Origin of the sequence: Allokutzneria sp. NRRL B-24872 (genome assembly GCF_002155965.1) — a bacterium.
In the GTDB taxonomy this organism is placed as follows: Bacteria; Actinomycetota; Actinomycetes; order Mycobacteriales; family Pseudonocardiaceae; genus Allokutzneria.
The window spans coordinates 1-57,671 of sequence record NZ_MUMH01000136.1 but is presented as its reverse complement, the minus strand read 5'-3'; the positions used below and the strand labels follow the sequence as shown (position 1 = coordinate 57,671).

General features: G+C 70.9%; 40 protein-coding genes (1 of these 40 running past the window's edge). 24 read left to right on the top strand and 16 right to left on the bottom strand.

Features of this window, described 5'->3' with window-relative positions:
• Positions 1-259 carry the 3' portion of an HNH endonuclease signature motif containing protein gene (locus tag CCN37_RS30700; protein WP_168200934.1) on the top strand. Its footprint begins 923 nt before the window's first position, so 259 of the gene's 1,182 nt are visible here — the last part of the coding sequence; its start codon lies off the left edge, out of view; it ends in the stop codon at positions 257-259.
• A 50-nt stretch (positions 260-309) separates the two neighbouring features.
• Here the strand turns inward: CCN37_RS30700 and CCN37_RS30695 are convergent, their stop codons facing one another.
• The 7 genes from CCN37_RS30695 to CCN37_RS30665 all read right to left on the bottom strand — a co-directional run bounded on the left by CCN37_RS30695 (position 310) and on the right by CCN37_RS30665 (position 12,070).
• Positions 310-2,370: a S8 family serine peptidase gene (locus tag CCN37_RS30695; RefSeq protein WP_086827539.1), complete on the bottom strand. Its 2,061-nt coding sequence runs from the start codon at positions 2,368-2,370 to the stop codon at positions 310-312.
• Positions 2,371-2,683: 313 nt separating this feature from the next.
• Positions 2,684-3,694: a PD40 domain-containing protein gene (locus CCN37_RS30690; protein WP_086827537.1), complete on the bottom strand. Its 1,011-nt coding sequence runs from the start codon at positions 3,692-3,694 to the stop codon at positions 2,684-2,686.
• Positions 3,695-3,704: 10 nt separating this feature from the next.
• Entirely contained in the window at positions 3,705-4,931 is a 1,227-nt protein-coding gene (locus tag CCN37_RS30685; protein WP_086827535.1) for an MFS transporter, read from the bottom strand.
• Positions 4,932-4,966: 35 nt separating this feature from the next.
• Positions 4,967-6,556 (bottom strand): discoidin domain-containing protein, encoded by a 1,590-nt coding sequence (locus tag CCN37_RS30680; RefSeq protein ID WP_210408286.1) that lies wholly within the window; start codon positions 6,554-6,556, stop codon positions 4,967-4,969.
• Between the two features lie 357 nt (positions 6,557-6,913).
• Positions 6,914-7,447 (bottom strand): isopentenyl-diphosphate Delta-isomerase, encoded by a 534-nt coding sequence (gene idi / locus CCN37_RS30675; protein ID WP_086827533.1) that lies wholly within the window; start codon positions 7,445-7,447, stop codon positions 6,914-6,916.
• A gap of 229 nt (positions 7,448-7,676) precedes the next feature.
• Positions 7,677-9,050: an FAD-binding oxidoreductase gene (locus CCN37_RS30670; protein ID WP_086827531.1), complete on the bottom strand. Its 1,374-nt coding sequence runs from the start codon at positions 9,048-9,050 to the stop codon at positions 7,677-7,679.
• A 107-nt stretch (positions 9,051-9,157) separates the two neighbouring features.
• Positions 9,158-12,070: a LuxR family transcriptional regulator gene (locus CCN37_RS30665; RefSeq protein ID WP_086827529.1), complete on the bottom strand. Its 2,913-nt coding sequence runs from the start codon at positions 12,068-12,070 to the stop codon at positions 9,158-9,160.
• Between the two features lie 463 nt (positions 12,071-12,533).
• Between CCN37_RS30665 and lanL the strand changes: the two genes are divergently transcribed.
• The gene (gene lanL / locus CCN37_RS30660) at positions 12,534-15,218 is read left to right on the top strand and encodes a class IV lanthionine synthetase LanL (RefSeq protein WP_086827527.1); all 2,685 of its coding nucleotides are present in this window, start codon (positions 12,534-12,536) and stop codon (positions 15,216-15,218) included.
• Between the two features lie 35 nt (positions 15,219-15,253).
• Entirely contained in the window at positions 15,254-15,484 is a 231-nt protein-coding gene (locus CCN37_RS30655; RefSeq protein WP_086827525.1) for a hypothetical protein, read from the top strand.
• Positions 15,485-15,611: 127 nt separating this feature from the next.
• Here CCN37_RS30655 and CCN37_RS30650 read toward each other — a convergent pair whose 3' ends face one another.
• Entirely contained in the window at positions 15,612-17,027 is a 1,416-nt protein-coding gene (locus CCN37_RS30650) for an NAD(P)/FAD-dependent oxidoreductase (RefSeq protein ID WP_086827523.1), read from the bottom strand.
• A gap of 758 nt (positions 17,028-17,785) precedes the next feature.
• Here CCN37_RS30650 and CCN37_RS30645 point away from each other — a divergent pair.
• The 7 genes from CCN37_RS30645 (at position 17,786) to CCN37_RS30615 (ending at position 35,366) form a co-directional block, all read left to right on the top strand.
• Complete coding sequence (locus CCN37_RS30645; protein WP_086827521.1) at positions 17,786-24,907, top strand: type I polyketide synthase; 7,122 nt, start codon at positions 17,786-17,788, stop codon at positions 24,905-24,907.
• Positions 24,908-24,919: 12 nt separating this feature from the next.
• Positions 24,920-29,338, top strand: coding sequence for a type I polyketide synthase (locus tag CCN37_RS30640; RefSeq protein ID WP_086827519.1), 4,419 nt, complete (start codon positions 24,920-24,922; stop codon positions 29,336-29,338).
• 53 nt (positions 29,339-29,391) lie between these two features.
• Positions 29,392-29,646 carry an acyl carrier protein gene (locus CCN37_RS30635; RefSeq protein ID WP_086827554.1) on the top strand — a complete coding sequence of 85 codons (255 nt, stop codon included), beginning with the start codon at positions 29,392-29,394 and terminating at the stop codon, positions 29,644-29,646.
• Positions 29,643-30,467: an alpha/beta fold hydrolase gene (locus tag CCN37_RS30630; protein WP_246843402.1), complete on the top strand. Its 825-nt coding sequence runs from the start codon at positions 29,643-29,645 to the stop codon at positions 30,465-30,467. The genes CCN37_RS30635 and CCN37_RS30630 overlap by 4 nt, the downstream gene beginning before the upstream one ends.
• A gap of 42 nt (positions 30,468-30,509) precedes the next feature.
• On the top strand, positions 30,510-31,715 hold the full coding sequence (locus CCN37_RS30625; protein WP_086827517.1) for a glycosyltransferase: 1,206 nt from the start codon (positions 30,510-30,512) through the stop codon (positions 31,713-31,715).
• Positions 31,712-33,574, top strand: coding sequence for a class I SAM-dependent methyltransferase (locus CCN37_RS41715; RefSeq protein ID WP_246843401.1), 1,863 nt, complete (start codon positions 31,712-31,714; stop codon positions 33,572-33,574). Before CCN37_RS30625 ends, CCN37_RS41715 begins: the two co-directional genes overlap by 4 nt.
• Before the next feature lie 169 nt (positions 33,575-33,743).
• Positions 33,744-35,366 carry a hypothetical protein gene (locus tag CCN37_RS30615; protein WP_143261875.1) on the top strand — a complete coding sequence of 541 codons (1,623 nt, stop codon included), beginning with the start codon at positions 33,744-33,746 and terminating at the stop codon, positions 35,364-35,366.
• Here CCN37_RS30615 and CCN37_RS30610 read toward each other — a convergent pair.
• Positions 35,335-37,275, bottom strand: a complete 1,941-nt coding sequence (locus CCN37_RS30610; protein WP_086827513.1) for a tetratricopeptide repeat protein — start codon at positions 37,273-37,275, stop codon at positions 35,335-35,337. The genes CCN37_RS30615 and CCN37_RS30610 overlap by 32 nt on opposite strands.
• A gap of 198 nt (positions 37,276-37,473) precedes the next feature.
• Here CCN37_RS30610 and CCN37_RS41125 point away from each other — a divergent pair, with 198 nt between their 5' ends.
• The 6 genes from CCN37_RS41125 to CCN37_RS30580 are packed head-to-tail and all read left to right on the top strand — an operon-like array spanning position 37,474 to position 41,677.
• Entirely contained in the window at positions 37,474-39,312 is a 1,839-nt protein-coding gene (locus CCN37_RS41125) for a class I SAM-dependent methyltransferase (RefSeq protein WP_210408285.1), read from the top strand.
• Positions 39,313-39,333: 21 nt separating this feature from the next.
• On the top strand, positions 39,334-39,957 hold the full coding sequence (locus CCN37_RS30600) for a TetR/AcrR family transcriptional regulator (protein ID WP_086827511.1): 624 nt from the start codon (positions 39,334-39,336) through the stop codon (positions 39,955-39,957).
• Positions 39,954-40,532, top strand: coding sequence for a DUF1349 domain-containing protein (locus tag CCN37_RS30595; RefSeq protein ID WP_086827509.1), 579 nt, complete (start codon positions 39,954-39,956; stop codon positions 40,530-40,532). The genes CCN37_RS30600 and CCN37_RS30595 overlap by 4 nt, the downstream gene beginning before the upstream one ends.
• Before the next feature lie 52 nt (positions 40,533-40,584).
• Positions 40,585-40,935: a hypothetical protein gene (locus CCN37_RS30590; protein WP_086827507.1), complete on the top strand. Its 351-nt coding sequence runs from the start codon at positions 40,585-40,587 to the stop codon at positions 40,933-40,935.
• A 26-nt stretch (positions 40,936-40,961) separates the two neighbouring features.
• Entirely contained in the window at positions 40,962-41,363 is a 402-nt protein-coding gene (locus CCN37_RS30585) for a phage holin family protein (protein ID WP_086827505.1), read from the top strand.
• Positions 41,360-41,677 (top strand): DUF3618 domain-containing protein, encoded by a 318-nt coding sequence (locus CCN37_RS30580; protein WP_086827503.1) that lies wholly within the window; start codon positions 41,360-41,362, stop codon positions 41,675-41,677. The genes CCN37_RS30585 and CCN37_RS30580 overlap by 4 nt, the downstream gene beginning before the upstream one ends.
• 41 nt (positions 41,678-41,718) lie before the next feature.
• On the opposite strand, the gene CCN37_RS30575 is transcribed toward CCN37_RS30580, so the two are convergent.
• Both CCN37_RS30575 and CCN37_RS30570 read right to left on the bottom strand, forming a co-directional pair.
• Positions 41,719-42,198 (bottom strand): hypothetical protein, encoded by a 480-nt coding sequence (locus CCN37_RS30575; RefSeq protein WP_143261874.1) that lies wholly within the window; start codon positions 42,196-42,198, stop codon positions 41,719-41,721.
• Positions 42,199-42,253: 55 nt separating this feature from the next.
• Positions 42,254-43,912, bottom strand: coding sequence for a DUF885 family protein (locus CCN37_RS30570; RefSeq protein WP_086827498.1), 1,659 nt, complete (start codon positions 43,910-43,912; stop codon positions 42,254-42,256).
• Positions 43,913-44,159: 247 nt separating this feature from the next.
• Between CCN37_RS30570 and CCN37_RS30565 the strand changes: the two genes are divergently transcribed.
• The 3 genes from CCN37_RS30565 to CCN37_RS30555 all read left to right on the top strand — a co-directional run bounded on the left by CCN37_RS30565 (position 44,160) and on the right by CCN37_RS30555 (position 46,905).
• Positions 44,160-45,434, top strand: a complete 1,275-nt coding sequence (locus CCN37_RS30565; protein WP_086827496.1) for a glycosyltransferase 87 family protein — start codon at positions 44,160-44,162, stop codon at positions 45,432-45,434.
• Between the two features lie 180 nt (positions 45,435-45,614).
• Positions 45,615-46,199, top strand: coding sequence for a DNA-binding protein (locus CCN37_RS30560; RefSeq protein ID WP_086827494.1), 585 nt, complete (start codon positions 45,615-45,617; stop codon positions 46,197-46,199).
• 49 nt (positions 46,200-46,248) lie between these two features.
• Positions 46,249-46,905, top strand: coding sequence for an RES family NAD+ phosphorylase (locus CCN37_RS30555; RefSeq protein WP_030431495.1), 657 nt, complete (start codon positions 46,249-46,251; stop codon positions 46,903-46,905).
• On the opposite strand, the gene CCN37_RS30550 is transcribed toward CCN37_RS30555, so the two are convergent.
• The 3 genes from CCN37_RS30550 to CCN37_RS30540 form a co-directional block, all read right to left on the bottom strand.
• Positions 46,887-47,438, bottom strand: coding sequence for an N-acetyltransferase (locus CCN37_RS30550; RefSeq protein ID WP_086827492.1), 552 nt, complete (start codon positions 47,436-47,438; stop codon positions 46,887-46,889). The genes CCN37_RS30555 and CCN37_RS30550 overlap by 19 nt on opposite strands.
• Before the next feature lie 70 nt (positions 47,439-47,508).
• Positions 47,509-49,446 (bottom strand): S9 family peptidase, encoded by a 1,938-nt coding sequence (locus CCN37_RS30545; protein WP_086827490.1) that lies wholly within the window; start codon positions 49,444-49,446, stop codon positions 47,509-47,511.
• A 66-nt stretch (positions 49,447-49,512) separates the two neighbouring features.
• Complete coding sequence (locus CCN37_RS30540) at positions 49,513-50,286, bottom strand: IclR family transcriptional regulator (RefSeq protein WP_143261873.1); 774 nt, start codon at positions 50,284-50,286, stop codon at positions 49,513-49,515.
• Positions 50,287-50,461: 175 nt separating this feature from the next.
• On the opposite strand from CCN37_RS30540, the gene CCN37_RS30535 reads away from it, so the two are divergent.
• Entirely contained in the window at positions 50,462-51,493 is a 1,032-nt protein-coding gene (locus CCN37_RS30535; protein WP_168200933.1) for an alcohol dehydrogenase catalytic domain-containing protein, read from the top strand.
• A gap of 70 nt (positions 51,494-51,563) precedes the next feature.
• On the opposite strand, the gene CCN37_RS30530 is transcribed toward CCN37_RS30535, so the two are convergent.
• A complete protein-coding gene (locus CCN37_RS30530; RefSeq protein ID WP_086827545.1) occupies positions 51,564-52,550 on the bottom strand; it encodes a TerC family protein in 987 nt (328 codons plus the stop codon).
• A gap of 233 nt (positions 52,551-52,783) precedes the next feature.
• On the opposite strand from CCN37_RS30530, the gene CCN37_RS30525 reads away from it, so the two are divergent.
• The 4 genes from CCN37_RS30525 to CCN37_RS30510 all read left to right on the top strand — a co-directional run bounded on the left by CCN37_RS30525 (position 52,784) and on the right by CCN37_RS30510 (position 57,320).
• Entirely contained in the window at positions 52,784-53,077 is a 294-nt protein-coding gene (locus CCN37_RS30525) for a putative quinol monooxygenase (protein WP_086827486.1), read from the top strand.
• Positions 53,078-53,145: 68 nt separating this feature from the next.
• Positions 53,146-53,439: an antibiotic biosynthesis monooxygenase gene (locus CCN37_RS30520; protein WP_210408284.1), complete on the top strand. Its 294-nt coding sequence runs from the start codon at positions 53,146-53,148 to the stop codon at positions 53,437-53,439.
• Between the two features lie 138 nt (positions 53,440-53,577).
• Positions 53,578-56,445, top strand: a complete 2,868-nt coding sequence (locus tag CCN37_RS30515; RefSeq protein WP_086827483.1) for an alpha/beta fold hydrolase — start codon at positions 53,578-53,580, stop codon at positions 56,443-56,445.
• Positions 56,442-57,320 carry an ABC transporter permease gene (locus tag CCN37_RS30510; protein ID WP_086827481.1) on the top strand — a complete coding sequence of 293 codons (879 nt, stop codon included), beginning with the start codon at positions 56,442-56,444 and terminating at the stop codon, positions 57,318-57,320. The genes CCN37_RS30515 and CCN37_RS30510 overlap by 4 nt, the downstream gene beginning before the upstream one ends.
• 18 nt (positions 57,321-57,338) lie before the next feature.
• On the opposite strand, the gene CCN37_RS30505 is transcribed toward CCN37_RS30510, so the two are convergent.
• Positions 57,339-57,557, bottom strand: coding sequence for a hypothetical protein (locus CCN37_RS30505; RefSeq protein ID WP_143261872.1), 219 nt, complete (start codon positions 57,555-57,557; stop codon positions 57,339-57,341).
• Positions 57,558-57,671: the final 114 nt, after the last annotated feature.

The following is a 57,671-nucleotide window of genomic DNA, read 5'->3' as shown; positions in this document are numbered from 1 at the left end:
GGACAAAGGATGCGCCTTCCCGGGGTGTGATCGGCCTCCGGCGTGGACGGAAGCTCATCACGTCGTGCATTGGCTTCACGGCGGGGAGACGAAGATCGACAACCTCGTCCTGCTGTGCTCACATCATCATCACGTGATGCACGACGAAGGCTGGGAGATCATCTTCGACAACGGGCTCCCGACGTTCATCCCGCCGAGGTGGATCGACCCCGACCAGAAACCGACGCGCAACATCAGGGTCGACGAAAAGCTTGGCTGAACGCGAAAACGGGGCACCACCCGGAGGTGGCACCCCGTTCCGACAGGGAACTACTTGGTCACGACGAGCGCGAAGTCGGCGTCGGTGTCCGGGGTCTCCCGGTGGGCGTCGACGTTGATCGCGTCCGCGGAGACCTCGATCTTCCAGGTGCCCGCGGCGGGCTTCTCGATGATCACGTTCTCGACGTTGTCGATGGTGTCGGCGGAACCACCGGGAGTGGAGAAGTTGCCTGCGCGCAGGCCGTTGTTGCCCCAGTAGACGGTGCCGTCGGGCGCGGTGACCTTGAGCGTCAGGTCGTTGACGAGGGTCTTGGCCGCGGACGGAGCCGCCTCGGGGTCGCTGTAGGCGAGAGTGGCCTTCAGCGGCTTGCTGCCGTCAGTGGTGACCTCGTGGGTGCTGGTCTGGCCGACCTTGAGCACCTCGGACTCGTTCACCAGCACGGGCAGCTTCCACCCGTTCGCCTTGGCCAGCTCGTACATGTTGCCGACGCTGGCGGTGCCCCAACCCTGGTGCACGCGGGTCAGGTCGTGGGTCTCACCGGAGAACGCGTACTGGTTCGCGGTGTTGATCAGCAGCGCCTTCATGGTCGCGGCATGCGGGCGGCTGTCGAAGACATCGCGCTTCTTGCCGGGACCGCCGTCGAAGACACCGTCAGCCCACATCTGGAACGCCAGACCCGCGGTGCCGCAAGTGATCGGCGTCGCGCCGCTGGTGCCACCGAAGGACGTGGTGTACGTGGCGTCGCCGTTGGAGGAAGTGGTGTCGATGTTGTCGTAGTAGTGCGACACATCGGGCTTGATCCGGCCATCAGCGGCCGGGCCGATGCTGGCGCCGCGGTTCCACTGGTCGTCAGCGCGGTCGAGGGTGTTCTTGTGGTACTGCGCGCCAACGGAGAGCACGTTCTTCGCCCACGCCTCAGGACGCGACTGCTGCGAACCGGCGTTGCTCTGCGAGTTGCAGATGAACAGGTCGGTGTCGAAGATCGTCTTGTCGAAGGCCGACGAGATCGCGGTGTACGCGGTCGTCAGCGGGCTGCCCCAGCTGTTGGTCTGGAACACGGCGCGGTACTTGCCCGCCGGGTCCACCAGCTCCTGGGTGTGCTTGTAGCGGTCGGGCTGCTGGTAGGCGGCGAAGATGCCCTGGCCCTCCGACAGCAGACCGCGCTGCTTGGCCGAGACACCCGAAGCGAAGATCTCGCCGTAGGTCGAGGTGCCGTGGCTCGGGCTGCTGCCGTTGCCGCCGTGCATGACCGGCGCGTTCTTCTGGAACTCCTGGTGGGTGACGCGCAGCCCGGAGTCCATCACCTCGCCGCGCACGCCCTCGCCCTTGTAACCACCGGCGGTCTCGATGGTGGTCGCGCCGACGTCCTGGCGCGCGAGGTCCATGTCGGTGCCGACCTCGCCGGTGTTCTTCTCCGCGGCGAGCACCTCGGCGCGCTTGGCGACGGACAGCAGCTGGTCGTGCGTCAGGGTCGCCTCGACGTGCTGGCGGCTGGCGGAGGCGCTCTCCACCTTGCCGCCGAGCTTGCCGATCTCCGCGACGAGCGCGCTCTGGTCAGCGGCGTCGGCCTCGACCAGGGTCAGCAGGTAGCGGTGCTGCGGCAGGCGCTGCTTCGCGCGGACCGCCTCGGCCAACCCGGGCGAGAGCTTGTCGCCCGCCTGGTAGGCGCCGACCCAGCGGACGTGGTCCAGCTTCGCGACGCGCTCGCTGGTGGCCTTGTCCATCCGCACCACGTAGGCGTAGTCGGGGATGAACGCGCCGACCCGGGCGCCGAGCCCGCGCAGCTCCTTGCGCTGCGAGTCCAGCGGAGCGGCGGTGAACTGGACGAGGTAGACGCCGGTCTCCTCGGCACGCAGCTCCCCGGCGGGGGCGTTGCGCTGCGCGTCGGCCGACTTCGGGTCGAACGAGCGGTTGACCAGGTGGATCTTCTTGGCGGTCGGGAGCTGGCGGCTCCAGTTCTTGCCGCCGTCGAAGCTGACCGAGAAAGAGCCGTCACCGGTGAGCCGGACCTGTTCGCCCGTGGTCTGGCCACTGGCGTTGACCACGCCGACCGAGAGCAGCACCGAGGTCGCGGTCGCCGCGACCAGCAGTGCGCGACGGGAACGCCGCATGGAGGGACCTCCTGACGCAGGAATGCAGGGACCCCGCGAACCCCAAAGGATTTCGCAGGGGGCAATAGCGACAGTAATGAGACCGAATACCCGTTTCACCCGACTTAGGTCGGTGGCCAGCGCGACCTCCGAAGCGGGCCGAACGGAGCAGGAAAGTTACCCCGATCAGCCCACTGGGCAGTGGTTTACCTGCGGAAACGCGACCAGTGAGAAAACCGTCGATGGCCTAAAAAAGAGATTCGTCATCAACAACGCTGATACACAGACAACAAATGGCAAAAATCCGCCCAGAATTCAACCGTTCAGCGCTCACTCAGGTGGACGAGGGGGACGCGCCCGAGGGGACGAGCAGCCGGGGCGCCCCGGAACCGTCCGCGGGCACGGCCCACACGTCGCTGCCACCGCGCTCGTTCGGCAGTGAGTACGCCACCGTCCTCGCGTCCAACCACGCCGCCTGGTCGTCCACGCTGCGCGTCTCCGCGAGCGGGGTCTCCGTCATCGTCGCGAGGTCGAGAACGTGCTCCCGCCACGGCCGGGCGCCATCGGTGGAGACACGCTTCTTGAACGCCAGCCGTGTGCCGTCCGGTGACAGCGACGGGCACTCCGCGTTCTCGCGCAGCGTCCGCGCCTCCCAGGCGTCGTAGTCGCCCGCGACGAGGTGCGTGCGCCCGCCCGTGGCCACGGTGGCGTAGAAGTGCTTGTTGCCGCGGGCGAAGGTCACACCCCAGTAGTTGATGTCCTCGGCGTGGTGGCGCTCCCCCGCCAGCAGCAGCGGGATGCCCTCGATGTTGGAGTAGAGCTGGTCCTGCGCGCGGTCCATGATCCCGGTCCGCGTGGAGAACGTGCCCGGCGTCGTGTAGGTGTCACCGGTGACGAAGGTCGTCCACGACGCCATCAGTCCGTCCGGGGAGAGCTTGGCACGGTTGGGCATCCCCGCCAGCTCCACGCGGCGCACCTCGCGGAGTTCCTTGTCCACGAACACCGCCACGGCGCTCGGCAACGGACCGGGCGCACTCGCGAGGCAGAGACCCGCCCCGGCGCTGACGTAGAAGCGGTCGCAGCTCAGCGCGCTGATCCGGCGCGGGCCGGTCGGGTCGGCCAGCGAGACCGACGCGACCTTGCCGTGGTCCGGGCCGGGCGCGGTGTTGCGGAAGACCAGGCGCCCCGGCTCGTCCAGCCGCACCGCACCGGAGCGGTCGACGAGCACGGACGCGTCCGCCTGCTGGCGATCGGGCCGCTCCCCCATGGCGTGCACGGTGTAGGTGATCGCCGCGCCAGCCAGCACGAGGGTCGTGAGCAGCGCCAGCAGAATCCTCTTCGTCACGGTGACGTCCTCACTGGGAGATGCTTCCGAACAACCCGGCGGCGAGGGTGGCCGCCGCGAGCGCGACCAGGGCGAGGGTGACCGCGGTTCCCATGCCCCACAACGTCCACGCCGCGCCGAAGAGGACGGACGAGAACAGCTTCGCCAGCGCCTGACCGGTTTGCAGCAGCGCCATCCCGCTCGTCTTCAGCTCAGCGGGGAGCAGCGGACCGGCCGCCGCCATCAGCACACCGTCCGTGCAGGCGTAGAAGATCCCGTGCGCCGCAAGGCTCGTCACGAGCAGCAGCACGCCGTCCGCCGCCCCGACCAAGAGCACATAGGCGACGAGCAGTGACACGTGCCCGGCCAGGAACACCCGCCACCGCCCGAAGCGGTCCGCGAGGCGCCCCATCGGCACCGCGAGCAGCAGGTAGACCCCGGCGGTACCGAGCGGGAGGATCGCGAAGTACTCCGGCGCGATGTCCAACCGCTTCTGCAGCAACAGGTACACGAAGGCGTCGCCGACCGTGACGAGCCCGAGAACGACCGCCCACCAACAGATCCGCCGAAAATCCTTGTCCCGCAACAGCCCGAAGGCCGCGCGCAGGGAAGCCGAACGGGTGGACGGAATCGGATCGCGCCGGTCGGTCACGAACAGGCCGAGCAGCACCACGCCGAGCACCGCGAAGCAGAAGCTGACGAAGAACACGGTGTCGTAGCCGCCCGCCACGGTCCACAGCAGCAGGAAGGCCGCGAGCGGGCCGAGGAACGCTCCGACGGTGTCCATCGCCCGGTGCACGCCGAAGGCCCGGCCGAGCGTGTCGGGGTCGCTGCTCAACGAGATCAGCGCGTCCCGAGGAGCGGTCCGCAACCCCTTCCCGGTGCGATCGGCGGCCAGCACGAGCCCGAGCGCGGTGGCCGAACCAGCCGCCGCGATCAGCCCGAGCTTGGCCACCGCCGAGACGCCGTAGCCGACGCCGGCGACGAGCTTGCGCCGTTGCCAGCGGTCGGCGACCGTACCGCCGAAGACCCGCACGATCGCGGTCACCCCGGAGTACAGCCCGTCGAGCACGCCGAACTGCAACGGCGAGAAACCCAAGCCCAGCACCAGGTACAGCGGCAGGACCGCTGTCACCATCTCCGAGGAGATGTCGGTGACCAGGCTGACCGCGCCCAACGCGAGGACGTTCCCTGCGACCCGGCCGTGCCTTCGACCGTCCATGTCGGACAGACCGGAGCGCGCTGATGCGATGTACATCGGACTCCCTCCCGGATGAGCGCGGTCAGCACGGTCTAGCGGCAGGTGTAGGGGCCGGCCTTGTCCAGCAGGGTCCCGCCGACGCCGACGATCTCCCAGGAGTAGGTCTTGCCCGAGAGCACCAGCTTCATCACGCCGTGCTTGGCGAAGGCCGCCTCGACGCCCTCCCGCTTCTTGATCTGGGTGTAGAGGTTGTCCCCGCCGATGCCGACGACCGCCGAGCGCACGCCGTTGGCCTCATCGACCTTTCCCTGCGAGTTCAACGGCTTCAGCCGCTCGTAGTGGTGGTCGTGGCCGCTGAACACGAGGTCGGCGCGGGCCTTGACGAACTCGTCCCACACCGGCGCCATGAGCTTGTCGTCGCCGTACTTGCCCGAGTTGAAGCGCGGGTGGTGCCAGTAGCCGACCACGCAGGACTTGGTGTTCGCGGCGAGGTCCCGCTTCAGCCAGGCCAGCTGCTCGGCCTTGGAGCTGGCGCCGTCGACGATCGGGTCGGTGTCCAGTGCTACGAAGTGGAAGTCACCGATGTCATAGCTGTAGTAGGGCTTTCCCTGGGGTGTCGCGATCGATCCGAAGTACTGCTTGTAACCGTTGAGGTTGTCCCTCCACTCGTGGTTGCCCGGGGTCGGCTTGGTGATCGCCTTGAACTTGCCCCAGGACTTGTCGTAGTGCGCGCGGTACTCCGCGATCGTGCCGTCGTGGTACTGGTTGTCACCGACCGTCAACACGTGCTGGGGCTTGATGCCCTCCACCAGTTTCGCGGTGTTGCGGTGGTTGTCCGGCAGGTCGGGGCTCGCGATGTCGCCGGAGACGACGATCACCGTTCCGTTCGGCGAGCCGCCCGGCTTGGTGCCCGCCTGGACCGCCGTGCTCTGCGCGGAGACGTTGCCCGCCGCGTCGCGCGCGCGGACCGTGTAGGTGAACGCGGTCGCCGAGACCAGTCCCGTGTCGGTGAAGGACGTCGTCGCGGAGGTGCCGATCACGTTGCCGTTGCGCAGGATCTCGTAACCGGTCACGCCGACGTTGTCCCGCGCGGGGTCCCACGCGAGGTCGATGCTGTCCGAAGTGGACGACGGGGAGCGCACCCCGGCCGGGGCCGACGGCGGCTCCACGTCCCCGCCGCCCGTGCGCGTGCCGTGGACCTCCAGCTCGAACAGCGAGTAGCCGTAGACGGTGGCGCGCTTGGTGCCCAGGACCCGGACGTACCGGGCTGAGGCGGCCAGCCCGGTGATCTCGTCGGTGCCACCGTCTCCCCCGGTGACCTTCTTCGCGTCCTGCCAAGCCTTTCCGTCCGGGGACACCTGGATCTGGTAGTCACTGGCGTGGGCGGCCTCCCACACCAGCTTCACCCGGCTGACCGTGGCCGGCCCGCCGAGGTCGACGGCGATCCACTGCGGATCGAGGCCCTCGGCGCTGGCCCAGCGGGTGGCGATGTCACCGTCCACGGCGAGCGCGCCACCGGTGGTCTCGTCCTCCACCGAGGACACGGTGACGGGTTTGTTGTGCGACAACAGGTTCTCGGCCAGCAGGGCCTCGTTCCCGGAAGCCACGAGCGGTTGTGCGAGCAGGGCGACGGCGGCCAGCGGCGCGAGGACGCGCCTGCCCCATCGGGATCGTGCGTTCACAGTCTCTCCTCGGCGAGCCAATCGACGAAGACCGGGACGGGCGGCGGACGAACCGGCATCGGCGAGAAGGGGGATCTGCTAGTCAGGACAGCTCTAGTTAGGAAACCATTAGTTAGGAAACTTACCTAACCGTTAATCGAGACTGCCACGCCCGGACGCGCACCGTCAACACTTCGGAATCGAAGCAGAACGTTCGGTGACAATGCCGAGGACGACCACCGAGGTTCAGAAACGTGAACCGACACAAGGAAAAGACCGGACACCTCGATCAACTCGAAGCATCCGGTCCACAGTGGACACACGAATTCCGGCTCCGCGCCAAGGCTTCCCCGGCGACGACGTGCGGGTGGCGGTCGCTCAGGCGGTCGCGCGGGCCCGGTCGATCAGCTCGATCACGCCGGGGACCCACGGGGCGTAGCGCTCGGGCCGCGCGGCCACGTCGTCGACCAGTTCGACGTAGGGCACCCAGGCCAGCTCCTCGATCTCCTCGCGGTCGGGGAGCACCCGGACCGAGGCGTCCAGCTCGCCGACGAGCACGTGGTCGAACTCGTGCTCGGCCGCGCCCTGACCGTCCAGCGCCTGGTACACGAAGGTGCCGAGTTCGCGCAGCGCGCCGACGTGCAGGCCCATCTCCTCGTCCAGCCGCTCGCGCGCGGACTCGGCGACGTCCTCGCCCGCGGCGGGGTGGCTGCAGCAGGTGTTGGCCCACAGGCCGGGGAAGCGGGACTTCGACAGCGCCCTGCGCTGCAGCAGCACCCGGTCGGCGGCGTCGAAGAGCATGACCGAGAACGCTCGGTGCAGCCTGCCGGGTGGCAGGTGGGCCTCGTCGACCGGGCACTCGCCCAGCGTCGTCCCCCGCGCGTCGACCAGCTCGACGATCCTGCGGACCATGGTGCGGCTCCTCACATCAGGCCGGTTCGACTCCGTACGGTGATTGGCAAGAACTCAACGTAGCCAGGGTGTCCTCACCCGTCCAGAACGACGTGGGTCACATGCGTATGCCCGAGAGTGGCCTGGACCACGGGGCCGGGGCAAGGCCGCCGGACGCACAACGGCCCCGGCGGACTCGCTGCCCACCGGGGCCGTCCTCCCGCCGTCCCCCCTTGGGACCTCGCAGGTCCTAGGCGGCGGGCGGAATGTTGTGGTTGAACCGGAACACGTTGTGCGGGTCGTAGACACCCTTTATCCGTTGCAACCGCTGGTAGTGGTCGTCGCGGTAGGACCGCCGCACCCGGTCCGGCTCGGTGTTGGCCGGACCGAGGAAGTTCAGAGCCGTCCGCTCGCTGGCGAAGGGCGCCAGCCCCCTGGCGAGCCTGCTGTAGAAGCGCTGCGCCGCGGCGACCTCGTCGGCGACCGGGGTGCGCGTCGAGGAGTGCAGCACGAACTCCGCCCCCCACAGGCCGGGCCCCGCGTCCGCCTCCTCCGGCCGGTTCCCCCCGCCGACGTGCCGCAGCTCCAGGTGGTCGTAGGGCGCCCGGCGCCCCGGCCCGGCCACCATCAGCAGGGCCGCGCACGCCGCCTCGGTCAGCTCGGGCAGCAGCATGCCGAAGCTGACGTGCGGATTCGGATCGGTGCGTGGCATGGCGATCTCGGAGATCCGCTCGTAGGGCATCGGGGCGAACGTGTCCAGCAGGACCCCCTCCAGCGAGCGCAGCGGCTTGAGCAGCCGTTCCGCTTCGTGCTGGTCCCCGCTGTGACACGCCCGCAACCCGATGACCCACCGTCCGCGCAGCGGTTCCGGACCCCCCGGTTCGGAACCGCGGCGCGTCAGGCAGACCGACGAGCTGATCTCAGGAGGCAGCTCGCGCACCCACTCGCGGTAGACCTCCATCACCTGCCCGGCGGCCTCGATGGGGTAGTAGACGCCGCCGCCGAAGACCTCGGTCACCGGGTAGAGCCGCAACCGCAGCTCCGTCACGACACCGAAGTTCCCGCCGCCCCCGCGCAGCGCCCACACCAGCTCGGGATGCCGCGACTCACCGGTCTCCACGAGCTCCCCGTCGGCGAGGACCACGCGCGCTCCCACGACGCTCGCGGCACTCACCCCGTACCGCCGCGTCAGCCAGCCCATCCCCCCGCTGAGCGTGCTGCCGACGGCACCGTCGTGCGTGGCGAAGCCGGACAACGGCGCAAGGCCGTACCGCTGCGCCTCGTCGATCACGTCCTGCCACCGCGCCCCCGCCTGCACCCACGCGGTCTCCGTGACGGGATCGACCCGCACCCCCCTCATCCCCCCGGTGTTGACGAGCACCCCGTCATCGCACGGGCGCGGCAGACCGTGACCCGTGCACATCACCCCCACCGGAAGATCCCGCACGTAGGCGAAGCGCACGGCCGCCGCCACGTCCTGCTCGGTCAGCGCGGTCACCGCGAAGGCGGGCCGCTGGTGCATCGCGAGGTTCCAGGACCTGCACTCCGCCTCGTACCCGGGCTCACCGGGCGTCAGCACCGTCCCCGTCAAGCACATCCGCAGCAGGCCGAGTTCGATCCGCATCCTCGACCTCCCGCATCCAGGCACTGTCCGCACAGGAGCAAGACTGCCGCCGGGGGCGGTCGGCGAGCATCGGGGAAACCCCCACACTCGTTGTAGGGGGTGGGCTCTCAGCCCTTGTTCTCGCGGGCGGCGTAGACCAGCGCGGTCAGCCCGGAGCGGCTGCTCACGTTGAGCTTGTTGAAGATGCGCGACAGGTGCGCCTCGACCGTCTTCGGGCTGACGAACAGGTGCTCGGCGACCTGCTTGTTCGTCCTGCCCTGGCTGATCAGCTCGGCGACCTCGCGCTCCCGCGCCGTCAGCGCCAGCAACCCCTCGCCCCCGCCGCGCCGCCTCGGCATCTTCGCGCCGAGCTGCCGCTGCGCGCTGATCACGTCCTCGTGCAGCCGCTTCGCCCCGCGCGCCGCGAAGAGGTCCTTGGCCGCGCCGAACTCCACCCGCGCCTCGTCGTGCCTGCCCAGCTCGCCGAGCGCGATCCCGGCCACCAGCCGGCACCGCCCCTCGTAGAGCCGCATGCCGACGCTGTCGCACAGCAGCGCGCCCTCCCGCGCCAGCTCGGCGGCCTCGTCGAAGCGGTCCCGCGCGAGCAGTACCTGGGCGTGGGCGAGGTGCCGCATCCCCCACCGGCCGGGCAGGATCTCGCCGACCTGCGGGTCGATCCGCCGCGCCCACTCCTCGGCCGCGGCGACGTCGCCGAGCGCGAGCTCGATGCGCACCAGGATCTCCAGCACCGGCGGGCGCATCAGCACCGCCACCGAGGCCATGCCCTCGTCGCCGATCGCGGCCATCATCCGCCGCCGCGCCGCCGCCGGTTCGCCCTTGAGCAGCAGCGCGGCCGCGGTGTAGTAGCCGGCGGAGCGGCTGCGGCCGCTCGTGGCCGGGTCGTCGCCGCCGAGCGCCAGCCTGCCGAAGCGCAGCGCCTCCTCGACGTCGCCGCGCCACATCGCGATGGAGCAGAGGTGGCTCCACGCGATCAGCCGCTGCTCCTGGTTGTCGGTGAGCATGGCGGCCTCGAGCATGTCCTCGGCGGCGGCCTCGCACTCCTCCAGCGATCCCTGCCACATGTAGGCCTCGCCGGAGGCGATCATGATGGCCATGATCGAGTCGCGGTGGGTGCTCTGCCGCGCCAGGTTCGTCGCCCTGGTGAACTGCCGGACCGAGTCGTCGATCCGCTCCACCCACATCACCGTGGTGATCGCCGTGACGACCAGGCCGAAGTGCCGGGTGACCTCGTCGTCGGAGGCCGCGTCCACGGCCGGGATCGCGTCGAGCACCCGCTCGATGAGCCGGGGCGAGTCGTCGCTGCCCGGCGCCGTCGCCATGATCATCGCCGCCGCCACCGCCGCGGTGAGCCGGTCGACCAGGCGCGGGCCGTTGGAGAGCGCGAGCGCGTCCTCCGCCCACTGGCACGCCTCCGGCACGTCGCCCTCGGCCAGGTTGATGATCGCGATCTCCAGCAGCGCTCCCGCGCGCCCGGAACGGTTGGTGCTCTCCTCGGAGTTCTCCAGCTCCCGCAGCACCAGCGCCCGCGCCTCGCTCGCGCTGCCCAGCCCGCGCTCCACCTTGGACAGGCGGAGGACGATGTCCAGCCGCTGGTCGCTGTCCTTCGGCAGCAGGTCGAGCACCTCGTGCATGAGGTCTCGGCTGCGGCTGCTCTGCCCGATGGCGGAGTAGGCGGTGGCCAGGCTGCTGAGCAACTGGATGCGCTGCGCGATGTGGGACTCGCCGATCGGCAGCAGCCGCAGTGCCGTCTGCAACCAGCTGGCCGAGGTGTCCGGCGCGGTGGAGAGCACGCCAGCCGCCGCGGCGGCGAGCACCTCCGCCGCCTCGTGGTCGCCCGGCTGCGCGGAGCGCTCCAGGTGGTGCGCGTAGAGCAGCACGGGAGAGCGCCGGGCCCGCAGCGCGTCGGCCGCCCTGCGGTGCGCCGCGAACCGCCAGACCGACTCGGTGTCCTGGTAGGCGACGCTGCGCACGAGCGGGTGCCGGAACCCGAACTGGGCGCCGCCGCCGGCGACCCGCACGACGTCCTGGCGCACCAGTTCGTCCAGCGCCGCGACGGCCGTCGGCACGTCCAGCTCGGCCACCTCGGCGACCAGGTCGGGGGTGAACGGGTCGCCGAGGACCGAAGCGGCGCCCGCGGCCCTGCGGACGATGTCCGGCAGCCGGTAGAGCTCGGAGCGCAGCGCGGCGAGCACGGCGGGCGGCGCGCTGCCCTCGGTGAACACCCCGGGCAGGTAGCGCGCCTCGGTGGCGACCTCCGACAGCGCCTCGGCGTAGAACGGGTTGCCCCGGCTCGCCTCGAACAGCTCCGTCAGGCGCGGGTCGTCGGCGCCGATCTCCAGCAGCTCGGCGGTCTCGGTGAGGGTGAGCGGAGCGACGTCGACGACCTCGAAGTACCACTGCGTGTTGGCCAGCAGCAGCGCGTTCGACAGCTGCGGGGCGAGCTGGCGGGGCCGGTAGGCGGCAGCGACCAGCACGCGGCCCCTCGGCGGGTGCCGCAGCAGGTGGTCCATCAGCTCGATGGACGCGCGGTCGGCCCAGTGCAGGTCGTCGAGGGCGAGGACGACGCTGCCGTCCTTGGCCAGGATGTCGAAGAGCTCGCGCATCGCCCGGTAGATCCGGAACCTCACCGACGGCGATGAGGACTCCTGGCTCAGGTCGGTGGCGTGATCGGCGAGCGAGGGGAACACCGCGGCGAGCTGCGCCACGTGCGCCCGGCCCAGCGCCTCCAGCTCGCCCGGCTGGAGATCGGCGAGGTAATCGTCGAGGGCGTCCACGAAGACACCGAAGGGCAGGTCCCGCTCGAACTCGGCGGACCGGCCGCTGAACACGGTCAGGCCGCGCATCGACGCGCGCCAGGTGAGGTCGGTCAGCAGCCTGCTCTTGCCGATGCCGGGGTCACCGGAGAGGAACAGGCCCCCGCCCTGGCCTTCGGTGAGGCGGCTGATCGCGCGGGTGAGCGCGTCCTGCTCGGCCTCGCGTCCGACCAGCGGGCGCACCGCGCCGCCGACCCTCTTCTGCATTACGGCATCCACCCCTCGGGGTGCCCCGGGGCACGCTCGGCGAGCGCAGACCCGAAGCCCGCCTGCGTCTCAGCAATGATGCCGACCAGGGCCACTCCTCACCAACCCGGACAACCGGCCGTTCCGCCGGACGACCTTACTCGTGGCGCGGGAGCCGGAGCCGGATCGGAGTGGGTCGCGGCCGCCCCAAAGTACGCCCAGGCCACCCGCGTCGGGAAACGGGCTCGCGCATGCCGCCGCGCCGGGAACCGGGAGCGCGCGTGCCCACGTCACAGGGACGGCACCGACCACACGAACGGAGCATTGAACAGCGACTATCGCTTTAGGTGAATACCTGATCGCGGCACGTGATCGGCACCGGGGTAACGAATGGAGGGGTTTCCCCGATGCTCCGCCACCTGGGTGAGCGGCAGATTGCCTTCCGCAGCCGGACAGTCACTCGAAGGGGGCCGAACAGGTGACCATGATCATCGATTCCACCGATCAGCCCACCCGCGGCGCCGCGCGCCCCTCCTTCGTCACCCTGACCGAGCGGGTGCTCGCCGAGCTCGGCGAGCAGGACCGGGTCGTCCACCTGGGCGAGCAGTGGTGCACCATCACCCCTCCCGAGGCGAGCGTCCGCAGACAGGGCTGGAAGCTGCACCTCTCCGCGACGACGGCGCACGCCGAGCGCGTGCTGGAGCGGGCGGTGCGCGTGCTCGCGGAATTCCGGACCGCCTTCAAGTTCGCCGCGTCCCGCTCCGTGCTGCGCGAGCTCAACGGCCCCCGCTGCACGCGCGGCGGTGCGGGCAAGTTCATCACCGTCTACCCGGCCGACGACGCTCAGCTGCGCGTGCTCGCGCACCGGCTGCACCGCGCGACGGCGGGCCTGAACGGGCCGCGCATCCTCTCCGACCGGCCGTACCGCACGGGCAGCCTGGTGCACTGCCGCTACGGCTGCTTCCTGGCGAACCCGGTGCTCAGCCCGGACGGTGACTACCGGGACATGCTGCTGACCCCGGACGGCGGGACCGTCGAGGACCGGCGCGACCCCTGGTTCAGCGCTCCGGCGTGGGCGAGCTGGCCCTTCCCCGAGCCGAGGAAGAGCGCGCGCCGCACGGACTCCGGCGGCGTCCTGCTCGGTGGCCGCTTCCTCGCCGCCGAGGCGATCCGGCACGCGAACAAGGGCGGTGTCTACCGCGCGATCGACACCACGAACGGTGCGGCCGTCGTGGTCAAGCAGGCGCGGGCGCACGTGGGCGACGACGGCGCCGGCGGCGACGTCCGGGACATCCAGCGCCACGAGGCCGCGATGCTGCGCCGGTTCGAACCGCTCGGCCTGACCCCGCGCTTCGTCGCGGAGTTCTCCCAGGACGGCGACGACTTCCTGGCCCAGGAGCTCGTCGAGGGGCGGTCGCTGCGCCGCTGGCTCGCCGCGACGGGGACGCCGGGGCTCGGCTGGCCGAAGCTGCTCGCGGTGACCAGGGACCTGATGGCGCTGCTGGCCAGGGTGCACGCGGACGGGCTGGTGCTCGGGGACCTGACCCCCGGCAACGTCATGGTCCGCCCGGACGGCGGGCTGACCCTGATCGACGTGGAGCTGGCCGCCGAGGAGGGCGCGGCGCTGTCCGCGTCGGGCACGCCCGGCTACGCCCCCTACGAGCAGCTGGCCGGATCGCCGAGGACCGCGGCGGCCGACCGCTACGCGCTCGGGGCGGTGCTGGTGTTCCTGGCGACCGGGGCCGAGATTGTCCACAGTGGACAGATGGCGGAGCGGGTGCTCCAGCGCGAGCGGTGGCTGGACCTGGTCTGCGCGGAGGACTCCGTGCTCGGCAGGCTCCGGCCGCTGGTCGACGGGCTCCAGGACGCGGACCCGGACCGGCGCTGGACGCTGGAGCGGGCCGGGCAGTACCTGGACGCGGTGTCGGTGCGCGGGATCGTCACGCCGAGCGCCCCGCACGAGGACGGCGCCCCGAACACCGACACCTTGATCGCAGACGGCGTCGACCACCTCGTCGCCGCGATGCGGCCCACGGCGAAGACGCTCTGGCCGGTCGTCGACCCGCGCCAGGACGCGTGCTCCGCGTGGCCGGGGGCGGCGGGCGGGCTCGCCGCGGTGCTCGCCGCCGCGGCGGCGACCGGGGACCCGCGCCACCACGACGCGCTCCGCACAGGCGCGACGTGGCTGCTCGCCAAGATGCGCGCGGAGGCGGTGCCCACGCCGGGCCTGCTGCACGGGCGGGCCGGGACGCTCCTGGTGCTGCACCACGCCGGTCAGGTGCTCGGCGACTCCGGACTGTCCGACGAGGCGCTGGGGTGGGCGCACCGGATGCCCACGCGCTGGCCGAACCCCGGCCTCGCCAGCGGAACCGCCGGGGCGGGGCTCGCGATGTGCGCGCTCACGGTGGCCTCGGGCGATCCCGGGCTGCTCGGCCGGATCGAGCAGATCGCCGAACACCTGGCGCACGAGGCCCGGCTGGACGAGCGCGGCCTGACCTGGGAGCCCTCGAAGTCCTACGCCGCGCGGTCCGGGGGCGGTGCCGCCTACGGGCTCGCGCACGGCACGGCGGGCATCGCGACCTTCCTGCTCTCCGCGGCGGCGACGCTGGGCCGCGGTGACCTCCTGGAGCTGGCCGGGATCGCCGGGCGCACCATGGCGGGTGCCGCGGTGCAGGACGGCTCCGGTGTGCGCTGGCCGGATCACTCCGGGACGACCGGCCAGGCGAGCGACAGCTGGAGCGCGGGGACGGCCGGGGTCGGCTCGTTCCTGGTCCGGTTGTGGCGCGCGACCGGCGAGCGCGACTGGCTGGAACTGGCGGAGCGGGCGGCCCTGTCGGTGTGGCAGCGCCGCTGGGTGTCGGACCCGTCAGCCGCGCACGGGCTCGCGGGCTCCGGCGAGTTCCTGCTGGACCTGCACACCGCGACCGGTGAGCAGCGATATCGATTGTGGGCCGAGCGCCTCAGCCGCATCATCGGTGGACACGCGTACCGGCGGGACGGCCGCTGGCTCGTGCCGGGTGTGGGCTGGCGGCGCAACGACCTCTCACACGGCACAGGGACGGCGGGCAGCCTCGGCTTCCTGGTGCGCCTGCGCCACGGGGTCAGCGCCCCGTGGCTGCCACCGGGCGGACGCCCGCTCACGGCGGAGGCGCACGCCAGCCTCGTCTGAGGCACCTGTCACGAACCTCGCGGAAGGAGAACCCCATGGAACCGAACACCGACATCGACCGCCTGCAGGAACTGCCGGAGACCGAGCCCGAGCCCGAGACCACGACCGACCCCGGAGGCCCCGGCGATCCCGGCGTCGTCCGCCCCTACACCTCCGGAACGCTGTTCATCGGCGACCCGGAGCCGGAGGACATCGACGCGGAGTTCGTCGCCGAGTTCGGCGACGGCGCGCCGGCCCCGGAGGCCGACGAGACCGCCAAGGCCTGATCAGCACCCGGCTCGGGGGCGGGCGGAGGGGATTCGCCCACGGGGAGCCGGAAGCGGTGACGGCCTCGGGGGGTGCGCGGGGGCTCGGCGACAACGCCGGGCCCCCGCGCCCGTGTCCTGGTCCCGTTCAGGAGAGGTCGGCGAGCGCGGAGGAGATCGCGCGGTGGAAGGTCGGGTAGGCGTAGATCATCGAGGTCAGCCGGGAGACCGGGACCTCGCCGTGCACGGCGACGGCGAGCGCGCCGAGGATCTCGCCACCGGCGGGGCCCACGGCGGTGGCGCCGACGAGGACTCCGCGATCGGCGTCCTCGACGAGCTTGATCAGGCCCTCGTTGCCCACGGCGTGAATCCAGCCCCGTGACGAGGAGGCCAGGTCGGTGCTGCCCGTGCGCACGGAGAGGCCCCGCTCGCGGGCCTGCGCCTCGGTCAGGCCGACCGCGCCGACCTCGGGCTCGGTGAAGGTCACCCTGGGCATCGCGCGGTAGTCGGCCGGCGGTCCGTCGCGGCCGAGCACGTCGGCGATCACGATGTCCGCCTGGTACATCGAGGTGTGCGTGAAGGCGCCCTTGCCGGTGATGTCACCGACCGCCCAGACGCCCTCGGTGACACGCAACCGCTCGTCGACCTCCAGCAGCCGCGCCTTCTCGTCGACGCCGATCGCGCCGACGCCGAGCTTGGCCAGCTCGGTGCGCCTGCCGGTGGCGACGAGCAGCTTCTCGGCCGTCACGGTGCCGCCGCCCAGGTCGACGGTGAAGGTCGTCCCGTCGTGCGAGACCCCGGTGGCCCTGGCGCCGACGCGGACGGTCAGCCCCTCGGCCTCAAGGACCTTCGCGAGCAGCTCGCCCGCCTCCGGCTCCTCAAGGGCGAGCAGCCTGGGCTGGGCCTCGATCACCGTGACCTCGACACCGAAGCGCGCGAAGACCTGCGCGAACTCCACGCCGATGGCGCCGCCGCCGAGGATCGCCAGCGATCGGGGCAGCTCGGTGAGCTGGACCGCGTCGCGGTTGGTCCAGTACGGCGTGTCCGCGAGGCCGGGGATCGGCGGGACGGCGGGCTCGGTGCCCGTGTTGATCACGATGCCCTTGCGGGCGGACAACCGGTGCTCGGTGCCGTCCGAGCCGGTGACCAGCACTGTGCCTACGCTCGACCCCGCAAGCGGGTCTTCGGCGTCCGCGCCGGTCAGGGTGGCCTCCCCGCGCAGGAAGGTGCCACCGGTGTCGGTGAAGCGGCGGACCGCCACCTCGTCGTCCCAGTCGTCGGTCGCCTGCTCGCGCACGCGTTTGGCCACGAGCGACCAGTCACCGCGCACAGTGCTCTCACCTGCGAGTTCGGGTACGCGCCCGGCCTCGGCCAGCAGGCCGGCCGCGCGGACCATCATCTTCGTCGGCACGCAGCCGTAGTACGGGCACTCGCCGCCGACGAGGCGCCGGTCGACACCGACGACGCTCAGCCCGGCCTCGGCCAGCCCGCTCGCCACGTGCTCCCCGCCGGGACCCATCCCGATCACCACGACATCGACCTGTCCGGCCGGTCCTGCCGCCATCCGCGAGCCTCCTCGTCAGTGCCTTGTCCCTGGGCGTTGTCCCTGGTCCCGCCTCCACCTTCCAGCTTCCCGCAAGCGCGCCGCCAAGCGCTTGCCACCACGCTAGGCGCGCTCCGGCGTTCCCGCTGGGGCGCGCGGCCGTCGTCGCCGACAGTGTCCGGATGCGGTGCCCAAAGTCGTGTGGTAATAGCGTTGGGCGCAATGCGGAGTACCTGATGGAAACTCGGGGAATTGCGGATCGAACGACTCGATAAATGCTGCGTAACCGGCTCGTGACCTCGATGAATTCGCGGTTACGCCAAATAACAGCGCACCTCTCCCGAGTGAACGCGATCCGGCGATGCCACACCCTGATGATCACCTAGCGTGAGCGCGAGGGCTTGAGAGTGGTCACGGTCACGTCTCGTTCGTGGGCCGCCGCTAACGCCCCGGGCGTCTCGGAGCGACCAACGAGCGGAGCGCGGACGGCTTCCGGAGGACTCGTCCACGCTTGCCGGTGTGAAAACCCCCGGTTGAGGGAATCAGGGTGGTTCGGGATCGGCCGAAGTTAGGGACAACAGCCGCCGCCAGCCGGGACCGCACCACTTGAGTCCCGCTTGAGGATCGCTCAAATCAAGCTTGAGACGACCTCAAGATGCTGTCCTGCCCGTTGCACCAATTCGTTTTTCCCAGATAGCTTCCCGCTTCGATTCAGCCATTCGGGTTGGACCTCGCATGTCCAGCCGTTCTGCCAGGTTGTGTTGATCGACGGAGGCTCAATGGCCGCGGAAACGGTGAGGCGCGAGCTGATCATCGGGGTGACCCCCTTCGGTGAGCCGAACGCCCGCCTTGTCGCCGCGCTCTGCCGCGCGGGTGCGCTCGGGGTCCTGGACCTCGGGCGCGGTGACAGGCACGCGAGGCACGCGCTCGACCTGACGGCCCGCTGGGCGCAAGGCACCTTCGGCGTCCGCGTGGCCCCCGGCTGCGCCCTGCGCCCGCAGGACCTCCCCGCCGACCGCGTCGACACCGTGGTCCTCGCCGAGGGCTCCACCTGGAGCGTCGCCGAGGCCGGTCCCCGCGTCCTGGTCGAGGTCACCTCGCCGGAGCAGGCCCGCGCGGCCGTCGCGGCGGGCGCGCACGGACTGATCGCCCGCGGCCACGAGGCCGGTGGGCGGGTCGGTGAGCTGAGCTCCTTCGTCCTGCTCCAGAAGCTCGTCGCCGAGTTCGACGTGCCGGTGTGGGTCAACGGCGGCATCGGCCCGCGCACCGCGACGGCGGCTGTCGTCGGCGGCGCCGCCGGTGTGGTCCTGGACAGCCAGCTGGCCCTGCTCGCCGAGTCCGACCTCGCCGAGGAGGTCACCGCCGCGCTGAGCACCATGGACGGCTCGGAGACCGTGCTCGTCGGCGGGCACCGCGTGCTCCTGCGGCGCGGCCCCGGCGCCCCGTCCACCACTGATCTGACCGAGGTCGACGTGCTGGCCCGGCTCGGCGCGAAGGACCTGCGCGAGCAGCTGCTGCCGATCGGCCAGGACGGTTTCCTCGCCAAGCAGTTCGCCGACCGCTTCGGCTCGGCCGCGGCGTGCGTGCGCGGGCTGCGCGAGGAGCTGCTGGAGTCGCTGCGCTCGCACTCCGGTGCCGACGCGCTGCGCCCCGGCGCGCCGCTGGCCGCCTCGCTCGGCGTGGAGCTGCCGATCGCGCAGGGCCCGATGACCCGGGTCAGCGACCAGGCCGCCTTCGCCAAGGCCGTCGCCGAGGGTGGCGCGATGCCGTTCCTCGCGCTGGCGCTGGCGGGCAAGAGCCAGACCCGCGCACTGCTGGAGCAGACCCGCGACCTGCTGGGCGAGCGCCCGTGGGGCGTCGGCGTGCTCGGGTTCGCGCCGGAGGACGTGCGCGCCGGGCAGCTGGAGGTCATCCAGGAGATCAAGCCCGCGTGCGCGATCATCGCGGGCGGTCGCCCCGCGCAGGCGAACGCGTTGGAGGACAACGGGATCGCCGCGCTGCTGCACGTGCCCTCGCCCGGGCTGCTCAAGCAGTTCCTGGACGCGGGCGCGCGCCGGTTCATCTTCGAGGGCTCCGAGTGCGGCGGCCATGTCGGCCCGCGCTCCAGTTTCCCGTTGTGGGAAGCCCAGATCTCCGTGCTGCTGGAGTATCTGTCCACTAAGGATGGTCAGGGCATCCAGGTCCTCTTTGCTGGCGGTGTGCACGACGCGCGCTCCGCCGCGATGGTCACCGCCATGGCCGCCCCGCTGACCGAGCGCGGCGTGGCCGTCGGCGTGCTGATGGGCACCGCCTACCTCTTCACCGAGGAGGCCGTGGCCGCAGGCGCCGTTCAACCCGCGTTCCAGCGCCAGGTGATCGCCGCCGAGCGCACCGAGCTGCTGGAGACCGCGCCCGGCCACGCGACCCGCTGCGTCACCTCGCCGTTCGCCGAGGAGTTCCTGGCGATCAAGGAGGAGCTGCGCACCAGCGGCGTTCCGGACCGTGAGGCGTGGGAGAAGCTGGAGCAGCTCAACGTCGGCCGTCTGCGCATCGCCAGCAAGGGCGTGACCCGCGACGGCGACAAGCTCGTCGATGTCGCCGAGGCGGGGCAGCTCGCGGACGGCATGTTCATGGCCGGTCAGGTCGCGGTGCTGCGCTCCTCCGTCACCACCGTCGCCGACCTGCACGCCTCGGTCAGCACCGGCGCCGCCGAGCACCTGACCGCGCGCCTGGACGAGCTGGCCGCGCTCAGCGGGCGGGAGAAGGCCGAGGTGCCCGCGCCGCCGCCGGTGGACGTGGCGATCGTCGGCATGGCGTGCATGTTCCCCGGCGCGGCCGACCTGCCGACCTACTGGGCCAACGTGGTCGGCGGCCGGGACGCGGTGACCGAGGTGCCGGGCAGCCGCTGGGACCACGAGACCTACTACTCGCCCGAGGCGACCGGTCGCAGCGCGGGCGAGAAGACCCCGTCGAAGTGGGGCGGCTTCCTGCCGGAGATCCCCTTCGACCCGCTGAGCTACGGCATCCCCCCGGCATCGCTGGCCGCGATCGAGCCCGTGCAGCTGCTCGCCCTCGAGGCCGCGCAGCGCTCGCTGGTCGACGCGGGCTACGCCACGGGCCGGGCCTTCGACCGCTCGCGCGTCGGCGTGGTGTTCGGCGCTGAGGCGGGCTCCGACCTGTCGAACGCGTCCTCGCTGCGCGCGGTGCTGCCGGGCTACATCGGCGAGCTCCCGGCGGCGCTGGACGAGCAGCTGCCGAAGCTGACCGAGGACTCCTTCCCCGGCATGCTGGCCAACGTCATCTCCGGCCGCATCGCCAACCGCCTCGACCTGGGCGGCGCCAACTACACCGTCGACGCGGCGTGCGCGTCCTCGCTGGCGGCGCTGGACGTGGCGTGCAAGGAGCTGGTCAGCGGCGCGGCCGACATGATGCTCTGCGGCGGCGCGGACCTGCACAACGGCATCAACGACTACCTGCTGTTCTCCTCGGTGCACGCGCTCTCGCCCACCGGGCAGTGCCGCACCTTCGACGGCAGCGCGGACGGCATCGCGCTCGGCGAGGGCGTCGCGTGCGTCGCGCTGAAGCGCCTTGAGGACGCCGAGCGCGACGGCGACCGGGTCTACGGCGTGATCAAGGGCGTCGGCGCGGCCAGTGACGGCAAGTCGCTCGGCCTCACCGCCCCGCGCCCGGAGGGCCAGCGCAACGCCTTGGAGCGGGCCTACGCCAACGCGCGGATCTCTCCCGCCGAGGTCGGCCTGGTCGAGGCGCACGGCACCGGCACCGTCGTCGGCGACCGCACCGAGCTGGGCACGCTGACCAAGATGTTCGCCGAGCACGGCGCCCAGCCCGGCAGCTGCACGGTCGGCTCGGTGAAGTCGCAGATCGGGCACACCAAGTGCGCGGCGGGCCTGGCCGGTCTGATCAAGGCCGCGCTCGCACTGCACACCGGCATCAAGCCGCCGACGCTGCACGTGTCGGAGCCGAACGCCGCGTGGCAGCCGGACAGCAGCCCGTTCACCTTCACCTCGGCCGCGCTGCCGTGGGCCGAGGAGCCCGCCGAGCGCGTCGCCGGTGTGAGCGCCTTCGGCTTCGGCGGCACCAACTTCCACGTGGTGCTGCGCGGCTACGACGGCGGTCCGGCCCCGCGCCACGTCGGCGACGAGTGGCCCGCCGAGCTGTTCACCTTCCGCGGCGCGGACCTCAAGACCGCGGGCAAGCACGTCGAGCAGACTCTGGAACTGTTGCGCAGCAACGACTCCAGCGGTCGGCCGTGGCGGCTGCGGGACATCGCCCGCACCGTGGCGCGCCGCTCCGACGCGCGTTCCGAGGCCGTGCAGATCGCGGTCGTGGCAACGGATCTGGACGAGCTGGCGCAGCTGCTGCGCTCCGCGCTCGCTGGTGAGACGCCGCGCGGCGTGCACCTGGCTTCGGTCTCCCCCGAGGTCGGCGGCAAGGTCGCGTTCCTCTTCCCCGGTCAGGGCAGCCAGAAGCCGGGCATGCTGGCCGACCTGTTCGTGGCCTTCCCCGAGGTGCACCACCTGCTGCACGAGGGCCGCAAGTGGGCCTCGACGATCTTCCCGCCCACCGCCTTCGACGAGCAGAGCGCCAAGGACCAGGACGCGCGGCTGCGCGACACCCGCGTCGCCCAGCCCGCGCTGGGCATCGCCGGGCTGGCCGTGCACGAGCTGCTGAGCCGCTTGGACGTGCGCCCCGACATGGTCGCCGGGCACAGCTACGGCGAGCTGATCGCGTTGGCGGCTGCGGGTTCCCTGGACTCCGCGACGCTGCTGCGGCTGAGCGAGGCGCGCGCGGACTCGATCCTCGGCGCCACCGGGGACGACCCCGGCGCGATGGCCGCGGTGAAGGGCGGGATCGAGCGCGTCACCGAGGTTCTGCGCGAGGCCGGGCTGGCCGACGAGGTCGTCGCGGCCAACCACAACTCACCCGAGCAGCTGGTGATCTCCGGGCCGACCGCGGCGATCGAGGCGGCCGTGGTGGCGCTCAAGGCCGCCAAGCTCGGCCCGAAGAAGCTGAACGTGGCGTGCGCCTTCCACAGCCCGCTGGTCAGCGGCGCCACCGAGACCTTCGGCGCGGTGCTGGCCGACGCCGACGTGCGCGCCCCCGAGCTGCCGGTCTACGCCAACCGCACGGCGGCGGTCTACACGGAGGACGTTCGTGCCGAGCTGGCCGCGCAGGTCGGCGCCCCGGTGCGCTTCGTCGAGCAGATCGAGGCGATGTACGCCGACGGCGCGCGGATCTTCGTGGAGGCCGGGCCGGGCAAGGTGCTCAGCAACCTGGTGAAGGCGATCCTGGGCGACCGGCCGCACCTGACCGTGGGCTGCGAGGGCCGTCCCGGGCACGGGCTGGCCGGGCTGCTCACCGCCGCCGCCACGCTCGCGGTGTCCGGGGTCGGCGTGCGCACCGGCTGGCTGTTCGCCGGGCGCGACGCCAAGGACCTGACCAACGCCAAGCCGCCCAAGCGCGCGGGCTGGACCATCGACGGCCACGTCGTGCGGACCGCCACCGGCGACTTCCTGCCCAACGGCCTCGCGCCCGCCCGACGTGTGGAGATCACCACCATGACGACCCCAGGCGGTTCCCCGCAGCCCGGCACCAACCGCGACGCCATGGTCAACCAGTTCCTCCAGGCCAGCCGCGAGATGGTGCAGGCGCAGCGCGACGTGCTGCTGACCTACCTCGGCTCGGCGCCGGAGGTGCAGTACTCGATCCCGGCGGTCGCCGCCCCGCTCGCGCCCGTCCAGCAGCACTACGCGGCGCCCGCGCCCGCTCCGGCTGTCGTTGAGGCCGCGCCGGTTCCCGCTCCGTCCACTGTGGACGTCCTGGGCACGGTGCTGGAGATCATCAGCGAGCGCACCGGCTACCCCCTGGACATGATCGAGCCCGACCTCGACCTTGAGGCTGACCTCTCGATCGACTCCATCAAGCGGACTGAGATCGCCGGGGAACTCGCTTCCAGGATCGGCGCCGCAGACACGCAGCTGGCCGACGAGCAGCTTGAGGAGCTGGCCAAGGCGCGCACCGCGCAGGCGATCTCCGACTGGCTGAGCAGCAAGGTGGGCACGACCGCTCCCGCGCCCGTCGTGGCAGCTGCGCCCGTTCAGTCCACTGTGGACATCCTCGGCACGGTGCTGGAAATCATCAGCGAGCGCACCGGCTACCCCCTGGACATGATCGAGCCCGACCTCGACCTTGAGGCCGATCTGTCGATCGACTCCATCAAGCGGACTGAGATCGCCGGGGAACTCGCTTCCAGGATCGGCGCCGCAGACACGCAGCTGGCCGACGAGCAGCTGGAAGAGCTGGCCAAGGCCCGCACCGCCCAGGCGATCGCTGACTGGCTCGGCGGGCACACGGGTTCCGCCGCTCCGGCGACGGCTGCGGCTGCGGCCAAGGTCGAAGAGCCGATGAACCCGGGCATCGCGCCGAAGCGACTGGTCATGGCGCCCACCGCGCTGACCGCGATCTCCCTCGACGGCGCCGGGAAGGCGTTGGGCGGCAAGAAGTTCCTGCTCTTCGGCACCGGCGCGGTGGGCGCCGAGGTCGCGGCGCTGCTCAGCGGACTCGGCGCCACGGTGTCCACTTCGGACACTCCGCGTCCGCTGGCCAACACCGACGGCGACGTGGACGGCGTCCTGCACCTCGACGGCTGGGACGAGGCCGACGAGCCAGTGCTGCCGGAAACCTTCCCCTCGTTCAAGTCGGCGCTGACCTCCGGGCTGAGCTGGCTGGTCTCGGTCAGCCCGACCGGGGGCGGCACCTCCGTTCCCGAGCTGACCCACGGGCGCGCGGCCGGTCTGCGGGGCTTCTTCCGCACCGTGCAGCGCGAGTACCCGGACACCGTCGCCCGACTCATCGAGGTCGACCACACCGCTGAGGCGGCCGTCGTCGCCAAGCTGGTGCTGGCCGAGCTTCTGTCCACTGAGGACGCTCCGGTCGTGCTGGCCACCCCGGACTCCCGGCACGGCCTGGTGATGACCGAGCTGCCGCTGACGCTGGGCAGCACGGGTGCCGGTCCCGCCGGTGACGGTGCGGCCGAGGCGCAGGCGATCGGCCTTGACCGCGACTCCGTGGTGCTGCTGATCGGTGGCGCTCGTGGGATCACCGCGCAGTTCGCCGCGACCGTGGCTTCGGCCAGCGGCTGCCGGATCGAACTGGTCGGGCGCACCGCCGCCGCGACCGAGGACGAGGACCCCAAGACCGCGGCGGCCACCGACAAGACCGCGCTGCGCAAGGCGCTCATCGAGCTGGGGCACCGCTCCCCCGCCGAGATCGAGAAGCTGAGCAAGAAGATCCTGGCCCAGCGCGAGGTCTCCGCGACCGTGGAGCAGCTGCGCGGGCTCGGCAGCCAGGTCCGCTACCACAGCCTGGACGTCCGCGACCACGACGCGCTGCGCCAGTTGGTCAAGGAGATCCACACCGAGCACGGCCGGATCGACGGCGTGGTCTACGCGGCGGGCGTGATCGAGGACAAGCTGTTGGCGGAGAAGGACGTCGAGTCCTTCCACCGGGTGTTCACCACCAAGGTCGGCGGCGCCCGCGCGCTGCTGGGCGCGCTGGAGGAACTGCCGACCGGGCCGGGCTTCGTGACCCTGTTCGGCAGCATCGCCGCCGTGCTGGGCAACCGGGGCCAGTCCGACTACTCCTCGGCCAACGACGCGCTGGAGGCGATCGGCGCGGGCTGGGCGAGCCGCACCGGCAACCGCGCGGTGACCGTCCACTGGGGACCGTGGGCGCCGAGCGCGCAGCACGGCGGCATGGTGACCGTTGAGCTGCAACAGGAGTACGCGCGCCGGGGGATCTCGCTGATCGACCCGGAGGAGGGCACGATGTCGCTCCTGCGCGAACTGGCCTTCGGAGCACCCGACTTGCGAGCCGTCGTCTACACCGCCTCCGGCTGGTGATGGGCTAAAAGCATGCAGATCGCGATCACAGGAATGTCCGTGCTTCTCCCGGGCGCTCCTGACCTGGAGAGCTATTGGCGCAACCTCGTCGACGGGGTTGACGCGATCACCGAGGTGCCCGAAGGGCGTTGGGACGCGGAGTTCTACAAGCCGTCCTCGGCGACCGGGAAGGCCGAGGCGGATGAGATCTACTGCCGTCGCGGTGGTTTCGTCGACGCCTACGCCGAGGTGGACCCGACGCGGTTCGGCATCATGCCCAACTCCGTGGCGGGCACCGAGCCGGACCAGCTGATCGCGCTGCGCGTGGCGGCCGCCGCCATCGCCGACGCCGGTGGTGACGCGAAACTGCCCGCCAGGGACCGGATCGGCGTCGTGCTCGGCCGGGGCGGCTACCTCACGCCCGGCCTGGTGCGGCTGGAGCAGCGGGTGCGGACGGCGCACCAGCTCGTGCGCACGCTGGCCGAGCTGATGCCGGATCTTCCCGCCGAGAAGCTGGAGTCGGTGCGTGCGGCGTTCACCGAGCAGCTCGGCCCGCACCAGCCGGAGTCCGCGATCGGCCTGGTGCCCAACCTCGCCGCTTCGCGGATCGCCAACCGGCTCGACCTGCGCGGCCCGGCCTACACGGTGGACGCTGCTTGCGCCTCCTCACTGATCGCGGTGGACCAGGCCGTCAACGAGCTGGCCGCCGGGCGCTGCGACGTGATGCTGGCGGGCGGTGTGCACCACTGCCACGACGTCACGTTCTGGAGCGTTTTCTCGCAGCTGCGCGCGCTGTCGGCCAACCAGAGCATCCGCCCGTTCAGCAAGGACGCCGACGGCATCCTGATCGGCGAGGGCACCGGCGTCGTGGTGCTCAAGCGCCTTGAGGACGCCCAGCGCGACGGCGACCGGGTGTACGCGGTCATTCGCGGGACGGGGGTCGCCAGCGACGGCAAGGCGGCCAGCCTGTTCAACCCGGAGCCGGACGGCCAGGTGCTCGCGCTCCAGCGGGCGTGGGGCGCCGCCGGGCTCGACCCGACCGCGCCGGACGCCATCGGCCTGTTGGAGGCGCACGGCACCGCGACCCCCGCCGGTGACGCCGCCGAACTCGACACTCTTCGCCGGATCTTCGGCGCCGCTGGGGATTCCGAGGACTTCCCGGTGATCGGCTCGGTCAAGTCGATGATTGGGCACACCATGCCCGCCGCCGGGATCGCCGGGCTGGTCAAGGCCGCGCTCGCGGTGCACCGGGGGGTGCTGCTGCCGACGCTGCACTGCGAGGAGCCGCACCCCGCGCTCGCCGAGACCCGGTTCCGGCCGATCTCCACCGCACGCCCGTGGGAGACCGCTGAGGGCACTCCGCGCCGCGCCGCCGTCAACGCCTTCGGTTTCGGCGGGATCAACGCTCACGTGGTCATCGAGCAGGCGTCCACTGTGGACACTCCTGTCTCGGTCTCCGAGCCCGAGCTGGTGCTGCGGCTCAGCGCTTCCTCGCCCGCCGAGATGGCGAAGCTGCTCGAAGCCGACGACGCCGAACTGCGCGCGATGTCCATCTCCGATGGGTCCGCTTTGGACACCAGGCTGGGCATCGTCGGGCCGACCGCGCGCAAGCTCACCCTGGCCCGCAAGGTCGCAGCGAAGGCGGTGTCCTGGCGCGGCCGCAACGACGTCTGGTTCAGCCCCTCGCCGCTGCTGGGCGCGCCGAACGCGAAGATCGCCTTCGTCTTCCCGGGTCTGGAAGCCGACTTCGAGCCGAAGATGGACGACGTGGCGGCGCACTTCGGTCTGCCGAAGCGCGAGCTGTCCGGTGACACCGTTGGCGCGCACGGAGAAGCGGTTTTCAGCATGGGCCGCATGCTCGACACCGTGTTGCGGCGCAGCGGGATCACGCCGAACGGCTTCGCCGGGCACAGCGTCGGCGAGTGGACCGCGATGGTGGCCGCCGGGATCTACTCCGACTCCGAGATCGACGGCTTCCTGCAGAACTACGACCCTGACGCGCTGAAGGTGCCCGGCGTGGCCTTCGCCGCGTTGGGCTGCGGTGTCGACCGGATCGCCGAAGCGCTGCTCGCGCGCCCGGAACTCGTGCTCTCCCACGACAACGCGCCCAACCAGTGCATGGTGTGCGGCCCGGTCGAGGTGGTCGAGGACCTGGTCCGCGAGATGCGCGGGAAGAACGTGCTCGGCCAGCTCCTGCCGTTCCAGTCCGGCTTCCACACGCCGATGCTGGAGCCGTTCATGGAGCCGATCCACACCGCCGTGAACGAGCTGACGATCCACCCGGCCACGCTGCCGATCTGGTCGGCCACCACGGCTTCTCCTTACCCCACAACGGAGTCCGGTGTCCGCGAGCTGTTCGTCCGACACCTGCTGGAGCCGGTCAGGTTCCGCCAGCTGATCGAGGCGATGTACGCCGACGGCTACCGCGTCTTCGTGCAGACCGGCACCGGCCAGCTCGCCTCGCTGATCAGCGACACGCTGCGCGGCCAGGAACACCTCGCCGTGGTGGGCAACGCGGGCAACCGCTCCGGCATGGAGCAGCTGCGCCGCGTCGCCACCGCGCTGTGGGTGGAGGGCGGCACGCCGTCACAGGACCTCTTCGGGGAGCCCGCTCCGGCGCCCGCGCCCGTGAAGAAGGCCAACCGGCCGCCGATGCGCCTGGACCTCAACGGCGCTCTGGTGTCCCTCAACGGTTCCGTTCCGCCGCTGAGCGTGAGCAGGCCGGTCGCCGCCGACGCTGGCGCGCTGGGCAAACTGGGCAACCAGTTCCCGCTCGCCGCGCAGCTCGAAGACCTGCTGCGCGAGACCGCTGACACCGCCGCCGCCGTGATCGGCGCCGCCGGAAGCGCACCTGCTCCGGCTCCGGTCAGAACCGTTGCGGCGCCTCGGGAACTGCACGAGAAGATGGCGGTCAACACCACGGCGATGCCGTACCTGTTGGACCACTGCTTCTTCCGCCAGCGCGCGGACTGGCCGGACGAGACCGACCGCTGGCCGATCGTGCCCGCGACCACGTTGGTGCAGCACATGATGGACGCGGCCGAGCGCAGCGCTCCCGGCCAGCGCGCGGTCACGCTGCACGACGTCAAGTTCAACCGCTGGATGGTCTCCGCCCCCGGCATCGAGGTCGACGTCAACGTTGTTCCTGTTGCGCCGCACCGGGTCGAGGTGTCCATCACGGGCTACTGCCAGGCGACGGTCGAACTGGCCCCGGGCTACCCGGCCAAGGCGCCCGCGCTGTGGCCGCCGTTCGCGGGCGAGCAGACTCCAGAACTGCCCGGCGAGGGGCTCTACACCCAGCGCTGGATGTTCCACGGCCCGCAGTTCCAGGGCGTGACCGCGCTGTCCGGGGTCAGCGAGAACCACGTGCGCGGCACCATCACCACGCCCGCCGCTCCGGGCGCGCTGCTGGACAACGTCGGCCAGATCCTCGGCTACTGGATCATGTCGCGCTTCACCGACAAGAAGGTCGTCTTCCCGGTCGGCATGCGCTCCATCCAGTTCTTCGGCCCGCACCCGGCCGCCGGGGTCCCGCTGGAGTGCGTGATCGCGCTGCGCGGGGTCACCGACACGTTGCTGGAAGCGGACATGCAGCTGCTGCTGCCCGACGGCACTCTGTGGGCGCACATCGACAGCTGGGTGGACCGGCGCTTCGACAGCAACCCCAAGACCGAGCCCGTCGAGCGCTTCCCGGAGCGCAACACGATCTCCGCGCGCCAGGACGGCGGCTGGTTCCTGCTGCACGAGCTGTGGCCGGACCTCGCCTCCCGCGACCTGATCATGCGCAACCACCTCTCCGCCGTGGAGCGCGAGGACTACGAGAAGCGCTCGCCGAGGACGCGGCGGCAGTGGCTGCTCGGCCGGATCGTCGCCAAGGACGCTGTGCGCCAAGCACTGTGGGCCGCGGCCGGTCCCCCGCTGTTCCCCGGCGAGGTCCGCGTGGCCAACGAGCCCACCGGCAGGCCGGTCGTGACCGGCAGGCACGGCACCGAGTTCACCGACACCGACGTCTCGATCGCGCACTGCCGCGAAGTCGGGGTCGCGATCACCCGCCCGGTCTCGGAGCGGGAGGTCCCCGGCATCCCGGGGATCGGCATCGACGTGGAGGAGGTCGTCGAGCGCGACGACACCACCGTCGAGTTCGCACTGTCCACAGTGGAACTGGAGACGCTCGACGCGCTCGTCGCGAGCACGGGCGAGTCCAGGGCGCTGTGGTTCACCCGGTTCTTCACTGCCAAGGAGGCCGTCTCCAAGGCCGAGGGAACCGGATTGCAAGGAGCACCGAAGAACTTCGTCGTCGAGCAGGCCACAGGCGTCCAGCTCGTCGTCAGCGTCGGAGAACGGCGCTACCTGGTGCACAGCACCGAGGCGGGCAACGCCGAAGGACTACCGGCACGGCATTACGTGGTGGCCTGGACGACGGGCCCCGCGCACGAGGAGGAAACCCTGTGACGACGACCCCTGATCTGTCGGCACCCGAGGTGGTGCTCGCGGACATCAGCGAGATGGTCCGCGAGGTGCTCGGCGAGTACGGCCTCGACGACGCGGTGATCGAGATGGACACCAAGTTCCACCAGGACCTTGAGCTGGAGAGCATCGACCTCGTCGCGCTGTCCGGTCAGCTGGAGCAGCACTACGACGGCCGGGTCAACTTCGCGGAGTTCATCGCGGACCTGGAGCTGGACGAGATCATCGAGCTGACCGTCGGGCGGCTCGTCGACTTCGTGGTGTCCTGCCTCGCCTCGGACAAGGGGGAATGACCGTGGCGATGATCGAGGCGAACGGCATCCGGCTGCACGTGCAGCGCATGGCCGCCAAGAACGTCCACCCCGACGGCACCCCGACCGTGGTGTTCATCCACGGGCTCGGCACGGACAGCCTGGCGAGCTTCTACTTCACCCTCGCCGCCCCGGTTTCCGCCGCCGGCATGGAGGTGCTGGCCTTCGACCTGCGCGGACACGGCCGCAGCGGGCGCCCGGAGCGCGGCTACCAGATCGGCGACTTCGTCGGCGACCTGCACGCGATGCTGGAGCAGATGGACGTCCAGGGCCCGGTCCACCTGGTGGGCAACAGCTTCGGCGGCACGGTGGCCTTCAGCTACGCCGTGGCGCACCCGGAGCGCGTGGCCAGCATCGTGATGATCGAGTCCGAGCCCGCCACCCCGGCGTGGTCGGCCAAGCTCGGCGGTCTGCTCGGCCGCGCGGCGGAGCAGCTGCGCTACGAGGAGGCCTTCGCCTGGATCACCGAGAACCAGGGCGCGCACACCTCGCGGCTGGCGAAGGCGGCCAGCAACGCGCTGTGCAACACCAGCATGGCCACCGACATCCCGGCCAGCCACGTGCACACCGCCGAGGAGATCGAGTCGGTCACCTGCCCGGTCCTGGCGATCTTCGGCAGCGAGTCCGACCTCGCCGTGCAGGCGCAGGTGATGGAGACCCGGCTGGAGCGCTGCCGTTCGGTGATCGTCGGCGGGCACGAGCACTCCGTCCTGGTCGAGGCGCCCAAGACCGTGCGCGACCTGCTGCTGCCGTGGGTCGCCGAGCACGAGGGCCTTCGCGTGCTGGAGGGCACTCCCGCGTGATAGCGCAGTGCCGGACAGCGTCGTCCTCGAAGGTGTTGTGAGATGAGCCGTTTCCTGTTCGTCGTGCCGCCACTGGTCGGCCACACCAATCCCACGATCGGTGTGGCCGCGCAGCTCGTCGAACGCGGCCACGAGGTGGCGTGGGCGGGGCACGAGGAGTTCCTCCGCCACCTGGTCGGCCCGCGAGCCGCAGTGCTGCACTGCGACGGCCCCGTGCTCGGGCCCGAAGGGGCGAAGCGCCCGCCGGAGATGCGCGGTCCCGCCGCGCTGAAGTTCCTGTGGGAGAACTTCCTCGCGCCACTGGCCAGGGGCATGGTCCCCGGAGTGCGCGCGGCCTGCGCCGAGTTCCGCCCGGACGTCCTCGTCGTCGACCAGCAGGCCATCGCGGGCGCGATCGTGGCCAACTCACTCGGCCTGCCCTGGGCCACCTCCGCGACGACCTCGGCGGAGTTCACCGACCCGTTGGCCACCATGCCGAAGGTCGAGGAGTGGCTCCGGGAGTTGTTGCAGGGCCTGCAAACCGAGTTCGGTGACCCCCGTCTCGACGTGGATCTCCGTTTTTCCCCACACCTGACTCTGGCCTTCACCACCCGCGCGCTGATCGGTGAGACCGCCCACGAGAACGTGCGCTTCGTCGGGCCGTCCATCACCGAGCGCCAGGACGGCGACGACTTCCCCGACTCCGAGCTGGACGACTCGCGCGCCAAGGTGTTGCTGACCCTGGGCACCGCGAACGCCGACGCCGGGGAGCGCTTCCTGCGCGAGGCCGTCACCGCGCTCATCGACCGTGCCGACCGGGTGCAGGCGATCATCGCCGACCCGGCCGGTGTGCTGACCGAGCACCCCGGCGGCGGCGCGATCGTCGCGCCCAGGGTGCCCGTGCTGCGACTGCTGGACCGACTCGACGCGGTGATCTGCCACGCCGGGCACAACACCGTGTGCGAAACGCTCTGGCACGGGCTGCCGCTCGTGGTCGCGCCCATCCGCGACGACCAGCCGATCGTCGCGCAGCAGGTGGTCGACAGCGGAGCGGGAGTCCGGGTGCGCTTCAACCGGGCCACCGCCGAGCAGATCGGCAAGGCCGTCGACACCGCGCTCTCCAATGGGGACGTCCGGGCCGCGGCAGAACGGGTGCGGGACTCCTTCCGTGCGGCCGGTGGGGCGGCGGGCGCGGCGAAGCACCTCGAGCTCCTGGCGCACGACGCCACCGCCACCGCACTCGCGGGCACAGGAGGGACCACAGCGTGACCGCAGGAAAGTCTTCTCGTCGCCGTTCCGGGAAGTGGGTGCGGCGCACCATCCAGGCCGGGCTCATCGCCGGGCTCGTGCTGGACACCGCGCAGCTGCGCCGCAGGCTCGCCGGGCTGCGCACGCTGCCCGACCGGCCGGAGCCCGGCCAGGACCGCTTCCGCGTGCTGGAGGCCGAGGACGTCCGCGTCGACCGCGCGACCCTGGCCGCCGCCCGCGCGCACGCCCAGGCCGAAGGACTGTCCACTTTGGACCTCGTGCCGCGTGACCTCCCGGTGGCGCAGGCGCTGGACCTGTTGCGCGCGGTGGACCCGACGACCTACCGCACCGACCGCCAGGCACCGGGACGCGGCGCGCTGCACGCGACGCTCGCCGACGACGGGGTGCTGCGCGCGGCCGGGATTCCCACCGACAACGGGCACCCGAGCGCTCCGGAGCTGGCCGAGGCCATCGCCCAGCTGAAGCTGCACGCGCCCGGCAGCACCGACCTCATCGTCGCGCCCCGGCTGACCAGCGCGCCCGACGTCGCCGCCAAGGACGCCGAAGTGCTCGCGTCGATGCACGGCGAGAACACCGTGGGCGCCCTGCTGCCCCAGCTGGCGTGGCTGTCCACGCTCGCCGCGAGCACGCTGGTGAACCCCGCGTGGGCGCTCGCCGCGATCGGCGCGTGGTCCGCTCAGCCGCTGATCGTGTTCTACGGCAGCAAGAACATGCGCCCCGCCGACCTGCTCTCCTACAGCGCCACCCGCGCGGTGAAGGAGCCCAAGCGCCTGCTCGCCGCGCTGGCCGCCGCGCAGTCCCGCACCGTCGAGCACGTGGACCCGGTGCAGGAACGCCGCCCCGCCTACCAGGCCGAGCTGGCCAAGGGCACCGAGCGCTTCTTCGGCGAGCGCCGCGAGGACTGCCCGTGGTGCTCCTCGACCCGCTTGGAGGTCCGGCTGCGCACGCGGGACCTGTTGCAGCGCAAGCCAGGCACGTTCGTGCTCGACCAGTGCCAGGACTGCGCGCACATCTTCCAGAACCCGCAGCTCACCCCGGCGGGCCTGGACTTCTACTACCGCGACTTCTACGACGGCCTCGGCGAGAAGAAGCTCGACTCGCTGTTCAAGGCGCGCGGTGTGATGTACCGGCCGCGCGCGGAGTCGATGAAGAGCTTCGCCCAGCCCGAGTCCTGGCTCGACGTCGGCACCGGCCACGGCCACTTCTGCAACGCCGCGCGCGAGGTGTGGCCGCAGACCACCTTCGACGGCCTCGACATCACCGACGGCATCAAGCTCGCCGAGCACCGCGGCTGGATCGACCGCGGCTACCGGGGCAGCTTCGTGGACCTCGCGCCGTCCATGGCCGAGAACTACGACGTGGTCAGCATGTTCCACTACATGGAGCACAGCCTCGACCCCAAGCTGGAGCTGGAGGCCGCGCGCACCGCGCTGCGCTCCGGCGGGCACCTGGTCATCGAGGTCCCCGACCCCGAGGCGCGCTGGGCCAAGCTGCTCGGCAAGTGGTGGCTGCCGTGGCTCCAGCCGCAGCACCTGAACTTCGTGTCCATCGGCAACCTCCGGCGGCAGTTGGAGACCATGGGCTTCACCGTCGTCCTCGAACAGCGCGCCGAGGCCCACGAGCCCATCGACCTGCTGTCCGCGGCGTGGACGCGGCTCAGCAACCTCGCGGCCGGCGGTGAGGACCTGCCCTGGCGCCCCACCAAGCCCGAGCCCTCCGCCAAGGCCGTCCGCGCCGCCACCCTCGCCGTCGGCACCCCCGTCCTGCTCGCCGCGAGCCTCGCCGACGGAGCACTCCGCCCCTTCGCCGCGCGCCTCGGCCTCACCAACGCCTACCGCGTCATCGCCCGCAAGTCCTAACCCGCGTTGAAGCCCCGAACGACCCGTTCAGTGCGTTGGAGGCACTGAACGGGTCGTTCAGGTACTTGAGCGCACCAAAGGAGGCGTTCGCGGGGGTGGCCCACGGGTGCGCGCGGGGCGGGGCGGAGTGCGAGTCGGGGCAGTGAACGCGTGGGTAGGATGGTCGGTCGTGCTCAAGAGGCTGTGGTGGAAAGCGGTAGTCGGGCGACACGCTCCACAGTGGACGACGGTCGCGCCGGAGAAGACGGTACTGGCGGTGGTGCACAACGTCACCGCTGCCACGCGGCTGCTCGACGTGCTGCCGCTGGTGGCTGACGACCACCGGGTGCGCGTGGTCTGGACGTGCACGGGGTCCTCACCCTTCTCGCCGGGCACCGAGGAGTGGTTGCGAGAGCACGGGATGGACGTCATCCCGTGGCGCCAAGCGCTCAGGACCCGGTTCGACGCGGCGATCTCGGCGAGCTACGGCGGAAAACTGCACGCCATCAAAGCACCCCTCGTCGTCGTCCCGCACGGAATGGGGTACAATAAATACTCGCCCGGAAATCGGAAATCGGAAATCGGAAATCGGAAATCGGTTTTCGGTTTGTCGGTGCGGTGGCTGTTCCGCTGGGGCAGGCTCATTCCCTCGCTCATCGTCCTCTCGCACCACGAGCAGCTCGACCGGTTGCGTGCGGCAAGTCCCACGGCAGCCGATATCGCTGTAGTAGCGGGAGATCCGTGCTTCGACCGGATGCTCGCCGGGCTGCCGCTGCGTGAGACCTACCGCGCGGCGTTCGGGGCCGCGCCGGGGCAACGACTGGTGCTGATCTCCTCGACGTGGGGCAAGGATTCCCTTTACGGCCAGAATCCCGACCTGCCTCGCCTGCTCGCCCACGGGCTCCCACAGGACGAGTACAAGTTCGTCATCGCGTTGCACCCCAACGTCTGGACCGCCCATCAGAGCTGGCAGGTCGAGCGGTGGCTGGCGCGCTCCGGGGTCGCGCTCGTGCCGCCGGAGGACGGCTGGCGGGCCGCCGCCATCGCAGCGGATCTCGTCATCGGCGACCACGGATCGGTCCCGTTCTACGCCGCCGCACTGGGAACCCCGTTGCTGCTGGCCACGAAGCAGCACGACCAGGTCGATCCCGCGTCACCGGTCGGGCTCCTCAACGCGGCGGCCCCCCTGCTCGACCTCGACCGCGATCTGCTGGAGCAGGTCGCACCGATCCCCCGGACGATCACCGACCTGACCACCTCAATCCCCGGCGACTCCGCGAAGCTGTTGCGCACAGCCATCTACGCCATCATGAACCTCGGCGAACCCGCCACGCCCGCCGAGCACCGAGCCGTACCCATCCCGACCGTGACCACCCGAAAGGAAGCGCAGCTCGTCAGGGCGACCCTCACCGATTCCACAGTGGACATCACGCGGTGGACAGCGGAACTCCTGCGTGACAACGCGGCACCGCCGGACACGCATCTGCTCAGCGGAACCGACGAGTCGAAGCACAACTGGCTCGAACTGGCCGAAGTCCTTGTGCACGAACAGGTCGGTGCACCGGAGAGCTGGATCGAGACCACGCTCAAGGCGCTCCCGGGCTGCCTCATCGCCGCTATGCCCACCACCAGCGGCTGGCTCATCGGCGACCGAGACGGAAACCGGGCACGGTGCGTCGGCGAAGACGGTCGAGCGATCGCATCGGCGCTCTACGCGTGGACGATGACCGGGCGCCCGTGGTCGGATCTGCCCAGCCCGCTGACCGTCAACACCGGACCGATCAGTTCATTGTGGACAGTTGAGCCCGGATAGCGTCCGCGCGGCCGCTCAACCACAGTCGCTCGAACAGCTCCAGCGCCTCGGCGTAGAAAGCACGGGCCTCATCACCGGTCGACAGGTCTCCCACAGCCTCAAGGGCGAGGGCGACGTCGAACGGCCGATCCTGCTCACGCATGACCGCGAGCGCCTGGTCCAGCGCGGCGCGGTCATGCAGGGTCTTGCCGCGCCACGTGAGCACCTTCGCGAGGTTGTACGGCTCGTTCAGCTCGCGGAAGGTCCGCGCGGCGAGGTCGAACAGCTCAGCGGACGGAGCGACCTTGCCGAAGTGCAAGCGCGCCAAAGCGATCCGTCGCTTGTCGCCGATCTCCAACGCGAGAGCGAGGTTGCGGGACAGCGCGTCGAACGCCTCCTCAGCGCGCTCAAGATCGAGCAGCACCAGACCCAGGGCCTCAAGCGCGGTCGCGGCAACCTCGCGATCACCGGCCCCGAGGGAAGCCGCTTCGCGCAACGTGTCCACGGCGCAGTCCAACCGTCCACTGTGGCGCTCAGCGAAGGCGCGCTGCGTCAACAGCACACTCTCCACTTCGGACAGTCCGAGTGAACGAGCTGCCGGAATGCCGATCTCGTGCGTGGCAAGGAGATCATCGACGTACTTGCCCGGCTCATGCAACGACCACAACAGCAGACAGAGCTGCACGGCCACCAATAGCTCGCCCGTGTCACCGGCGACGCGCACGGCGGCGGTGAGGTTGGCGCGCTCCTTCTCCAGCCAGTCGCGCGAATCCTCCTGCGACGCCCCGATGACCAGATCCGGGAAGAACTTCGCCCGCCAAGGCCGGTTCGCCATCACGTACGCGTCCGCCGCGGCCGCCTCGGCGACGAACCACCGAAGCATCCGAGCGCGCTCACCGGAGTCCTTCGCCAACCCGCGAGCATGCGCCCTCACCAGGCCGTGCACCACGAGTCGCTCCGGCTCGACGGACTCCACGACCCGCCGCACCAGCAGCTCGCGGAGCCCTTCGCTCACCACGTCCGGATTCACGGCGGCGGTGAGCGCACCAACGGACACATCCCCATCGCCAGGATGCAGGCCGATCAGCTCGTACACCGTCCGCCCCGCCGCACTGAGCCTGCGATAGGCCGCGTCGAAGACCACCGCGACGGACTCGTTCACGTCCTGGTCGAACTCGTGCAGCAGCGAGCTGATCCGCATCTGCGGCAGGTCGGCGAGCAGAGCGCCGACCACGGACAGCGCGATGGGGAGCCCACCGCAGAGCTTCAGCAGCGCTTCACCCGCCTCGGGCTCGGCAAGGACGCGATCTCCCGCGTACTCCTTCAGCAGCACGAGTGCCATCTCGTCCTCGAGCGGCGCGACGTCGATCAGGTCGGCGCCCTCCCGCTTCAGGCTGCCGAAAGACCCGTGCCCGGTGACGACGACGAACGCGCGCTCCGAGCCCGGCAACAGCGCGCGGACCTGCGCGGGCGTCACGGCGTCGTCGAGGAACACCTGGATCGCCTTGTCCCAGCACAACGAGCGGTACAACGCCGCGCGGGTCTCCAGGTCGGACGGCTGCTCCGCACGAGGCACCCCGAGCGCCGCCAGGAAGTCGCCGAGGACGTCGCTGGCGGAGCGGGGGCGCTCGGTCCAGCCGCCTAGGTTCGCGTAGAGCTGGCCGTCCGGGTAGTCGGAGGAGCGCCCGTGCAGGAAGTGGTTGCCGACCGAGGACTTGCCGCTGCCGCGCATCCCGAGCAGGACCTTGAGGGAACCGTCCCCGGCCAGCCGGTCGAGCACGCGGCGCTGGTTGACCAGCTTCTTCAGCCGGGGCGGCAGCTGGTGCGGCTCGGCCGTCTTCCGCCCGTGCGAGTGGAAGTGGACGCCGCCGTGGATCTGCCCGGCCTGCACCACGTTCTCCGCGCTGCCGTCAAAGCGGTTCTCGCTCACTGGCTTTCCCCCGGCCGTTCGCGACAAGATCGACCTGGCGAAGCGTACTCGCCCGGGCGTGCCCGGGACCGGGGTTCGTCACCATCGGTGGACAGGCAAGCACCTGGCGCACGGCATCACCCACAAGATCGGGTAATCGGGTTACCGCTGGTAGATGCCGATATCTGCGATATGGCGAAGCGTGGGTGGTCCAAGGCTGTGCGCATCCTGCCGGTGGCCGCGGTGGTGGTGACGGTGCTCGACGCGCTGGCCAAGCGGCGCAGGCTGGCGGGGCTCCCGGTGCTGCCGCTGGTGCCGAGGCAGCGCACCGGGAAGTCCGAAGTGGACGGACGGGGTTCCGCGCTGCGCATGGTGCGCGCCAAGGGAGTCGTGGTCGACCAGGTCACCGAGGTGGCCGCTCGCGAGCTGGCGGGGCGCGACGGGCTCTCCGTGGTGAACCTGGTGCCGCGCGACCTGCCGACGGCGCGCGTGCTCGACCTGCTGCACGAGGTCGATCCGCGCACGTATCGCCAGGACAGGCAGGCGAAGGGGCACGGCGGCGGGCACGCGGTGCTGGCCGAAGAGCAGTTGCTGCGCAAGGTCGGGCTGCCGCAGCGGGGCGCGCCGAGCGGCGTGGAGCTGGCGAAGGCGGAGAAGGAGCTGAAGCCGCACGCGGCGGCGCGAACACAGGTCGTGCTGGCGCCGAGGCTGTGGTCCTCGCCCGCGGTGCTGGCCGAGGACGCCGAAGTGCTGCGGGTCCGGCACGGTTCCCGGATCGGCCCCGACGCGGCCACCGTGCTGACGATCCCCGCGCTGATCGTCGCGAGCGGACTGTTCAGCCCGGGTTGGGCGTTCCTCGCGCTGGCCGCGTGGTCGGCGCACCCGCTGATGGTGCTGGCGGGCAACCGCCACCTCAAGCCGGCGGATCTGTGGTCCTACAGCCTGTTGCGCCTGGTCCGTGAGCCGAAGCGGCTGGTGGCGGCGCTGCGCGCGGAGGCGGCGCACCGGGCGGGCGGCGAGGACCCGGTGCAGCGCAGGCGCGCGGAGTACCAGGCCGACATCGCGGCCGGGCTGGACCGGTTCTTCGAGCCGGAGCGCGCGGACTGCCCGTGGTGTCGTGGCACCGAGCTGAAGGTGCGGCTGCGCACGAGCGACCTGAACCAAGGCAAGCCCGGTGAGTTCAAAGTGGACGAATGCCGCTCGTGCGGCCACATCTTCACCAACCCACAGCCGACCGCGGAAGGACTCGGCTTCTACTACCGCGATGCCTACGACGGGCTGAACGAGGACATGGTGCAGGGCATCTTCGCCACGCGGCGCGGGTACTTCCAGCCGCAGGCGGAGACGGTGCGCCCGCACATCACGCCGGGGAAGTGGCTGGACGTGGGCACCGGGCACGGCCACTTCTGCAACGCCGCCAAGGAGATCTGGCCCGACACCGACTTCCACGGGCTGGACATGAGCGACGGCATCGAGATCGCCGAGCGCAGGGGCTGGGTCGAGCGCGGCTACCGGGGCATGTTCGTGGACCTCGCGCCGAGCATGCCCGACCGCTACGACGTGGTGAGCATGTTCCACTACCTGGAGCACAGCAAGGACCCGCAGCTGGAGCTGGAAGCGGCGACGAAGGTGCTGCGCCCGGGCGGCTACCTGCTGATCGACGTGCCGGACCCCGCGTGCCGCTGGGCGAAGCTGCTCGGCAAGTGGTGGTCGATCTGGCTCCAGCCGCAGCACCTGCACTTCTTCCCGGTCCAGAACCTGCGCGAACGCCTGAGCGAGCTGGGCTACACCGTGGTGCTCGAACAGCACGCGGAGGCGCACCAGCCCGCTGACCTGCTCATCGCGACGTGGACGGCGCTGCGCGCGGTGGCACCGGAGCGCGATGTGCCGTGGCGCCCGGAGCCGCCGTCGACGCTCAGCCGCATCGCCAGGGGCGCGACCTTCGCGGCGGGCACCCCGCTGATGGCGGCGGGCGTCCTGGCCGACGTGGCGCTCAAGGACGTGGCGGAGAAGTACGGGCTGTGCAACTCCTACCGGCTGCTGGCCCGCAAGGACTGAACCAGCGCTTAGGGTGAGCTGATGGGCGACACCCGCAGGCGACTCCTCGACGGCGCGATCGAGACGGTGCGCTCCCAGGGCATCTCAGCCGTCTCCGCCAGGACGATCGCCGCGACCGCGGGTGTCAACCAGGCACTGGTCTTCTACCACTTCGACAGCGTCGACAACCTGCTCGCGCAGGCGTGCCTGGTGTCGACGGAGGAGCGGGTGGAGCGCTTCCGCGAGCGCTTCGCCGAGGTGGACTCGTTCTCCGGCCTGCTCGCGCTCGGCGCGCGGCTGCACGAGGAGGAGAGCGAGGCGGGCAACGTCACCGTGCTGGCGCAGATGCTGGCCGGGGCGCAGCGCGATCCCAAGGTTGCCGAAGCCACCGCGGCGGCGGTCGGACTGTGGGTGAGCGAGATCGAGCACGTGCTGCGCCGCCTGCTCGCCGGCTCGCCGCTGGACGGGCTGCTCGATCCCGCCGCGCTGGCGCGGACGGTCGCCGCCACGTTCGTCGGCCTCGAACTGTTCGAGCCGGTCGCGCCGACCGGCTCCACGCTGGCGGAACTGGCGAAGCTCGTCGAGGTCGTCGACGAACTGGGCCCCCTCGCGCGGCGCGTGGTGCGCGCGAAGCTGCGGAACACGGTCAAGAAGGAGCGCGCATGAGCGACATCACCGCGTTCGGGATGTCCGGCTGGAGCTGGCTCAACCCGCCCGCCGAGTGGTCCACAGTGGACGGACTGGCGGTGACGACGAAGGACGACAGCGACTTCTGGCGCACCACGCACTACGACTTCGTCAGGGACACCGGGCACGCGCTGCTGCGGCCGGTGCGCGGCGACTTCGAGCTGCGGATGAGCTTCACCGGCGACTACGCCGAGCAGTACGACCAGGCGGGCGCGCTGCTGCGGGTCGACGAGCGGAACTGGATCAAGACCGGGATCGAGTTCGTGGACGGCGAGCACTTCCTCAGCGCCGTGGTGACCAGGGACTTCTCCGACTGGTCAGTGGTCGCGCTCGCTGAGCTCACCGAAGCGGTGTCCCTGCACATCGACCGCACCGGTGACGCGGTGACCGTCCGTTACGGCGTCGGCGCGGCCGAGCCGAGCACCATGCTGCGGCTGGCGTACCTCCCTCCGGGCGGTGAGGTCCTTGTCGGGCCGATGTGCGCGTCTCCGCAGGGCAGGGGCTTCCCCACGCGTTTCCACCACTTCGAGGTGCACTCCAGATCAACTGGGTAGCGCGGGTTCGGCCCGGGTATCCGATGTGCCCGAGCAGGCCAGGAGGTGCGCGATGGACACCCGGACCGCGCAGCAGCCCGAGCGCACCGAGACCGAGCGTGCCGAGTCCGTGCAGGAGTTCCTCGTCGCCTACTCGCTGCGCCGCTTCGTGTTCATGAGCGTGCTCGGGTTCCTGTTCGTGGCCACCGGGCACGAGGCCTTCGGCAACGCCGCGACCCACGTCGCCGCCATCGGCCTGGCGATCAGCATGGTGCTGCGCCCCGCTCGCGCCGACCGGGTGCAGGCGCGCGAGGAGCGCACGCGCTGGAAAGTGCTGATGCCGAGGTGGTTCTGCTCCGGCCGCGAGCACGAGACGCACGCCCCGCTCCTGCGCTACCGGGTTGACCGGCGCCGATCGGGGTAACCGACAGCGTCAGAAGGGAGCTGACGATGTCGAAGACAGCGAACGCGGAACCGACGACCGGTGAACTCGTCGCGCAGTTGTCCGAGCAGGTCTCCCGCCTGGTGCGGGACGAGATGGCCTTGGCCCAGGCCGAGCTCAAGGAGAAGGGCAAACGCGCTGGCGTCGGTGCCGGGGCGTTCGGGGCGAGCGGGGTGATCGCGCTCTACGGCCTCGCCACGGTGTTCGCCGGAATCGTGCTGCTGCTCGCGGTGGGCATGGCCCCGTGGCTGGCGGCGTTCGTCGTCGGCGCGGCACTGCTGTTGGTCGCGGGGATCTTGGCCGTGGTCGGCAAGAAGCAGCTCGCGAAGGCGGTGCCGCCGGTACCGGAACAGACGATCGCCAACGTGCGCAAGGACATCACCGCGCTCAAGGAGGGCTCCGGCCGATGACGACGAAGCGAAGCAACGACGGCGTCGCCGTGATCGGTGACGCGGAACCCGAGAGCCCCGAAGAGCTGCGCGAGGACATCCTGCACACGCGCGCGAAGCTCGCCGGAACCGTGGATGCCTTGTCCTACAAGCTGGACGTGAAGGCACGCGCGAAGGAGAAGGCCGAGCAGCTGCGAGAGAAAGCTCAGTACGCGGTGGGCCACGCGGTCGACTGGGCGCGCACGGTGGACCGCAAACGAGCAGCCACCGCAGCGGGCGGAGTTGCCGCCGGAGTGCTCGTGCTCCGTTTGTTCAAACGTAGGAAGCACAGCTGAAGCAAAGCCCCCGCCATCATCGGCGGGGGCTTACTTCTTTGCTACACAACAGGTTCTAGCTCCCGAAGCGCCTTCTCGACCGCCTCGACAACGAACGGGTGCCCCAGCGGTAATGGCGCACCGGCTTCGTTGCGCGTGTCCTCGCTGACCGCGACCACCCGCACGGGAACGGGAAGCTCGCCGAGGTTGCTCTCGTCGGTCATCGGGTCCACGAGCAGCACAGAACGGACGACGTCGGCGTGCAGCTGGGACACGCGCACCGCCGCCTCGGCCGCACTGCCGTTGGCGAGGACGTACACGCGCTCCGCGTCCTGCGGCACGAAAGCGAACGCGTCTCCGCGCTGCTCAAGGAAGACCGGCATCCGCACCCATCCGACACGAGCGCGGTCGAGCAACGGCCGCCACGTCGGAGGGAGGCCGCCGCGCTTGGCCTCTCCCTCCGCGTCGAGCACGAGCAAGGCGGGTTCGCGGCACCGGCCCTCGTACACCACCGGCGGCCCCTGGGAACGTGGGGAGTCCATGCACGCCTCCTTCGCCAGACATGACTCCCCCGCCGGATACCCGTTGCGGCGCCTGCTATCCCTGCTGCTCCGCCGCCCACGCGGCCACGACGTCGGCGAGCACCGATAGCGGCAGCGAACCACCGCTGAGCACCACGTCGTGGAAGGCGCGGATGTCGAAGCGCTCGCCGAGCTTGGCCTGGGCCTCCGCGCGCAACCGCAGGATCTCCAGGCGCCCCACCATGTACGCCAGCGCCTGGCCCGGGTAGGAGATGTAGCGATCGGTCTCCGAGGAGATCTCCACCGCGGGCATCGGGGTGTTCTCGGTGAGGTAGTCCACCACCTGCTGGCGGCTCCACCCCAGCGCGTGGATTCCGGTGTCCACCACGAGTCTGGCCGCACGCATCGAGTCCATCGACAGCATGCCGAGCCTGGCCACGTCGTCGGAGTACAGGCCCATCTCCTCGGCCAGCCGCTCGGTGTAGAGCCCCCAGCCCTCCGCGTAGGCCGTCACCACCGAGATCCGGCGCAGCATCGGCAGGTCCGTCAGCTCCTGCGAGAGCGAGATCTGGAAGTGGTGGCCCGGAACCGCCTCGTGGTAGGCCAGCGCCTCGCAGCCGAAGCGGAACCGCTCGCCGGCCTGGTAGGTGTTGAGGAAGTAGATGCCCGGCCGCGCTCCGTCCAGCGACGGCTGCATGTAGTAGGCGGCGGGGTTGGCCGGAGCTTCGGCGGCTGGCACCTCGCGCACCTCGCACTTCGCCTTCGGCAGCAGTCCGAACCACTGCGGCGCAACGGCTTCCGCCTTCGCCACGGCGGCGCGCGCGGCGGCCAGCATCTCCTCGGCGTCGGTCCAGCGCAGCTCCGGCGCGGTGCGCATCTTCTCGAAGATCTCGGCGAGGTCGGTGGTGCCCCACAGCCGCGAGCCGATCTCCTTGTACTCGTCGGCGAGCTTCGCGATCAGGTCGAGGCCGACGCGGTGCAGCTCCTCCGGGGCGCGATCGGTGGTGGTGTGCAGCTTGGCCAGCTTCGCGTAGCGGCGCTCGCCGTCGGGCAGCCAGCACAGCCCGGCCTTGTCCTCCGGGCGGCCGTGCGGCAGCACCTCGTCGATCAGCAGCTGGCGGTACTTCGCGTAGGCCGGGTGCACCTGCTCGCTGAGCACGCGGTCCAGCTCCTGCGCGAACGCCTCGTCGGTGACCGGCCCGCGCAGCACATCGGCCTCGGGGTCGGCCAGATAGCGCTCGATGTAGTCGATCGCGCCCTGGACGAGGTGGGCCACCGGCAGCAGCCCGTCCGCGATCGCCGCGACGTTGAGCGCGCCGAGCTCCTCCAGCACGCGCGGGACCTCCGCGAGGCGGGCGAGGTAGGCGCGGGTCTGCTCCGGCGTCTGGCACACCGTCATCGGGATCGCGACCAGCAGCTCCGCGAACGGCGCGATGAAGTCGTCGGTGACCGCGAAGTCCGCGAAGCGCACCTCGAACTGGTCCAGCGCCGACTCCGCGCTCTGCACCACGACCGCCCTGGTGACCGCGTCCTCCGCGCTCAGCTCGTCCGCGGGCAGCGCACGCGCGCGCTCCAGGACGTCGGTGTAGCGCGCCGTCAGCTCCGCTTGCAGCTGTGCCGAGTGGCCGCCGAGCAGGTGGTCCCGCTCACGCATCCCGGTGAGCGTGGCGAAGATCGGGTTGTGGTCGAAGATCACGTCAAGCAGTTCGTCGGCGAGCCGGTCCACGACGGACATCCACTACCCCCAAAGAGTTGTTTTTCTGTCCCGCATCCTAGCCGCGCGCCCTCTCAGCACCACCCCACGCCAATGTCGCGTTTGGTCCGTTGAACGTGCTGAACGAGTCATTCAGCACGTTCAACGGAGTCAATGACTCGTTCAGCACTCAAGGGGTCGGAGCGCGTGGGCGGCGGGGGCCGGAAGCCGGACTGTTCGGGCACTGCCTAGGCTGGGCCGGTCCCGCCCACCTGCCCCATGGGGAGCCATGCCGTTCCTGGCCGCGTCATCGTCCGAGGCCAATGGTGACCAGACCCCCGCGGTCACCGAACGCACGCTCGCGCTCCCGGTCTGGCTGCGGGTCTTCGCCCCGGTGCTGCTGGTGGCGGCCCTCGCCGCGCACGCGGCCACGGTCGTCGTCTGGCCCGGCCACCAGATCATGATCGACGTGCTCGTCTACAGCGCGGGCGGCGACATCGTGCTCCAGGGACGGCCGCTGTACGAGGGCCCGGTGCTCAACGCGCTGGAGTTCACCTACACCCCCTTCGCCGCGCTGATCTTCACCCCGCTGGCCCTGTTCGACGCGGACACGCTGAAGATCCTGTCCACGCTGGGCAACCTTGCGCTGCTGGTCGTGGCGATCTGGCTGTCACTGCGCCGCCTCGGCTACCGCGCCAACCGCGACCTGGTCCTGCTGACCGTGCTGCTGACCGGCCCGCTGTTCTGGCTGGAGGCGGTGCGCACCACGTTCTGGCTCGGCCAGATCAACCTGATGCTGCTGGTCATCCTGCTCTGGGACCTCACCAGCAGGGCGAGCAACCGCTGGAAGGGCGTCGGGGTCGGCATCGCGGCGGGCATCAAGCTCACGCCCGCGATCTTCATCGTCTACCTGCTGGTGACCCGGCGCTTCCGCGCGGCCGGCGTGGCGACGGCGAGCTTCCTCGGCACCATCGGGCTGGGCTTCCTGATCATCCCGAGCGATGCGCTGAAGTACTGGACCGGCACCTTCTTCACCTCCGGCCGGGTCGGCCCGACGATCTGGCCGAGCAACCAGTCGGTGCGCGGCATGCTCGCCCGCCTCTTCGGCACCAACGAGCCGCCGACGATCGTGTGGCTGGTGGTCGCGGGAGCGCTCGGCCTCGCCGGGCTCGCGGTCGCGGCGTGGGCGGCCAAGCGCGGCAACGAACTGCTGGGCGTGACCATGTGCGGGCTGACCGGCACGATGGTCTCGCCGTTCTCCTGGTGCCACCACTGGGTCTGGTTCGTGCCGCTGCTGGTCTTCCTGCTGCACGCGGCGCTGACGCACGGGAAGCGGGCCGCGACGGCGCTCATCGTCGCGGTGTACCTGCTGGGCTTCGCGTGGCTGGTGAAGGTGCACCAGCTGACCCCGCCGCACACGCCGCCACCGGACAGCGGGCTGTTCCTCTGGGACGCCCCGGCGTGGCTGGAGCCGCTGAGCCGGAACGTGTACCTGCTGGCGTTCGTGCTGGCACTGGGCTATGTGGCGCAGTACCTGCGGCGCACCGAGCCCCGAGTTCTGTGATTCCCGTCACGCCTTCGTGACCGCATGACCACCCCCGCCGTGGGACACTCCTTTCTTGTGTGATTTCCCCACAAGCCTCTTTCACTGTGCGTGATGTTCTCACGCCCGTTCGGCGCAGCCGCTGGTTCTCCTCAGCGATCCAGAGAGCACGAACCCGCACGCGTGCGCTACTCTGTGCGTATGAGTGTTGCGCTGGAGGACGTCCTGGCCCGAGCGGGACTCCGCGTCACCGCCACCGAGTTCCTCTCCCTGGTGGAGGACGCGGCGCGCAAGCTGGCACCGCCGCACCCGGACCCCTCCGCCTACTTCTCCGCCGACCAGCGCGCCGCGTTGGCCGAGGTCGGAGCCGATCTGCGGCCCCGAGCAGACGATGAGGCCGACCCCAGGGCGAAGTCCGTCGCCGCCCAGGCCGTGCTGCGCGACTCGGCCCTCTCGGTCGCCGACGCCGCGCGCTGCCTGGACGTGGACACCAGCCGGATCAGGCACCGCGTGAGCGCGGGTCGCTTGACGGGATGGAAGGATCGGGGTGGCTGGCGCCTGCCGGCGTGGCAGTTCACCGACAGCGGGGTGCTGCCGGGTCTGGAGGTCGTGCTGGCCTCGATCCCGGCCGACCAGCCGCCGCTGGTGGTGGCCGCCTTCATGACGACGCTCCAGGAGGACCTGATGCTCGGCGACCGCGCAGCAACGCCTCGGGACTGGTTGCTCGCCGGGGGCGACCCGCAGCCGGTGGCCCAGCTCGCCTCGGTACTGGGGACCCCGGCCTGACGAGAACTCGTCACGCCAGTCGCCAACGACCGAGACGAGTAGGACACGAATGGCACGGCTCCCCCAGCCGCCGTCCGCAGCTGCCCTGCAGGCCCTGCTCCGCCGCACCGAGGACGTGGTCGCGGTGCACAGGGCCACCCGCCTGGTGAGGATCTTCGCCGCGGGAGGCACCCACCCCCAGCGGTGGAACTCCTTCCGCTACGCGGGCCCGCTGCCGCACGCGCGCTTCGACCCGCACCCGCCCGCCGTGGGCGGCGTCTACCAGGAGACGCACGAGAACGGCGTGCTCTACTTCGGCCTGTCCGTGCGCACGAGCGTGGCCGAGGTGTTCCAGGCGACCTCCACGGTGGACCGCCGCACCCGCAGCCCGCACCTGGTGGTCATGCGCCCCAAGCGGACGCTGCGGCTGCTCGACCTGGCCGGGTTGTGGCCGACGCGGGCCGGTGCCTCGCAGGCGATGAGCAGTGGCCCGAAGAACCGGACCCAGGCGTGGGCCAGGGTGATCCGCGCGGCCTACCCGGAGCTCGACGGGCTCTGGTACCGCTCCTCGATGGACTCCGGCAATCCGGCGATCTGCCTGTGGGACCCGCCGGGCGGCAGCGGCATGCCCGCGACGCCCGACGTCCTGCTGCCCCTGGACCACCCCGGCCTCGACCTGCCGCTGGGCCGGATCTGCCAGGAGCTGAACTACACGCTGTTGGGATGATCCACGCGCAACCGCACCGAGTACCTGCGCTCGGGCAAGTGCTTCCCGTTCAGCTCGAAGTCCTTGTGCACATCGTCGTCCTGCCAGCCCTGTGAGCGGTAGAAGTTGCGCGCCAGGGCGTTGTCGGCGAGCACCCACAGCACGGCCGCGGTGAACCCGCTCTCCGCGAGGTGCCGCAGCGCGACGCGGTGCACGGCACCGCCGGCCCCGGTCCCCCACAGGTCGGGGTCGGCGTAGATCGCGTAGAGCTCCCCGGTCGGCTCCGGGAAGTCCTCCTGGTCCTCTTCCGGGCGGGCCGCGCCCACGCCCGCGTAGGAACCGATCCGGCCGGTCTCGTCGACCGTGACGAACACCGCCGACGGTGCTGGAGAAGCGATCCACCGCTCCCAGCCGGGCACGCGCTGTTCGGGGTCCATCGAGTCGAGGAAGTCGTCGGCCACGATCCCTCTGTACGCCCGCCGCCACGAGTTCACGTTGATACGGGCGATCTCCGCCGCATCCGCTGCGGCCGCCCGGCGCACTGTCCACGTCATGCGTGGAAGCGTGCGCCAAGCGGCCGCAAACGGCGAGCCGATTTCTTCAATGTCTCGATATCGGTTTGAGCTACACCAGGTGTCTGCTCCACCAGTCGAGCACGGCGGCGAAGCGCTGCTCGCGGTGGCGCGGCAGTCCGCTGCGGCTGAGTTCGTGGCCCTCACCTGGGAAGAGCAGGAACTCTGCGGCGACTCCGTTGCGGCGCAAGGCGACGAACTGCCGCTGCGCCTGCTCGATCGGACAGCGCCAGTCCTCTTCGGAGTGCACCACGGCGAACGGAATCGTGACCTTGTCCGCGTGGTAGAGCGGGCTCTGCTGGCGCTGCGCCTCCGGGTCCGCGCCGCAGTAAGCCTCCGCGAAGTACCACCCGATGTCGGAGGAGCCGGTGAAGGAGTCCCACGCGTTGACCGCGCGCTCGCTCCACGCCGCCTTGAAGCGTTCTCCGTGGTGCGCGGCCAGCCAGCTCGCCATGAAGCCGCCGTACGATCCGCCCATCACACCAACGCGTTCGGCGTCGCAGTCGGGGCGCTCCACCGCGGCGTCCAGCAGCGCGAGCACGTCATCGGCGTCGACGGTGCCCATCGCGCCGATGATCGCGCGGCCGTGCTTCTCGCCGTACCCCGCCGAGCCACGGGGGTTCGGCAGCACCACGGCGTACCCGGCGTTCGCGTACACCTGGGCCTCGTCGAAGAAACCCCAACCGTAGTAACGGAAAGGCCCACCGTGCACGTTGAGCAGGACGGGGTGCGGGCCCTCGCCCTCCGGCAGCACGAGCCAGCCGTGTACCGGGTAGCCGTCCGGCGAGGTCCCGGTGATCTCGATCGTCTCGCGCAGCCCGGTCGCCCGCACTTCGGCGGCGAAGCCGGTGCGCACCACGGGGTTCTCCGCTTCAAGGGTGACGACCTCGCCCGGACTGTCCACTGTGGACACAACGGCGGCGATGCGGTCACCGTCCGCGGTGAAGGCGTTGACCACACCGCGCTCGCCGAGCACCGGCTTCAGCTCGTCCAGCACAGCGGCTTCCGCACCGTCCGGCACCAGGCGCAGTTCGTTCGCCCCGCGCACGCGCACCACGACCAGCACACCGCCGGAGACCGGAACCGGTGCACCAGAACCGGATTCGCAGTCAACGGTCTCGGTGTCGGTGAGCCGCGTGCCGGTGGTCGGCTCGCCACCGATGCGCAGGGGCGCGCGGAAGAGCCCGCTGTTGCGCGCGACCGCGTGGATGCCCTCGAACTCGATGCCGTAGTACAGAACATCGCCGTCCGGCAGCACCACGGGGTGCTCGACCCCGCCAGCGGAACGCACGGCGAGGGTCAGCTCACCGCTTCCATCGGTTGGGACCGAATAGATGTCCTCGTGCAAGGTGTCCCAGGCGTCGAGGTCGCGAGCGGCGGTGACTAAGAGATGCGCTCCGTCGGTCGTCCACGCCGGGGAAGCGACGTGAACGGAGCCGTCGGTCAGCTGGGCCGGCTCGGCGTCGAGGTCCAGCGCGTCGACGACGAACAACCGTGGCCGCCGGTCGCTGAAGAAGCCGACGTTGTCGAGGCGGTACTGGTAGCCGGTGAAGCGCCTGGGGGCCTCCTTGGCCGCCGTCACGCCCTCTTCGGTGCCGTAGCGACCTTCCTCGGGAATGCGCGCCACGAAAGCGATGCGACGGGAATCCGGGGCCCACACGGGGACGTCCACGCCGAGCGGCAACGCGGTGACCGCGCGGGCGTCGCCACCGGTGGTCGGCATGACGTGCAGCTGCGGCTTGCCGCCCTCCTCCGCGACGCGCAGGAACGCCACCCACTCGCCGTCCGGGGAGATGCGAGGCGCGGAGTCGCGCGTGCCGAAGGTCAGCCGTTTCGGCGCCTCCTGGGCTCCGGAGAGCGGAATTCGCCACAGCGCGGAGCGGTAGGCGTTGGCCGTCAGGTCCGGCCGCGCCACGTCGGTCAGGAGCAGATCTCCGTGCAGGGACAACGTTCCGGGAGTGTGCAGCAGCGCAATGTCATCCGGTCGCATGAACCCGGACCGTACCTGACACTTAGCAAGGCGTACGAAAAAAAGTTGCCATCGTTGTACACCTCGCTAGAACAGCACGGCCGCCAGCGATTGGGCCGCATGGCGTACCTCGGGCGCGAAGGCCTCGATCTGTTCGCGGCTGACGAGGAAGGCCACTCCGGACACGCTGACGGCGCCGACCGGGCGCCCGGAAGCGTCCAGCAACGGCGCGGCGACGCAGCGGATCGAGGCCTCGTTCTCCTCGTCGTCGACGGCGTAGCCACGCCGCCGGACCTCGGCGAGTTCGGTGTCCAACTGCTCGCGCTCGGTGATGGTGGCCGGGGTCCGCCGCGCCAACCCGGCGCCGCCGAGGACGTCATCGCGCTCGGTCACGCCGAGGTGCGCCAGCACGCACTTGCCGATCGCCGTGCTGTGCAGCGGCAGCCACATGCCGATCCGCGAGGAGGTCCGGAAGGGTTGATCGGCTTCCACCTTGTGGGTGTAAACCGCGCGGTCCCCCGCTCGCAGCGCGAGGTGCACCGTATGGCCCACTTGGCGTTGCAGCTCCGCGAGGACCTGGTCCACCCCTCGGTCGTCATCCCCCGCGACCTGTGCGGCCATCGCGCGCAGCCGGGGCCCGGGCGCGTACCGCCCGCCGCCGTGGCTGTGCACGAACCCGCGCTCGGCGAAGGTGCCGAGGATGCGGTGGGCGCTGGGTTTGGGCACCCCGGCCGTCGCGGCGATCTCGGCGAGCCGGTGCGGGGAGCCCGGCATGGACACCGCCTCCAGCACCCGCAGCGCCTTCTCCACGGCGTTGCCGGAGGACGACGAACGCCCGTTGCCCCCGGTCTCGGCTGTCATTGGCACTCCTCGCCGCGTTGATCTGCGACCGACAATTCAAGCAGCGCCCCCGCCGTTCCACAACGTGGAACATTTCGGGCATATTCCCCGGCAGAGCCCCCGGTCGGCCGATCAGGAGTGCCCTCGGCGCGGTCGATCACTCCAGTGGGATCACGTGCCTTCGGGGAGGTGCCGGATGACCCAGTTCACCGAGCGCGAGTTCGCCGCGGTGCTGCACGGGCCGCGCGATGTCCGGCTGGAGGAGGTGGACAGGCCGCGACCAGGTCCCGGCCAGGTCCTCGTCCAGATCGAGCGGGTCGGCCTCTGCGGGACCGACCTCAACTACTACGTCGACGGTTTCAACGGCCCCACGGTGCTGAGCGCGCCCACCGTCCTCGGCCACGAGGCGTCCGGGATCGTCGTCGGCGTCGGCGAGGGCACGCCGCCGAGGCTGCTCGGCAGGCAGGTCGCGCTCGAACCCGCGACCTCCTGCGGGGTCTGCCTGATCTGCCGCAGCGGCCGATCCAACCTGTGCCCCAGCGGTTTCTGCCTCGGCTCGCCGCCGACCAACGGCGCGCTGCGCGAGCACGTGGTGATCGAGCACCGGCTCGCCCACCCCCTGCCGGAGCGGCTCAACCCGGAAGAGGGCGTGCTGATCGAGCCGCTGGCGGTCGGCTGCTGGGCCGTGCACCGCGCCAGGGTCGCGACGGGGCACCGGGTGCTCGTCACGGGCGCCGGCCCCATCGGCCTGCTCACCGCCAAGGCGGCGCTCGCGGCCGGAGCGCTGGAGGTCACCGTCGCCGACGTGCACCCGCAGCGCCTGGAGCTGGCCCGCAGGCTGCACCCCGGTCCCGTCGTGGACCTCAACACCGACGAGCTGCCCGGGGCGAGCATCGACCGGATGCTGGAGTGCTCCGGCGCGGCCACGGCCCTGGAAGCGGTGGAGTCGCTCAAGCCCGGCGGGGTGATCGCGCTCGTCGGCGTCCCGCAGCGCTGGCCGGCGGCTCCGCTGGGCTACGTGCAGCGGTGGGAGGTCGACCTGGTCGGCTGCTTCCGCTACGGCCCGGCCGCCTTCCGCAGCGCCATCGGGTGGTCCGGCACCGGCCGCGTCCGGCTGTCCGGGCTGGTCACCGCGCGGTTCTCGCTGGCGCACACCGGCCAGGCCATCGAGACCGCGCTCTCCGACCGCACCCAGCTGAAGGTCGTCGTCCAACCCAACGCCGCTTGAGAACACCACCTGAGAACGCGAACGGGGGCCGGCGCGCGCGGCACCGGCCCCCGTCGTGTTCGAGCCGCAGCTAGTCGAGCTGCTTGACCGCCTCCGGGTCGCGGCGGACCTTGATCAGGCTGGCGATCGTGGTGATCGCCAGGACGCCGACGATGACCGAGAGCGAGAGCTCGATGCCGATGTGCGGCACGGGCACCGGCTGACCGCCGTTGATGAACGACAGCTGGTTGCCGGCCAGCGCTTCCAGGATCAGCTTCACGCCGATGAAGCCCAGGATCACCGAGAGGCCGATGGAGAGGTAGACGAGCTTGTTCAGCAGGCCGCCGATGAGGAAGTACAGCTGCCGCAGGCCCATCAGCGCGAAGGCGTTGGCGGTGAAGACCAGGTAGGTCTCCTTGGTGAGGCCGAAGATCGCCGGGATCGAGTCCAGCGCGAAGAGCAGGTCGGTGGAGCCGATGGCCACCATCACCACGAACATCGGGGTGACCCAGCGCTTGCCGTCGATGCGCACGAAGGACTTGGCCTCGTGGTAGTCCTTGGTGACCGGGAGGACCTTGCGGACGATCCGCAGCAGCGCGTTCTCCTTGAACTCCTCGTCGTCGTGCCCGGTGAACGCCAGCTTCCAGCCGGTGTAGATCAGGAACGCGCCGAAGAGGAAGAAGACCCAGGTGAAGCGCTCGATGAGCTGGGCGCCGGCCGCGATGAACGCACCGCGCATGACCAGCGCCATCAGGATGCCGATCAGCAGCACCTTGTGCTGGTGGATCGCCGGGACCGAGAAGGTCGACATGATGATGACGAAGATGAAGAGATTGTCGATCGACAGCGAGTACTCGGTGATGTAGCCGGCGAAGAACTCACCGGCGAACTGCCACCCGGAAAACATCCAGATGCCGAGTCCGAACAGAATCGCGAGAGCGACGTAGAAGACGACCCATCTGGACGCCTCACCGATCGTGACCTCGTGCGGCTTTCTGTCCACGATCACCAGATCGATCGCGATCAGAACGAGCAGGCCGACGATCGTCGCGATCCACAGCCAGACGGGAACGTTCACCATTCACCTCCGGTTCACAGGCATGTGCCATTGACCGGAGGTCTCTTCCGCCGACTGTCGTCCAGTCGACCGACGGCACCGGGAGGAGAACCTCCGTGATGACGATGCCGCCGCGAAGGAATACTCCCCTCCAACAACGGAACAAGATTCTCACGCCCGACCGCCCCGGCACCAGCCGGGGTGAGCGGACACACGCTGCACGCGCCCCGGAGCGGCTGGGACGATGTGCGGCCATGATCCTCGAAGTCGCCGAGATCCTTGTCCAGCCGGGCGAGGAAGAGGAGTTCGAAGCCGCCTACCGGGCGGCCGTCGAGCACGTCCTGGGCAGCCCCGGTTGCCGCTCCGCCCGTCTGACCAGGGGCGTTGAGAACCCGAGCCGGTTCGTGCTGCTCGTGGAGTGGGACAGCGTCGCCGCGCACGTCGACGGCTTCCGGGCCTCCCCCGCCTTCACCCGTTGGAGGGAGGGCATCGGCCGCTTCCTCGTCGGCACCCCGAGGGTCGAACACTTCGTTCCCGCTGGTGAGTGAGGGCGCCGAGGGGTGCTGACAAAAGTCACGGCTGGGCTCGGCACCCCGGCCGTGCGACGATCTGCGACGTGATCGTCACGATCGCCGAGATCATCATCCGTCCCGGTGACGAGAACGCGTTCATCGCCGCCTACCGCGAGGCGCGCAGGCACATCGCCGACTCGCCCGGCTGCCGGATGCTCCGGCTGGTGCGCGGCATCGAGCAGCCGAACCGTTTTCTGCTGTTCTCGGAGTGGGTTTCACTCGAATCTCACATCGAAGGTTTCTACGGTTCCGACGGTTTCCTGTCGTGGCGAGCGGGAGTCTGCGAATACTTCGCCGAGCCACCGTGCGTTGAACACGTGGTCGACCTGCGTGACTGACCCGCGCGACTGAACTGTCGACTGAACCGCGGCCGAAGTGACGACGGACACAGCGCACTTCGGGCCTTGGTCCCGGACACGTATCGATTCCACGTTCTGTGACGCCTTGCTCACGGGAGTTCGCATACCGTCGGCGCCGTGCCCGTCCCGCGCTCCCGAAACCGGGCGTTGCCCCTGCTCGCCCTCGTCGCCCTGCTGATCTCCGGCGGGGTCGTGCTGTGGTCGAACACCCCGGCCGCCCCCGCCCCCGTCACCACCCGTCCCGTGCTGCTCGACGTCGTCGACGGCCCGCAGCGGAACGAGCGGGTGCAGATCGACGCCACGCTCTACCTGCCGGAGCGGACACCGGCCCCCGCGGTGATCGTCGCCCACGGCTTCGGCGGCAACAAGGACTCGGTCGCCACGGACGCCGCGGAGCTGGCCAACCGGGGTTTCGTGGTGCTCGCCTACTCCGCGCGCGGTTTCGGCCGCTCGACCGGCCAGATCGCGTTGAACGCGCGTGACTACGAGATCGCCGACGCCGAGCAGCTGGTGAGCTGGCTGTCCCGGCAGCCGGAGGTGGCGCTCGACGGGCCCGGCGATCCCCGGGTGGGCGTGACCGGCGGTTCCTACGGCGGCGCGCTGTCGCTGATGCTGGCCGGGGTGGACCGGCGCGTCGACGCGATCGCGCCGGTGATCACCTGGAACGACCTCGCCCAAGCGCTCATCCCGAACGCGGCGACGCGCGACCCTGCGGCTCCCGGCACTCCGGCGGGCGGCGGAGGCGCGGACGGCGGCGTGTTCAAGCGCGCGTGGGCTGGCATGTTCTTCTCCTCGGGGCTCGGCCCGGCGAGCACCGGCGGCGGCGCGGCAGGACCTGAGGCTCCCGAGCCCGGAGTGCCCTCCAGCGGGACGAACGCGCCCGCTCCGGCCGCTCAGCCCCAAGAGCGCACGGCACCGACCCCCGGCGGTCCTGGGCAGGGACCGGCGACCTGCGGGCGGTTCCGGCCCGAGGTCTGCGCGGCCTACACGGAGGTGGCCACCACCGGGAGGGCCAGCCAGCAGACCATCGACCTGCTGCGGCGCTCCTCGCCGGTCAGCGTCGCCGACAAGATCACGGTGCCGTCGCTGATCGTGCAGGGCGAGCGGGACACGCTCTTCGGTCTCGACCAGTCCGACGCCAACGCCAGGCAGATCGCCGGGGCGGGCGGCAAGGTCAAGACGATCTGGTACGCGGGCGGCCACGACGGCGGCGGGCCGGGACCGTTGCTGCGCGGGCAGATCGGCGACTGGTTCTCCTTCCACCTCTCCGGTCAGGGCGCCGATCCCGGTACCGGGTTCTCCTACGCGGTGCAGGGCGCTTTCCGCACCGGCGGTGGCGTGTCCGTGCGCGAGGTCGTCGCGGCGGGCTACCCGGGGCTGCACGGGCAGCAGGCCGTCGCACGCGAGCGTTTCGAGCTGACCGGCAAGGCCCAGCCGGTGATCAACCCGGCGGGTGGCAACCCGGCGGCCATCAGCGGCTTCCCCGGGCTCTCCGACAGGATCGGCGGCTCGTCGTCGGCGGTGAGCAGCGGGCTGGCCATCGACATCCCCGGCCAGTCCGCGAGCTTCACGACGCAGCCGCTGACCGAACAGGTGCTTGTTGCGGGGTCGGCAAGCGTCCGCGTCAGGGTGCGGTCCATCCCCGGTCAGCCCACGACGGGCGAGGCCGTGCTCTTCGGCAAGCTCTACGACGTCAGCCAGGACGGGCGGCGAACGCTCGCTGGTGGAGCGGTCGCGCCGGTGCGCGTCACCGGGCTCCCCGCTGACGGCTCTCCCGTCGAGGTGACCGTCGCGCTGCCCGGCGTGGTTCGGCCGATCGAGACCGGACACCGGATGCAGGTCGTGCTCGCCACGACGGACCAGTCCTTCGCCGGTGCCGCCGAACCGGCCACGCACCTCGTCGAGCTGGCCGATCCCGCGCTGTCGGTCCCGGTCGTTCCCGGCACGCGCAGCGCCTCCCCCGCTCCGGTCGGGGCGCTCGTCGGCATCGGCGCCGTGCTCGCGATCGCCGCGATCGCCGCGCTGATCGCCAGGTTCCGCAGGCGGCGCGCGGACGACATCGACGAGTCCTTTGTGGACACTCCGTTGGTGATCAGCGGTCTGCGCAAGGAGTACAAGGGCGGGCTCACCGCGGTGGACGGGTTGTCCTTCACCGTCGAGCGCGGCCAGGTGCTCGGCCTGCTCGGGCCCAACGGCGCGGGCAAGACCACGACGCTGCGGATGCTGATGGGCCTGGTCCAGCCGACCGACGGCGAGATCCGGGTCTTCGGCCACCGCGTGCACAGCGGAGCCCCGGTGCTCTCGCGGATCGGCTCCTTCGTGGAGGGTTCGGGTTTCCTGCCGCACCTCTCCGGCACGGCGAACCTGCGGCTGTACTGGGCGGCGACCGGCAGGCCCGCCGAGGAGGCGGGCTTCGACGAGGCGCTGGAGATCGCGGGGCTCGGCAAGGCGGTGCGGCGGCGCGTCGGCACCTACAGCCAGGGCATGCGGCAGCGGCTGGCCATCGCCCAGGCGATGCTGGGCCTGCCGGACCTGCTGGTGCTCGACGAACCGGCCAACGGCCTCGACCCGCCGCAGATCCACCAGATGCGCGACGTGCTGCGGCGCTACGCGGCGACCGGGCGGACGGTGGTGGTCTCCAGCCACCTGCTCGCCGAGGTCGAGCAGACGTGCAGCCACGTCGTGGTGATGCACCGGGGCCGCCTCGTCGCCTCCGGTGAGGTCGCCGAGATCGTCGCGGGCGGTGGCGCGGCCTCGTTCCGGGTGGACCGGCCGAGCACGGCGGTGAACACGCTGCGCACGCTGGAGGGCGTCAGCGAGGTGAGCGCGGAGGGCGAGTTCGTCTCCGCGGAGCTGGGCGTGCTGCCCAGGGCGACCGCGGTCGCCGCGCTGGTGCAGGCGGGGATCGCGGTGGAGCAGGCGGGGCCGCGGCGGCGGCTCGAAGACGCCTTCCTGCAGCTCGTCGGTGAGGAGTCGGTGCAGTGAGCGAGGGTTCGGTTTCATCGACTGAGACGCGGGCGGACGGCGCGATCGCGGGCTACCGCGAGGGCCGGACGCTGCCGCTGCGCGTGGAGCTGGCCAGGCAGTTCGGCAGGCGGCGCACTCAGGTCACGCTCGGCCTGCTCGCGGTGCTGCCGGTGGTGTTGCTGCTGGCCTTCGAGCTGGGCTCCAACAGCACGGCGCGCCGCCAGGGCGGGCTCGTCGACCTGGCGACGGCGAGCGGGCAGAACTTCGTCACCTTCGCGCTGTTCGCGTCGGCGAACTTCCTGCTGGTCGTGGTGGTGGCGCTGTTCTTCGGCGACACCGTGGCCAGTGAGGCCTCGTGGTCCAGCCTGAAGTACCTGCTGGCGATCCCGGTCCCGCGCGGGCGGCTGTTGCGGCAGAAGGCGTTGGTCTCCGGCATGTTGTCGGTGCTCGGCCTGCTCGTGCTGCCCGCGATGTCGTTGGCCGTGGGGCTGATCTGGTACGGCGCGGGCGACATGGTGACGCCCACCGGCGAGTCCGTTCCGCTCGCCGACGGCCTCACCGCTCTGGCGTTGGCCCTGTGCTACCTGGCCGTGCACCTGTTCTGGGTGGCCGGGCTCGCGCTGCTGCTGTCGGTGTCCACGGACGCGCCGCTGAGCGCGGTCGGCGGGGCGGCGCTGGTGTCCATCGTGTCGCAGATCCTCAACCAGATCACCGATCTCGGTTCCCTGCGCGAGTTCCTGCCGACGCACTACTCCACGGCGTGGGCGGACCTGCTGAGCACCGACATCGACTGGTCGAACATGGCGGCGGGCGCGTTCTCCTCGCTGGCCTACGGCACGTTCTTCGTGCTGCTGGCCGTGCGGCGGTTCGCGCGCAAGGACATCACCAGCTGAGCTGCGCCAGAAACGCGCTCAGAACCAGAGGAGCCCGACACCGCCGCTGGGCAGCAGGACGGCGGCGGCGACCACCAGCAGGGGCACCGCGATGGCGACCGCGATCCGGCCCCGGCTGACGCCGTCGGTGCGCGGCTCCCCCGTCATCAGCAACCCGATCATGACTGTCAGCAGGATCGCCAGGAAGGTCACCAGGCGATCGGAGAAGACGTAGGTCGCGGCGGCGATGGTCACCATGCCCTCACCGAACACCCTCCACCCCCTCAAGGTCAACTTCCCACCGCCGTCACCCTTTCCCGTTTCGTACTCATAACGGCCGGAGAGTGCTCCCTCCCGCTATGAGTACGAAAC

Coding starts and splice junctions, on each gene's coding strand:
- CCN37_RS30590 (WP_086827507.1), top strand. CDS start 40,585: ATGGACACCCGGACCGCGCAGCAGCCCGAGCGCACCGAGACCGAGCGT.
- CCN37_RS30570 (WP_086827498.1), bottom strand. CDS start 43,912: ATGTCCGTCGTGGACCGGCTCGCCGACGAACTGCTTGACGTGATCTTC.
- CCN37_RS30655 (WP_086827525.1), top strand. CDS start 15,254: ATGGAACCGAACACCGACATCGACCGCCTGCAGGAACTGCCGGAGACC.
- CCN37_RS30685 (WP_086827535.1), bottom strand. CDS start 4,931: ATGTACATCGCATCAGCGCGCTCCGGTCTGTCCGACATGGACGGTCGA.
- CCN37_RS30665 (WP_086827529.1), bottom strand. CDS start 12,070: ATGCAGAAGAGGGTCGGCGGCGCGGTGCGCCCGCTGGTCGGACGCGAG.
- CCN37_RS30525 (WP_086827486.1), top strand. CDS start 52,784: ATGATCCTCGAAGTCGCCGAGATCCTTGTCCAGCCGGGCGAGGAAGAG.
- CCN37_RS30650 (WP_086827523.1), bottom strand. CDS start 17,027: ATGGCGGCAGGACCGGCCGGACAGGTCGATGTCGTGGTGATCGGGATG.
- CCN37_RS30670 (WP_086827531.1), bottom strand. CDS start 9,050: ATGCGGATCGAACTCGGCCTGCTGCGGATGTGCTTGACGGGGACGGTG.
- CCN37_RS30550 (WP_086827492.1), bottom strand. CDS start 47,438: ATGACGTGGACAGTGCGCCGGGCGGCCGCAGCGGATGCGGCGGAGATC.
- lanL (WP_086827527.1), top strand. CDS start 12,534: ATGATCATCGATTCCACCGATCAGCCCACCCGCGGCGCCGCGCGCCCC.
- CCN37_RS30585 (WP_086827505.1), top strand. CDS start 40,962: ATGTCGAAGACAGCGAACGCGGAACCGACGACCGGTGAACTCGTCGCG.
- CCN37_RS30555 (WP_030431495.1), top strand. CDS start 46,249: ATGGCACGGCTCCCCCAGCCGCCGTCCGCAGCTGCCCTGCAGGCCCTG.
- CCN37_RS30540 (WP_143261873.1), bottom strand. CDS start 50,286: ATGACAGCCGAGACCGGGGGCAACGGGCGTTCGTCGTCCTCCGGCAAC.
- CCN37_RS30645 (WP_086827521.1), top strand. CDS start 17,786: ATGGCCGCGGAAACGGTGAGGCGCGAGCTGATCATCGGGGTGACCCCC.
- CCN37_RS30625 (WP_086827517.1), top strand. CDS start 30,510: ATGAGCCGTTTCCTGTTCGTCGTGCCGCCACTGGTCGGCCACACCAAT.
- CCN37_RS30640 (WP_086827519.1), top strand. CDS start 24,920: ATGCAGATCGCGATCACAGGAATGTCCGTGCTTCTCCCGGGCGCTCCT.
- CCN37_RS30575 (WP_143261874.1), bottom strand. CDS start 42,198: ATGGACTCCCCACGTTCCCAGGGGCCGCCGGTGGTGTACGAGGGCCGG.
- CCN37_RS30580 (WP_086827503.1), top strand. CDS start 41,360: ATGACGACGAAGCGAAGCAACGACGGCGTCGCCGTGATCGGTGACGCG.
- CCN37_RS30505 (WP_143261872.1), bottom strand. CDS start 57,557: ATGGTGACCATCGCCGCCGCGACCTACGTCTTCTCCGATCGCCTGGTG.
- idi (WP_086827533.1), bottom strand. CDS start 7,447: ATGGTCCGCAGGATCGTCGAGCTGGTCGACGCGCGGGGGACGACGCTG.
- CCN37_RS30630 (WP_246843402.1), top strand. CDS start 29,643: ATGACCGTGGCGATGATCGAGGCGAACGGCATCCGGCTGCACGTGCAG.
- CCN37_RS30560 (WP_086827494.1), top strand. CDS start 45,615: ATGAGTGTTGCGCTGGAGGACGTCCTGGCCCGAGCGGGACTCCGCGTC.
- CCN37_RS30600 (WP_086827511.1), top strand. CDS start 39,334: ATGGGCGACACCCGCAGGCGACTCCTCGACGGCGCGATCGAGACGGTG.
- CCN37_RS30695 (WP_086827539.1), bottom strand. CDS start 2,370: ATGCGGCGTTCCCGTCGCGCACTGCTGGTCGCGGCGACCGCGACCTCG.
- CCN37_RS30565 (WP_086827496.1), top strand. CDS start 44,160: ATGCCGTTCCTGGCCGCGTCATCGTCCGAGGCCAATGGTGACCAGACC.
- CCN37_RS30635 (WP_086827554.1), top strand. CDS start 29,392: ATGGTCCGCGAGGTGCTCGGCGAGTACGGCCTCGACGACGCGGTGATC.
- CCN37_RS30545 (WP_086827490.1), bottom strand. CDS start 49,446: ATGCGACCGGATGACATTGCGCTGCTGCACACTCCCGGAACGTTGTCC.
- CCN37_RS30595 (WP_086827509.1), top strand. CDS start 39,954: ATGAGCGACATCACCGCGTTCGGGATGTCCGGCTGGAGCTGGCTCAAC.
- CCN37_RS30535 (WP_168200933.1), top strand. CDS start 50,462: ATGACCCAGTTCACCGAGCGCGAGTTCGCCGCGGTGCTGCACGGGCCG.